Origin of the sequence: Paenibacillus chartarius (assembly GCF_042432825.1) — a bacterium.
Lineage (GTDB): Bacteria > Bacillota > Bacilli > Paenibacillales > NBRC-103111 > Gordoniibacillus > Gordoniibacillus chartarius.
Genome location: NZ_JBHLWN010000090.1, coordinates 57672 through 100495, shown reverse-complemented (window position 1 = coordinate 100495; position 42824 = coordinate 57672). Strand labels below are relative to the sequence as shown.

Sequence of the window (42824 nt, the reverse complement as noted above, 5' to 3'; positions counted from 1 at the left end):
GGAGTTTATCCGGTTTTATAACGAAGAACGGATTCAATTGGAATTAAACAAGCTGACGCCGATAGAGTACCGACGCCAGCTCGCAGCCTAGGGCTTTTTTCAATGTCTACAAAATCGGGGCTTGACCAGGACGGCTGCAAGTTCTCTTCACTTTCATGCTATGATATTCATCAATAAGTTTTCACAACGGTGTAATCCGCTTCGTTCTTCTTCAACGGCGTCGCTGCTCCGCTCTGAACGAAGGCGGCGCATCGGATCTATACCCCATGACCAGCCGGGTCGGAATGCCTGCGCTTCTGGCCATGGCCGCGAACGTTGCCGCATAATCGTAACAGATGCCCTTCGAGTCATCGAATACTTGATCCAGGTTCGGGACGAATCCGGTTTCCACTGATAATTTTATATGTATTGCCCTCGACCAATTCCGCGATCAGACACTGTTGCTGCGGTTTCCAAGCTGCAGCGGATAATGAGCGCCGTCGGCCAGCGCGTAATCATACTTAACGTTATCCTTCGAAATTCTGACAATGGCTCTCTTGCCGGTACCGTTACGGGAGTTGAGCGTAATGATGCCCTTGGTATATATATGCCCTTGACTATCCATACTTAGGAATTGCTTTCTACAAGCTTTCCTTTCACGACAATCCGGTGCGTCGGATTGTCAATCGGATGGCAAGTAATGAGCGTGATTTCGCGGTCTTTGCCGTTTCCCTTCAGCACCCATACTTCCTCCGGAAGCACATACAGCTTGTCCTCCACCCGGTACGTATAAGTTTGGGCGCCGGTATCCACTTGAATGAGATCCCCGGCGGCGACTTCATCCAGCCGGTTAAAATTTTTCCCGTAGGTCCGGTTCCGGTGTCCCGCGATGGCATAGTTGCCGACCGCTCCGGCTTTAGCGGTGTTTGCGATGCTGGCGATCGAAATCTTCATATGCTCCATGGTGGCATCCGTCAGGATCGGAAGCTTCAGATCGATCTTGTCGATGGTCAAGATGCCTTCAACGTTATCGGGCATAGGCGCGAGGGCTGGGGCTGGGGCTGGCGCCGCTTGCGCGGGAACCGCCGCAGCCGGTAAAATCTCCGGCATCGCTGTGTTGTCGCTCGGCAGGGCCGCAGTGGGCTCCGAAGGCACTTCCGAATCCGCTACCCCCTGATCGATCGATCTCAGATTGTGTTCCCACTGCTTCAATATTTGCTGCTGCCGGTAGCTCTCGTACCGGTCGGCAATCGTCGGGTAGAGAAATATGCATAGCCCAGCCAATATACATACGGTCGATATCCATTTGCGGCTGTTCATAGAAAGCACCTGTCCTTCCCTTCCACACTCCGCCGTGCTCAAGCATCCATCGCAGCAAATTACTGTTCTTCATCGGTTTGCCGCAGAGAAATCCTTGCATCCCATGGCACTCGGAAATCTATATGCTCTTTATTCTGCACACCCTCGGCAATAACGTCCAGCTGCAGCTTTGCCGCCATAAGAACAATGGCATGAATGATAGCCCGTTTGCTCGGCGTCTCCATATCCTGAGTCATGGGCGATCCAATTTAAGCGCATCGATCAGAAATTCGGTCAAGCATCCCTGCTCCGGAAACGAATAAACAGAAACAGACGGCGTATGACACGGCTAATGCAACCAGCGCCGACAATCCCCACCAAACCGCCGATCCCGATATGATACCGGCTAATATATTTCCCATCGTAATATCAAGAAGGAGATCACACTGGCCGCCATGGAGAGCAGCGTGAGCCCAATGTCGTACTTTACATCCCCATGAAGATGAAACGCAAGCATGTCGATAAAATGCATAGCCATATCCCGCTTCCCATCACCAAAAAGCCGGCAAAAGCCGGCAGAAACGCGCTTGCCGCTGGTATCCGAAATTTTGGCTGCGATGCTTAACGCCGAATACGATGCTAGTACGGCGTTAACCGCCGAACGCGCAACAATATACTAGGTTTAACTCTCGTATATATACTTGCCGTATCTACCAATTCGTCATCCCTTCAGCAATAATAACACCACAACGAGTAGCAATGCCCCCCTCATCTTCGCACGAACAACTCTACAACTTCTCGACTTGATTTCTGTAAGATCGATAATGAAAGACGTCCTCCTGTCGCCGTGATATGATGGGAAGAACGAACTATCATCCTTTCAATTAAGTTTGAAATTTCCCCACTTTGACGGAAATGAAAATGTCCGTGCATTGTTTTATTGTCCCGAATTGATTATGATGTTGGGAGAAGGTGATACGATTGAATTGGAATCAAGCCTTGTCCCAAGGTATCGTTGCCCCGCACTCGGTTTGTCAGCTCATCATTGTCGGTGAAACGAAGGAAGGGCAGCCATTCTGTATGGAAAACGTGTTTACCGTGCAGAAGGTTACTTCCACTCATTTTACCGTATCTTTCGACTTTCAAGGAGTTAGTCCGTTTGAGAAACTGGACCACGTTTCCTTCATTGATTTGTCGTGCCGGGTTCGGGGTATCCTGTATTCAGCTTTTGTCGGGCTGGAACAGCTGGAAGTGAAGAAGAACGTCTGTACACTGCTGCTTACGGCGCCCAGCGAGCTTAGGTCGGAGCAAAGCAGGCGGCATTTGCGCGCCTCACTACCGGTACGTACGCCGGTTACCTGCCGCATCATGGGCGTACGCCGATTCGCAAGCCACCAAAGCGTAGCGTTTCATGGACAAATGCTCGATATTTCTTCCAGCGGCTTGTCGTTCGTGACGCAGGTACGGCTCTTTTACCCGCTCTATCTGGAGCTGCGCTTCCTGCTGCCGGGCGACCCGGAGCCTTATACGGTCTACGGGGAAGTTGTACGCGTCTCCCATTTCAGCAGCGATCTATACCGCGTCGCTGTCGAGCTCCGAAGCTTAAGCGATTCGCTTACGAGGCGGATCGATGAATATTGCATGAACGAGTAGGAGGTACTCTTGTTGAAATACACGGTCGTACAACGCGGCGACGAAGTGTCCAAGCAGCTTACCGAACGGTTCCACCAGCTTGTGCAAGGCTACGGACTTATCCTCGACGAACAATCGCCGGATCTTGTGCTGTCGATCGGAGGCGACGGCACGATGCTGCAGGCGTTCCACAAATACGTCGGGCAGCTCAACCGGATCGCCTTTGTCGGCATTCACACCGGACACCTCGGTTTTTTTGCCGACTGGAAGCCCGATGAGATCGAGAAGCTGGCGGAGATGATGCGGCTGCAGGTAGGGAATGCGGATATTCCGGTCGTCTCCTACCCGCTGCTGGAAATTCAGACGATTACGGAATCCGGCATGGAGACGAGTCTTGCCCTCAATGAGTTTACGCTTAAGGGCGTAGAGGAGACGCTTGTCGCCCAGCTGAATATTAACGACGAAATGTTCGAGATGTTTCGCGGCGACGGCATATGCATTTCGACCCCGATGGGCAGTACAGCCTACAACAAAAGTCTGGGCGGCGCCATGGTCCATCCTTCGATCGAAGCGATTCAGATGGCGGAAATCGCCTCCATCAACAACCGCGTATATCGTACGCTGGGCTCTTCGGTCATCCTGCCGAAGCATCATCACTGCGACATTTACCCGAGGACGAAGCAGCATATGCTGCTGTCGCTCGACCACCTGTACGTGCAGCGCGGAGACGTCGTTTCGATCCGCTGTCGCGTATCGCCCGATGCGAAGGTCCGTTTCGCCCGCTTCCGGCCGTTCCCGTTCTGGAGCCGAGTTCGCGAAGCGTTCATCGCTACCAATTGAGACTTGCCCGATCAGTTCCACTCCAATAAAGAAGGCAGCCCGCCTGTTGCTTACCGCAACGTAGGCGCGACTGCCTTTTCGCCGTTTCCATAGTCCAGCTTACATTCGCTGGCCGAGCACATTCTGGATGGACTCCATAACGCGATGTTTAATGAGCGGCTTCACGATGAAATCTTTCGCGCCCGCCTGAATCGCATCCAGCACCATCCGATGCTGCCCCATCGCCGAACACATGATGATGCGGGCAGCCGGGTCAAACTCGATGATATGGGTTACCGCCGTAATTCCGTTCATATCGGGCATGGTGATGTCCATGGTCACGACATCGGGCCGGCATTCCGTATACAGCTTGACCGCTTCGGCTCCGTTTGGAGCCTCGGCAACGACCTCATGGCCCATCTCCGTGACGATATGACGAATCATGGTGCGCATGAACACGGCGTCGTCAACGATCATTACTTTTGCCATGGAGCGTCACCTGCCTTCATATAATGAAAACGTAATTATGCCATTTAAGAAGGGCGGCCCGACGGATTTGGCGCAGCCGGCTGCTTGCCCTGCTGCCCGTGGTGCTGCTTCGGATGGTGCTGCCGCTGTCCTTGCGGGCGCTGCCCTTGCTGCGGGCGCTGTCCCTGCTGACCGCCCGGCGTATGTTCGCGCCCTTGTCCTTGCGACGATACGTTAGCCTTCTGTCCTTGAGACAATCCGGCGCCCTGCGCCCGGAGACCGCCCTGCTGCCCTTGACCGTCCCGCGGTCCATGCCGTCCGCCTTGGTGCTGTCCCTGACCTCTGCCTCCCTGGTGAACTTGCCCGGAGCCGTGCTGGCGCTGCCCCTGACCTCCACGCTGCTGCTGGCGCCCTCCGCCATGACGCTCGGCCCGCTCGCCCTGTCCGTGCTGCTGTCCGCCTCCCTGCTGCTCTCCCTGCGCTGCATTGTCCTTCTGCGGGCGGGGGGCGCGTTCAGCAGGAGGCTGGGAACGGATCGTATACTTCGGCATATCCTCTTTCGCCGCCGTCGTCTCTTCACGCAAAGACGCTTCGCTTACATACGGGTCCTGTTCGCCGCCGTCCGTTTGATTTTTGTTCGGGATCCGTTCGATAATGAAATAAGCACAGCCGAAATTGCAGTATTCGTTCAAATAATCTTGCAGAACGGCGATGGAGCTTTCTTTGGTCGCGCGCGGGCTGTTTTCCTTGAAGAAGCCGCGCAGTCTCAATTGACTGTAGCCCCAGTCGCCGACGATATAGTCGTACCGGTCGAGTACCTCACTATAGCGCTCGCGAAACACCTCTTGATTCCAGCCGTTCTTATGATCGGTGATAAGCTCGTATGCCTTGCCGCCAATGAGAATCATAGGTTTGCAGGTGCCTCCTTCTGCGTTAGCCGTTCGGCGCCAGTGCGGCCGATTGAACCTGCTCGTGAGCGTGGTAGGAGCTGCGCACGAGAGGTCCGGATTCCACGTGGCGGAAGCCGCGCTTCAAGCCTTCTTCCTTCAGCTGTGCGAACTGCTCGGGCGTGTAATAAGCAAGCACCGGAAGATGCTGCTTTGTCGGCTGCAAATACTGGCCAATCGTTAAAATGTTGCAATCCACCTTACGCAAATCATCCATCGTCTGCAAAATTTCGTCCCACTCCTCGCCGACGCCGACCATCAGGCTCGACTTCGTGGAAATTGCGGGGTTGATTTCCTTCGACCGCTGCAGCAGCTCCAAAGACCGGCTGTATTTGGCCTTGGAACGCACCCGGTCGGACAGCCGCTCCACCGTCTCTACGTTGTGGTTCAAAATATCCGGCTTCGCCGCAAGCACCGTCTCGAGAGATTCGCGGCGGCCGAGGAAATCCGGAATCAGCACCTCTACGCCGCAGAACGGCAGCCGAGCGCGGAGCGCTTGAATGGTCGCGGCAAAAATCGACGCCCCGCCGTCCTCCAAATCATCGCGAGCTACCGACGTTACGACGCAGTGGCGCAGCCCCATCTGCTCCGCCGCTTCGGCGACGCGTTCCGGCTCCTGGAGGTCGAGCTCCGTCGGCAGTCCCGTCGTCACCGCGCAGAAGCGGCAGGCCCGGGTGCAAATGTTGCCGAGAATCATAAAGGTCGCCGTGCGGTTCGCCCAGCATTCATGCAGGTTCGGGCATTTCGCCTCCTCGCAGACGGTATGCAGCGTCTTGCCGCGCATCATCTGCTTCAGCTCTTTGTAATTGTCATTCGGGTTCAATTGTATTTTAAGCCATTCCGGCTTGCGCAAATAAGTCTTGGAGGCCATATGCAAGGTCCGCCTTTATATGAAGTAGTCGATTTTCATCATTATATCACGATTCTCTTCCGAATGCTCACCCTGTCCAGGCTTTGCCGCGATGACGTTCGGCGGAGTCATGCACACGTTCAACATTTATGTTACACTGGGAAAGAAATCGCATTCCTGAGCTGGAGGGGATAGACTTGGTAATGGAAACGATCAGTAACGACGTCCGGGAGAAAGACCGGCGTCTTGGCGATATTTTGCGGGGAATGGGCCGTGTTCTTGTGGCGTTCTCCGGAGGTGTGGACAGCACGTTTGTGCTGAAGCGGGCGCAGCAGGAGCTGGGCGACGCTGTTTTGGCGGTGACAGCCGCTTCCGAAACTTTCCCTACCCGGGAATTCGACGCGGCGGTCAAGCTGGCGGAAGATTTCGGCGTGCGGCTGCACAAGACCGAAGTAAAAGAGCTTGAGAACGCGAACTTCGTAGCCAACAATCCGGACCGCTGCTACCACTGCAAAACCGGACTATACACGCATTTGCGCGACATCGCTGCGGAGCTCGGCTACCCGTTCATCCTCGACGGCTCGAACGTCGACGATCTGGGCGACTACCGTCCGGGCCTGCAGGCGAAGAACGAGCAGGGCGTGCGCAGCGTGCTCCAGGAAGCGGGCCTGACGAAGGACGAAATCCGCGCCTTGTCCAAGGAGCTCGGACTGCCGACCTGGAACAAGCCGTCGTTCGCGTGCTTGTCGTCGCGCATTCCATACGGTACCAAGATCGAGCGCTGGAAAATCGATCAGCTCGACGAAGGCGAAGCCTTCCTCGCCGAGCTCGGATTCTACCAGGTGCGGGTACGCCATCATGATAAAATCGCCCGGATCGAAGTAATGCCCGATGAAATGCTGAAAGTCATCGAGCTTAGCGACCGGATTCACGAGAAGTTCAAGTCGCTCGGCTTTCAATATGTAACGCTTGATTTGCAAGGCTACCGGACAGGGAGCATGAATGAAGTGCTGTCCGCCGCCACGAAAGCGGCCGGCACGGCGGCGGGGAGTGCAGCCGGAGTATGAGCGTAAACGGTGGAGCTTCGTCATGTTCGTCTGCTGAGCTGGAGCGGCTGCTTCGTGATGTTCGGGGCGGTGCTGTAGATGTGGAAGAAGCGCTGCGGCGTATCGCCTCTATGCAAGAGGGCGACCGCGAAGCGCGCGGTTTGATGTCGCAGGAGGTCGCCGACCTCGGCTACGCTCAGCTCGATCTGGGGCGGCAGCGGCGCACGGGCTTCCCCGAGGTGATTTACGGGGAAGGCAAGAGCGCCGAGCAGCTGGTCGGCATCTTCCGGCGCCTGACGGAAAACGCCGATCGCGTACTGGCAACCCGGGTATCCGCCGATAAAGCCGCGGCCGTGCTGGCGGAAGTCCCGGGCGCAACCTACGAGTCGATCGCACGCTGCGTCACCTGGTTCCGTGAGCCGAACGTTCCTCTTCATGACGGCTACATTGCGGTCGTCTGCGCGGGGACGTCGGATTTGCCCGTTGCCGAGGAAGCGGCCGTGACGATTGCATGCATGGGCTCGCGCGTCGAGAAGGTGTACGACGTCGGCGTAGCCGGCATTCACCGGCTGCTCCGGCGGCTGCCCGTCATCCGCGAAGCGAATGCGATCGTAGTCGTCGCCGGCATGGAAGGCGCACTCGCCAGCGTCGTCGGCGGGCTCGTCTCCAAGCCGGTCATCGCCGTTCCGACGAGCATCGGCTACGGCGCTTCGTTCGGAGGCTTGTCGGCTCTGCTGACCATGCTCAATTCATGCGCTACCGGCGTAACCGTCGTCAATATCGACAACGGCTTCGGAGCCGGTTACAGCGCCGCTGTCATTAATCAGAATCGTACCAAAGGAGCCGAGAGTTAATATATGCGTATCTTGTATTTCGATTGTTTCTCCGGCATTAGCGGCGATATGTCGCTCGCCGCACTGGTCGATGCCGGAGCCGATGCGTCCTATATCGAACAAGAGCTGGGCAAGCTGCAATCGATCGAACCGTTCACGCTGGAATGGAAGCGTGTCAATAAACGCGGCATCTCGGCGATGAAGCTCGATGTACATATCGATCCGGAGCATCCGCCTACGCATCACCGCCATTACAGCGAAATCGTCCGCATGATCGAGAAGGCCGGCTTTAGCCAGCGCGCTACCGCCTTGGCGCTGGCGATCTTCGAGAAGATCGGCACGGCGGAAGGGAAGATTCATGGCTTGCCGCTGGATCGGGTGCATTTTCACGAGGTCGGTGCGATCGATTCGATTGCCGATGTCATCGGCGTAGCACTGGCGATCGACTCGCTGGACGTAGAGCGGATCGTCTCGTCTCCGGTGCCGCTCGGCTCCGGTACGGTGCACTGCGATCACGGGATTTATCCGGTTCCCGCACCGGCAACGCTGGAGATGATGAAAGGCTTGCCGATCGCTCCGACACCGTATCAGAAAGAAATGACGACGCCGACGGGTGCCGGCATCATTGCCGCCGTTGTCGACGAATTTTCAAAAGGATTCCCGCCGATGATCGTCGAATCGATCGGCTACGGCGCCGGCACACGGGACCTGCCGAACCAGCCGAACGTGCTGCGTGTCGTCGTCGGACGTTCCGATCCGCTGCTGGCCAAATGGCAGCTGCACCATGAGCATGTGCATGAAGGGCACGAGCACCACCATCATCACGGGGATGACGGGCACCATCATCATGGCGAGCATGGGCACCATCACGGTGAGCATGAGCACCATCACGGTGAGCATAGTCATCATCATGGCGAGCACGGGCACCACCACGGTGAGCATGAGCACCATCATCACGGTGATGACGGGCATGAGCATCACCATCATGGAGAGCATGAGCACGGTCATCACCGTCACATCGAGCCGCGCAAGGTGCGCATCTCCGGATTCGGCGCCGTACGTTCACAAAGAGCTATCGTCCGGGAGAGCGCCGTTCACGAACATTCGCATAGCAACGGCCATCGACACAGTAACGGGCACGACCATGAGCATGCCCACGATCATGGGCACGACCACGACCATGAGCATAAACACGGGGATAACCATGGACACGACCATGTGCACAAGCACTGACACGACAATCTTTAAGATAGATCAGCGACTGGCGCATCGATTGCATCGCATTCGGTCGCTCATCATGTGATTAGCCTATTATTCCACAATGAAAAACCTAGCGTCCTTCACAAACGGCGCTAGTTTTTTTATGCTTTGAGTTACTTTGTGCAAGTTAGCGGGGGCTGGCACCGAGGCGCCACAACCGCACATGACCGCCCATTCCGGGCCGTCCTACCGGCACTAAGGCGCCACAACCGCTCAAGACGGCCCGATTCGGGCCGTCTCCTCGGCATAATCCGCCACAGCGATGACTGGCTGCCCAGTTTCGCACGATCTTAGCATGTTGTCGTGGCCGCAGCACTACGAAAAAACCTTCCAAACCATGATGCTCATGAGTTGGAAGGTTCATCGTGTTCTCAAAGCCCGCTCGTCCGGTCAAACCGGCGCCGCACCTCATCGTACACATCCTTGAGCGGCACCCCGTGCTCGCGCGCGGCCCGTTCGCATTCGGCGAATTCCGGAGCGAATTGGGTCAAGCGGCCGTCCTGGTAGCCTGCCTTCACCGTAATCGTCCCCCACTTTGTCTCGACCGGGAAAAACCGCCGCGCCAACCGATGGCACGTAACCTGCATATAGCGCAGTCCAATCGTCGTCGTTTCGGCAAAAACAACCTTCTCGATCGCCTGCAGCTTGTCCTCCGCCGTCAGCACATTGAGCATGACGCCGGGGCGGCCTTTTTTCATAATGATCGGAATCCAAAAAACATCGTTCGCACCCGCTTCAAACAATCGCTCCCCTACATAAGAGCACCACTCGGGATTCATATCGTCGATATTCGCCTGCAGCATAACCATCCCGGCATCGAGATGCTCGTCGGGATGATGAAACCCGCTTCTCGGCGCCGTTTCATGCTCATTCATGCACCGTCCCCTCCTATCCCCCAAAGTGTATCACGCCCCCGCATAAATGAAAACAATCCGCCTCTGTTGGCATAAAATCGTCCTTTGGAACTCAACCTAAATATACATTTGTGAGGAAGGACGAGGGAACATGAGATCGTTTCGCCAAGTTGTCCGCACTATGCTTACGAACGGTCCAAAGCTGCTGCTGACCGGCGCCGCCGTGTTCGTTGCCGGAGCGTTAGAGCCGGTGTCTACCGCATCAGCGGCAGCCGAGCCTGCGGCATCGGCGGTACCCGCGGCTTCCGCCGCCCCCAAAGACATCTATAAGGAACGCATGCAAATGTTCGAAATGGCCGGCACCATCACCGGCATCCCTTGGTATGAGCTTGCGGCCGTCGATCAGTATGAACGGGCGATGGGCAGGGTCCGCAAGCTGCCAACGGCGTCGAGCTCCATTGCGATTCATTTTAGCGAGGTGGACTGGGCCGGGGCGCTCAATCCGAACCTCCAGGATACAAGCCCGGCTTCCATCGCATTGTTTCGCGGCGTCGGCAGGGACGGCGACGGCGACGGTCAGGCTAATCGGCTGAATGACGTGGACCGCCTGTCCGCCATGGCCGCCCTTATGGTGAAGCAGGGGCTTTCGGCGGATGACCGGCGGCGGTCGCTGTGGAATTACTACCAGAACGACCGTTCGGTCGAGCGGATCGGCCAATTTGCGCGCATTTACCAGCAGTTCGGCCGTCTTGACCTACATGAGCAAGCTTTCGTGATGCCGCTGAACGCAGAGTATTCGTATCGCAGCACGTGGGGAGCCAAGCGGGGCTGGGGCGGCAGGCGCATTCACGAAGGTACGGATGTGTTCGCGTCTCACGGTGTTCCGGTTCGCAGCGCCTGCTACGGCATTGTCGAAGTGAAGGGCTGGAACCCGTATGGGGGCTGGCGAGTCGGTATTCGCGACTTGAACAACGTCTATTACTATTTCGCCCATCTATCCGGATTTCCAAAGGAACTGAAGCTCGGCAAAGTCGTCAAGCCAGGCGAGGTGCTGGGCTGGGTAGGGAGCACGGGCTACGGCAGGCCCGGCACGTCCGGCAAATTCCCGCCGCACTTGCACTTCGGGATGTACCGCGACAACGGCTACAGCGACTGGTCGTTCGACCCTTATTCGTATTTGCGCAAATGGGAACGCGAGGAGCGCCGGCGGGCAAACGCCGAACGTTCGAAATGAAGATGCCATGACGCTACAGGACAACGTCTTCCCTCGCTCGCAGCCGGACCTCAGTTCTTCGGCGGCAGCTCATCTGCACCGTCCCCCTGCGCTGTGGGCAGTGCAGGCAGCGAAAGCGAGGGCGGCGGAACTTCGCTGCCGACCGGCTTCCCGGTGTTGTCGAAGTAGTACATCGGTACGTCGCCGACAACGAGAGAATAGGAAACGGGCAGCTCGGTCTCGACGATCTCCGGCTCGGAATCAAACGGGATGATGACGTTCACTTCGACGACGATACGCAAAAATACCTCAACCAGGATCATGTTAATTCCCGCGTTCTTATACCTTGTCTGCAGATCGACCTTGGCGACCCCCGCAGGGGTAAGCTTCACGGGAATGTCCGGTCCGAACGATGCCAGAATGGCGCTGCCCATCGCCTGACCGAGCGGTACATGCTCCGGCTTCTCCTGCAGTCCGGACATAATGGCCTGCACCGTCTTCGTCGTGTCGGACGTGATACGCATATGTTCGGCATAGTTCAGCGTCAGCCCCGTCGTTTTCCCGTTCTTATCCGTCTTCCACTCCATCAGCTTGGTAAAGTCGGTTTGCTGCGAAATACGGCCGGCGACCGCCGTATTAATCGTCTCTGTGGCAATTTGGCGCATGCGGATTTTGGCAACGTGCATCAGCGGCTCCTTCATATTGCGTTCGACGAAAATAAACCCTTGCACGGTAAACAGCAGCGTGAGCAGTCCAACGATCAGCCAGCTGCGCATCCGGTTCTTTTTCCCGGACGGCCGGCTCTTCCAGCCTCGTCTGTTCAGCATTCCGATCCCTCCGTGAAGCGGTATGTCGACTCGTCCTGATCTTCTTACAAGCTATGCTCGCTCCAGGCAAAAAAGAAGGAGAAGGTCCCGCACGCAGCATCGGCAGCCGGTAAAGCCAAGGTGCATATGCCCGGAAAATGTCGCCGCGCTGAGACCGTGCCTGCCGCTCCCCTGAACAACAAAAAACCTCAAGCTCTAAAGGCCTGAGGTCGTGGTGTTTAGACTACGCTTGGCATTCCGTCTGTGTCCGATGACCGCAGACGCCCGCTGCGGCCGCCGGCGAAATGGTCAAGGCTGAACTTCAGCGGCATTCGGCCTACTTGGCTTCCTTCCCTTAACCCCCGCCCCTTGCCGTCAATAAATTCCTATACTTGGCATACGATTTCCGCCGTCTCCGTCGATTATGTGCCGCCGGGGGCCGCCGGGAGCAAAATATAGGCGGTAGTTCCTTCACCGCGAACGCTGGCGTATTCCAGCTTGCCGCCCATCGCTTCGATGACGCGGAATGCAACCATCGTACCGAGACCGGTGCCCCGTTCTTTTGTCGTATAGTACGTGGTCCCCAGCCGCCGCAGCTGCTCGGGCGTCATGCCCTCGCCGTTATCCGCCACTTCAATAACGATATACTCTTTGCGCAAATAGCTGCGGATCCGGACTTCACCGTTCTCTTGAACGGCTTCGATCGCATTTTTCACCAAATTCATAACGACCTGACCCAGCTTAACGCTGTCGTTGTACGTCTTAAGGCCAATCTGCAGATCGAGCAGCAGCGACACTCCCCGCATAGCGGCGAATGAATGCATTAACGACGCGATACCGCTCAGCTTTTCCTTCAGATCGATCGTTTCGAGCCGTTCCACTTGAGGCTTCGCGAGGCTCAAATAATCGCTGATGATGAACTCCGCCCGGTCAAGCTCGGAGATGGCCGTATCCATGTAGCCGGTTACTTTCGGATCGACGGACGACTTCGCAAGCTGCAGAAACCCGCGTACTACAGTAAGCGGATTGCGCACCTCGTGCGTAACCGAAGCGGCAAGCTCGCTGACGGCCACCAGCTGTTCCGTTCGTTGCAGGCTTGAGCGCAGCTTCGCAATTTCCACGAGATGCTCGATCATAAATACGGCAAGCAGCGTCAACGCAAGCTGAAGTCCCCCCGCCAAGGCGAATAGTCCGGCGTATTGCGGGAACACGGACAGTTTACCGATATAGGTTAGATAAAATACCATATTCAGCATCACATACACAAAGGCCAGCATCGCTGCCCCTGCGCTGATCCCGTAACGCTGGAGCCTCGACAGGCTGCGAAAGCGCGCGGCGAGCATAAGAGGAACGATCATCGTCAATACTGCGCCGACCAGCGAAAACATGGCCGCAGGTCCGCCCAAGTACGTGCGGAATACGATGGACATGACCACGCTGATGATCCCGGCCGGATAGCCGCCGTAGAGCGTGGCGATCATGATCGGAATCCAGCGAAAATCCCACTGGAAGCCTTCTGCAAACTGCAGCGGAAAGCTCATACACAATACGGACGCTAGCCCGCTGAGCAGTCCGATATAGACGGAATAGCGCCGATGCAGCGCAAAATGGTTCGACCGCAGAAACACGATTTGGATCGTCAAGATCGGCAGCAGGATCGTTAATACTTGGAGCATTAAATCCTTAAACATGGCGGATTCTCCTTATATTCTCCGGCAATTACGCAAGAGAAAAGCCCAAACGAAGGCCGCTGTCCGCAGCTTCGCTTGGGCTTATGATTTAGCGCAACCTCTAAATGCATTAAACCGAATTCACTATGGAGTCCATGGCTTGAGAATAAACACCATGACGCTTTTATCCAGCTGGAAGTCCCAATCCACGAAAATATCGAAGATGCGGGTACGCAGCATCCCTTCCAAAGCCGCGTTATTATGCAAATACTTTTTTTCGAGAATGCGCTTCGTGCTCTTCAAAATTCTTTCATAGCCTTGCCGGATAAGCTCCTTCTCAATGGCGATGAGAACACCGTCGCGGAATACAAGAAGCGTCCTTTCGTTCAGAAGAACCGCCCTCAAATTCTCCGGGGGTTTCTGCACCTGAGTGCTGATTCGAGCGATTTCGGCGAGCAGCTCCGTCTTGCCGGGGAAAGGCTCGTCCGGGATGCCGTCTCCCGTATCCAGCGCATGAGATTCTACCCCGACCATGACGCCGGAGCCGTTATGCAAGCCCCAGTCGTAGTAAAACTCGTGGATCTCCATGCCGGCGATGACTTGGATGAACGCTTTGATCTCCGGAATCAGCTTGTCCATAATGACGGCTCGGGTCTGAAATACGGTGTCTTCTTTCTGCTGATCGATAAGAACATGCTCCATCGGATTCAGGAACTGCCTCATCTGGATCACAATAATCGGCCGCTTGATACTGATATGCAGGGACTGCGGTCCTTTCCCGAACGTATCTCGCAGCAGCTTGCCGATGTGTCCGGACAAAGCCGAATTGATTTGTGCATTCTCCACGTTGAACCCTCATTAAAGACGAAAGCGTGCTTTCTCTCGTCCATGTATAATCTTATTACAGGAACCCGGAAACAACAACACCTATTGTAAAATAGGCACTGTAATTATTTGCGGGATGTGAGATTTTTATGCAAAAAGAGGCAAGAAACCCCGGCCGGGCTTCTTGCCTTTGCTTGCTTGCTTGCTTATAGCGAAACCGTTCTCCCGGTTTCCTGCGACTCGAACGCCGCCAAAATAACGCGCAGCGACTTGAGCCCTTCTTCGCCGGGGATGCTCGGCGGCGTGCGGGTTACGATCGAATCGACGAATGCGTCGATGACGCCGCTGGACAATTGCTTCTCGTTCGTTGCGATCGCACCGACCTTATAGCGCTCAACGGTGCCGTTGCGCAGCTCTACGATCACTTGATCGTCCGGATGCGTACCGATCTTCATAACCCCGTTCTCGCACCAGAGCACCGTGCTGTTGTCTTCGCCCTTGTAGTACGTCCAGCTCGCCACCAGCGTACCGATCGCGCCGCTCTTCATGCGCAGCACACAGGTCGCGTTGTCGTCGACGTCCGTCCCTTCCTTGTGCAGCGTGCCGATGAAGGCCGCAACGTCCGCCACTTCGTCTTCGAGCAAATAGCGGATAAGATCGGACTTGTGAACGCCGAGATCGCCCATGGCGCCCATGATCGCTTCTTCCTTGCGGAAGAACCAGCTTTCTCTGCCGTCCACGCTCCAGCCTTCCGGTCCCGGATGGCCGAACGAGGTGCGGAACGTCATTACTTTGCCGAGCGCGCCCGATTGCAAAATTTCTTTCGCCTTCACATGCGGAGGCATAAGACGCTGGTTGTGGCCGACCATCAAATAGACGTTGTTGCGCTTTGCCGCTTCGATCATCGCTTCGCATTCTTCCACAGATGCAGCCATCGGCTTCTCCACCAGCACATGCGCGCCGGCATTTGCAGCGGCGATCGATGCCGGGGCGTGCAGCGCATTCGGCAGGCAGACGCTTACGGCGTCCGGCTTCACTTCCGCCAGCATCGTCTCGTAATCTCTGTATGCTTTGCCGCCGTGCGTGTTCGCGTAATGCTCCGCTCTTTCCAGCACCGAATCCACGAAGGCGACCAGCTCAACCTGATTGTTAGCGGCGTATTCCGGGATATGGCGGTGCTTCGAAATGGATCCGCAGCCGATTACCGCTACGCGAATTTTACTCATCGTTCGTCATCGCTCCTTTGCGGGATAAGCCCGCCTCTTCTCGATACTATCATAAACAATTCAGTTAGGAATAAACATATCCGATTTGATGAAAACCTGCACGATCTGGCTATGTTCGTACAAGCGTCCGCCGCGAAGGGTCGTAACGCCACGGCACGTCCCCGCCGGCTTCGGCACGAAGGTGAATTCCGCCGAGCCAGCGGTCATACCCGAGCAAGCGAACCGCATCGCATTCGCCGCGAAGCACCTGTCGCCCTGCTGCGGTCAGGCTGACGGGCCGCTTCATCATGTGCGGGTCCGTCTCGTACCCGGGAAGCCGGCCCATGTCCGAACCTTCCCAGGCGATCAGCGCCTCCGCCTTCCCGCTCCCGCACAGTCTCCGCAGGTACCCCCAGTACTGGACATCCCCCATGCCGTACAGCGGGTGCCGCTTGCCGACCCGAACGAACAGGTCCTGCATCGGCAGGGGGCCATACGTCTCCAAGGTCTCGAGCGTAGTCGCTTCGACCGCCCCAAGGCCGCGGCCGGTGTCGGGAAAGCGGCTCAAGTGAAAGGCGAGCGCATCCTGCGCGAACGGAAGCTCGGTCCATAGAAGCTCTTCCTTGAGCAGCGCCACAATCGCATCCGGCTCCCCGCCGGCATAAGCGGCCCACACGCGACGGCCAAGGTCGAGCGCAGCGCCGCCGATCTCCTTCCAGCAGCCGAACAGCGACGCGAGCTGCTCCGCGCTCAGCATGCCGAATCCTTCAAAGCCGGGAACTCCCGGGAACTCGCCGATGGACATGACGCTCAGCTTTGTCCCGCCCTTATCGCATTCTGCGAAATAGTGAAGCAGAAACCAAAGGATCGTCTGGTCGAACAAGTCGTGCTCAAACCAAAGCACGAGCTCCTCGTAGGCGGTGAACCGGTCAAGCCTGTCCTTCTGCTCCCTGCCATGACGGGCGAAGAGCTCCGCCGGAATGCCGAGCTCGCGCTCGAGCCGGTTCGCCCGCAATTGAACGAGCCGCTCATATTCCGGTGCGGCTACAGCCGGGCCTTCGGTCAGAAGCTCGCGCCAGACGAGAATGTCGCCTTCAAGTCCCCCCTGCCTCAACTTCCTCTCCACCAAATCTCCGTTAACGATATGGAGCATGCCTGCACTGCCTTTCCACGATAAAGTTGGTGCCGGTTCTAGGGATGTGTATAATGAGAGTAACATGCACGAGAGGAGAAAGAAACATGGAGCGCATCGATCCGCAAGCCGTGCAGCGCATCCTTCAATCGCTCAAGGAGCAGGATGTGTACATCAGCTTGGAAATGACGACAGGCGCCTATGCGGCGCATTCGGACAGCACGAAGTTTACCGCTTCGACCTTTATGAAGAACGGACGGTTCCGCTTCTCGCAGGGCTCGATCTCCGGCAGCGGCCCGTACCGGATCGGCTTGCAGACGGATACCGGCTGGGTGTATGCCGAGGGCTTGACGCACTGGGAGCAAAGCGAGCAGGACCGCCTGATCGCAGCCGGCCACGACGGCGAGGGCAAGCTGATCGTCGGGCTGCTCGTAGGCCGGGAGCCATTTTAACGAAAAGAGGTGCAGCAATGAAGCAGCAGAATCAACATCAGCGCGTTCTCGTCGTACTGCCGCATCCCGATGACGAATGCTCGGTCTCGGGATCGCTGGCCCGTTATATCGATGAGGGCGCGGAAATCACATACGCCTGCCTGACTCTTGGAGAGATGGGGCGCAATATGGGCAATCCTCCGTTTGCCAATCGGGTAACGCTTCCGCTGATCCGCCGTGAGGAGCTGATCGCCTCATGCCGCAGCATCGGCATTCAAGACTTGCGCATGCTCGGCTATCATGACAAAACGGTCGAATTCGCCGATCAGGACAAGCTTGACGCGGACCTGCTGGCGATCATCGAAGACGTGAAGCCGACGCTGATCCATACGTTCTACCCGGGCTACAGCGTTCACCCCGACCATGACGCTACAGGAGCGGCCGTCATCCGGGTGCTGGAGCGGCTGCCGGTCGGGCAGCGGCCGGAAGTGCGCTGCGTCGCCTTCTCCAAGGGCTGCGAGGAAGCGCTCGGCCCGCCGGACATCGTTGCCGACGTCACCCCGTACCTGAAGCAGAAGGGCGGGTCGTTCCAGGCGCACCGATCGCAATTTTATTTGTTCTTCGGAACCAAACCGCTCGATCATCCGGAAGTCGTAGCCCGGCTCAGCACGGAACGGTTCTGGACTTATTCCTTCACGGCAAGCATTTGATAGACGGGCCGGCTGTCTCCCTTGACGAGCACCGGCCCGTATTTCATCTGGGAAGAGCCGTCCCCGTCCAGGAAAATCCCATCGACGAGCCGTCCTCGCCCGACCTTCTCTTTAATCGCGGCACGGAACTCCGGGACCGTGCAAGGCGTGTCCGAGACGATCAGCCATAGGTTCTGGTCGCGGTCATAGGCGACGGCGGAGCGAAGCCGCTTCTGATCGAAGGCGGGCATCAGCTCCTCCAGTGCAATCCGCTCCCACTGCCCGTCGTCCTGCAGCGTCATGCTTACGCCGCCTTGCGCCCAGTAGCGGCTGCGGCTCGCCACGACAATCTCGTCCGCGCTAAGCACGCTCTGCACCGACAGCTTGCGGGCCGCTTCGTCCCAGACCAGCGTTCCTTTCTTCGTGTCGACATTATACCAGCCCGATCCGTAGTCGCCGGGTGCTCCCTTAAGCGGCTGATCGCCGCGGACGGCAATGCTGATCAAATCCCCGTTGTAGAAAAATCCCCCGTTAATGCCGTTCATTCCGGTTTCCGTCACATTCGTGGCGATCTTCTTCAGCTCGATCCGGTCCGGCGTCGAACGAATAACATTCATGGCGATTCCGCCCGAGGACACGACCTTGACGTACGTCTCGTCCCGCTCGGGTGCAGCGGCATGCACGTCCCAGTAAGGACGCAGGCCGACGACAGGAATGGCACAGCCGAAGGCGAATGCCGCCGCCACCCAGACCGCCTGCCACCCCTGCGCTCTCCTTTTTCCGGCTCGCTTCACTCTCATCGATTCTATTCATCCTTTGCTCATAGACTCATAGAAGGAAGATATGCGGCTATTGCTAGATTTATGAGCAAAGCTTCGTGAGCATGAGAAAAAGCCTGAACTTTAGATAAGATCGTGCATGGTGAACTCGATATGTTGCAGCTACTTTTATCGTAAATGGATAACGCCCTCTTCAACATACTGCCGAATCAAGCGAACCAGCTCCTGCCTCGTTTGTTCGGATATCGCTTCAACGGGCAATCTTGCCGGCCCGGCCGGCAATCCTATGAGATTCATGGCTTCCTTCAGCACAGATGGCAGGGTTCCCCAGCTCATGGCCGCCCGAAGCGGTTTCAGCAGGTCTTGTGCTTGTTGAGCCTCGTGGAAGCGGCCCGACTTCCAGTTCTCATAAATCGCAACCACCGTCTCGGGAAGCACATTCGCGGTTGCCGCGATCGCTCCTTTCCCGCCGGCCATTAAGGTCGGTAAAATTAAGGAATCCGTACCTGCCAGCACCGAGAAATCCGAATCGGTCTGATCCGCATACTGTAAAATATTATCGAAGCTGCCGCTGCTATCCTTAATCCCAACGATATTCGGTATTTTGGATAATTTTGCCACGGTGCCGGGCTGCAGGCTGTTGCCGGTGCGGGCCGGAATGTTGTATAGCACAATGGGCAGGACCGTCGACTCCGCTATTTTTTCATAATGCAGCATAAGCTCTTTTTGCGTAAAATTGAGAAAGTAGGGGGTTATGACCGATAATGCAGCTACGCCGATTCCTTCGAATTTTTTCGCGAGCTGTATGGTTTCCGCCGTACTCACGCACCCGGCCCCCGCATAGACAGGAATTCTTCCCTTCACCTCATCGACCGCAATTTCCATAATTCGGACCTTCTCATCAAAGGATAACGAGAAAAATTCTCCGTTGGTCCCCAAATAAAATAACCCATGAACCCCTGACGCGATCGCCCTATTCACGAATTGTCGAAGCGCGTGTTCATGAATCGCCCCATCTTCTGTAAAAGGGGTGACCATGGCCGGGATGATACCTTCAGGTTTAAGCATTCCGTCTTGCCTCCTCCGGAATCGGTTGCTTGGGAGCTAATTCTACCGCCATGCGAATCGCCGCCAGCATACTGCGGTCATCCGCCATATTTTTCCCGGCAATATCAAACGCAGTGCCGTGGTCCACCGACGTCCGGATCATTCCTCCCTTTAAACCGACGGTGATATTGACACCTGCTTCCAAGCCAAGCACCTTGATCGGTCCATGCCCCTGATCGTGATAGCAGGCAACTACGATATCGAAATCCCCCCGAACCGCACGGTAAAATAGGGTGTCCGCCGGATACGGACCAGTGACCTGTATGCCTTCCGCTTGCGCTTTCTGAATTCCCGGCTCCAATTTTTCTTCTTCCTCCCCGCTGCCAAACAACCCGTTTTCCCCGGCGTGCGGATTGATCCCGCATACGGCAATCCTGGGACTGGAATATCCGGCACGGGTCAAGGTTTCATGGGCCAGCTTGATGACCGTATAGGTTCGTTCCGGATTGATCATCTCAACGGCCTGAATGAGCCCGACATGAGTGGTTAGATGGATCACTTTCAGCTTTGGCGAAGACAGCATCATCGAATAGTCTTCCGTACCTGTCAGCGCCGCCAATATTTCCGTATGGCCCGGATACATATGCCCTCCTTTGTGCAGGGCTTCCTTGTTTAAAGGCGCTGTGCAAATGGCATGAATCTTGTTTTCCTGCGCAAGCTCTACGGATTTAGCGATAAAATGAAAGGCGGCATTTCCCGCAGCCGCAGAAATTTGGCCGACAGGCAAATCGGCAGGCAGCAAATCCAAATCCAAGCAATCGATCGTACCGAAGCTATACCTGGCTTCTTCTATGTTTTGCAGCGAATGAATAACAACAGCAGCCCCTGTAATTTGTATCGCTCGCTCCAGAATTTTTTTATCGCCAATTACCAAAGGACGGCACTGTTCATAGAGCTCCGGATTGGCCAGCGCCTTAACAATAATTTCCGGTCCGATGCCTGCGGCATCCCCCATCGTAATTCCTATGATCGGTTTCAGCATATCTGATTGTCCTTCCTTTGATTTTATTCCGCGCTGCCGTGACTCAATTTCTTCAAAGATTTGACCAGCGCGGTTTCTGACCCGAAGCTGCCGGCTTTCGTAATGACATAAGCTCCTTGCTGCGATTCGATTCTGCCGAGGGGAATCCCCGGCTCCACTTCATCCAGAAGCTCAATATCCACGGCATCGAGCCGGTTCAATAACCGCTTCGCGGTGTCCCCGCCGGCAAGGACCATCCGGCCGATGCCCTCACTATGAATCAGTTGAAAGGCTGCCCTACCTAAGCAATCGGCGATGACATTGCTGACCCCGACGGCATCCATACCTTGCTTGTTTCCTGTTTGCACGGCCTGTTCAATATCCAGAGGATCTCCTGAGGAATACAGTGCGATATGGTTTCCGCCTGCTAATGCGCCTCTTGCTTCCTCATAAACGCGAATCCATTCCGCTTCCCTCGTCCTTTCGTCAGCCACCGCGAGATGGGAATGCAGCTTAATGCCGGTTACGTTCGGCTCACTCAAGACAAGCTGCAGCTGCTTACGCGCTACGCGACTGACGCTGCCAACGACCAGCAATACGGGGGAATCGCTTGGGCTGAGAGGGAAGGAACGCTCTGTTCTTTGCATGCCATAGGCCGAGGGCAGCACATTGGCGAGTCCGGCGGAACCGGCCCAAACAACCGAATATCGAGTTCCGATCAAGAGCCCGGCCATAGCTTGCAGTTCTCCGTCTTCCGCCGCATCCACAAGCAAGTAATGCGTGCCTTCGCTTTTGAATTGCGCTAGCTTGCTATGAAGATAGTCAGGGCCATAAGATAGCTCGCGAGAAGAAATATGCCCGACCCTCCTCTTGGACTGCTCTTCAATCAGCCGAGGGAGGAACGATTCCTTCACTGCCGTTTTCGGATCATGGCCTACCTCGGTTTCATGCACCAGCTTGCCGTTCACATAAAGATAGCCTTCGATAACCTGTCTTCCCATCGCCGGGTAAGCCGGAGCAATCACCGCGAAGTCGGGTCGGCAAACATCGTAAATCGCATTCACCTCGGCCCCTACATTCCCCCTCATCGTAGAGTCGATTTTCTTGAACATCACATAGGAATTTGCGCTGTGCAGGAATTCCGAAATCTCTTTGACCTTTCGGTAGGCTTCATCCTGCGGCAGCGAGCGGCTGTCGGTATCGAACACGACGGCATCCCTTTCCTCAAGGGAATGGCTCTTCGCACCGATCAAGACCGCCGTCCTGAGACCGAAGCGCGTCAGCTGGACTCCGCTGTCATTAGCCCCGGTCAAATCATCGGCAATAATCGCAAATTTCACTTGGCCTCAGCCTCCTCTACTTAGGCAGGAGCTTCTTATACACATCCTGAATATGATCCAGGCTCATGGCTTTGGGATTATTGTTCAATAGACGGGTAACCTTGGATGCCGCTTGAGCCAGAGCCTCCACATCCGCTTCGGTCACACCGTATTCGGCCAGATTTTGCGGAATCTGCAATTCTTTAATCCATTCGGATATGCGAGTAAGCACGAAATCTGCCGCTTGGCTTGCGGTCATGGAGACGTCGTGCCGGAAGCCCATTGCTTGCGCTACATTAGTCAATCGATTTGAAATCGCATCCAAATTGAACTCGGTAACATGGGGCAGGAGCATCGAATTGGCGACCCCATGGGGAATATGGAACTTTCCGCCAAGCGGATAAGCCAGTGCGTGAACGGCCGCCGTACCTGCACCGGTCAGAGCCATTCCGCCATACATCGATCCGAGCAGCATGTTTTCCCTTGCTTCTATAGAGCCCCCGTCCTGATAGGCCTCTACGATGCTTCGAGAGATCCTGCGGATCGATTCCATGGCAAACATGTCGCTAATCGGGTTAGCCTTGTTGGAGATAAACGATTCGAAAGCATGCGTAAAAGCATCCATCCCGGTGGCGGCGGTGATCTGTTTGGGCAGCTGCAAGGTTAACATCGGATCCAGGATCGCCAGCTGGGGCAGCAAATAACGGCTGATAATACCGACCTTCAGCTCTTCCTCCGGCAATGTCACAATTGCATTCGGAGTCACCTCGGAGCCCGTCCCGGAAGTAGTCGGAATTAATACGAGGGGTACGCCGCGGCGGGGGATCAGATCTGTACCGAGCATTTCGCGAAGAGGCTTCTCGTTGGTCTTCATAACGGACAAGATTTTGGCCGCATCCAGTATGCTCCCGCCCCCGAGTCCAATGAGGGCATCAAAGTGCTCGCCGGCAATTGAAGAAAATAATTGTTCAATATTTCCTATTGTGGGCTCTTGGACAACCCCCTTCAGCACTTGCAAGGAGATGCCCGCTGAGTTTAGCTGCAGCGTAAGCTCATCAACAACGCCAAGGCTTTCCATAGCCGAACCGGTAACCAATAAAGCAGAACGAATCTCGCCCATCATTTGAAGCCGATCTCGCAGCGTGGTAATAGAATGCCTTCCTGCAATAATGGAAGCTGCCGATTGAAACGCATAGGTCTGGATCGCTGCATAATTGCTCAAAGCCATTTCCTCCCATTGAAATGATGTATACATCATATAACGAGAAAGAGATGTTCTCAATACAAATATTGGAGGAATCTCAAATAAAATCTAGACTAGTGCCTTTCAGACGCAGGAAATTGACACCTCAAACGAACAGATGCTAAAATCTTATATACATCATTTTGATCCCGAGTTATTCGTCATCGTATCCTTTACCCAAAACTTCAATCTCAGAGGAGTCGTTATGTCTACGAGAACAGGCTTGCCAAAGCTTGATACTTCGAATTTGTGGGATAAATCGTACAACATCCTGAAGGAAAAGATTATCCGCCGGGAATTTCTCGCAAATGAAAAGTTATCTATACCGGAGTTAGCTGAACAGCTGGGGGTAAGCAGAACCCCTATTCGGGACGCCTTGAATCGTTTGGAAATGGATGGACTTGTGAAAACGGTTTCCAAAGTAGGAACCTTTGTCAATGCAATCGAAATCGAAGACGTGCAGAATATTATGGATACGCGCTTAATGCTGGAATTTTGGGTAGCTGATAAAATCGCAGCTCAGACGAAAGACCAAATTCAGCAAGAAGTTGTGACTATGGAACAAATTTTGCAAACATCCAAAGAGAATATTGAAATATTACCGTTGGACACATACTTGCAATATGATTATAATATGGCTTTTCATCTTGAATATATGAACATCGGGAAAAACAAGAGAAATATGGAGATTTACAAAAGTATCATGAACTACAGATTTCTCGCAGCGCAAGCCTCTTTAATTACCAAAGAGATGGTTACGACAGCCCTTGAGCAGCATACCGCCATCTTGCATGCTGTCAAAGAAGGCAGTATGTACGACATCAAGACGATGATCAAACTGCACTTAGACGATTCCAAGATGAGATTATTGGAAAAAATACATGCCAATGGTGGAGCTATTTAGTTGGATTATGACCTGACTTTCCTACACCAAAGCTCTTATTGATTTCGCTTAATACGATTTAGAATGAAATTTCATGTAAAATCGTCTTTGCCAATAAAAAAAGCATCCCTGACAGGATGCTGAGGTTTATTGGTTGTAGGATTGTTCCCAAGGATACGTCGTCAGCAAATAATCGGCGAATTTCTTGCTCTCCTCGCGGCGGTGCTTGCGCATTTGCGCCCGCTGCACGGCGGTTTCGTGGAGCTTCCGCTCCTCCTCCGTCTCCGGCACGATCCGCGGAACCGGCACGGGCTTATGATTTTCGTCCAATGAAACGAATGTCAAGAACGATGTTGCCGCGATTTTCCGCTCTCCGGTATACAAATCTTCTTTAACGACCTTCACGAATACTTCCATGGAAGTCGTTCCCGTCCATGTCACGAACGCCTCCAGACATACGCAGTCCGTCAAATGAATCGGCGACAAGAAGTCGACCGAATCCGTGGACGCCGTCACGACATTGCCTCGGGACAGCTTGGTTGCCGAGATCGAAGCGATATCGTCGATGAGCGACATCAGCTTGCCCCCGAACAAAGTATTATTGTTGTTGACGTCCAGCGGGAATACACGGGAAATTTTGAAGCAGCGGGTTTCCCGGACGTACTTCTGTTGATCGTTGCCCATCCTGCCCCTTCTTTCGGCCATGCATCATATTCTCAAGCTAACTTGAAACGCGGCTTACAATGTCCATCACATTCGCCCGGGACAGCTTCGTGCCGCCGCCGGCAATCGTCTGCACCGTCGCATGCGCCAGCGCCAGAGGAAGCGCGCAGAACTCCAGGGCCGGCCCCTGCTTCAGATCGGCCACGTATTCGTTGGCTAGCTGCAGATTGCGGTCGATGTAGCGGATCATATCCGCCTGCTCCCATCCGTCCGGGTAAAAATCGACGCCCCGCTCCAGATCTTCGGTCCGGTTGCGCAGGATGTTGACGGCCTGAAGCCCCCTGCCGAACGCGACGGCCTTCACTTTATCGGCAATCGTTCCGTCGTGCCACTGCCACAGCTCGGACAGCATCTCGCCGACCATGCCGGCCACGCTGTAGGTGTAGCCGTCGAGGTCCTCCTCCGTGCGGATGCTCCACTTCCGCTGCACCCATTCGGCCATTTGCTCCGACATCATGGCGATGTAGCGGTATACGGTTTGCGCGGCGGAGGACGGACACAGCAACAGCCATTCGTGCATTCTTACGGAAACCGCCGGTAAAATGTTCGCATACGGCTCCAGCAGCTGCTGCAGCTCCTGCATCACGTTATTGGAATGGAACGTTGCGCGTATGCTATGCAGCAGCGTAATCTTCGTCTGATCGGCAATGCTCTCGTGATCTTCAATTTCATCAATGGCTCTCATGCACAAGTAAGCGGAAGCCACGGCTTCCTTCAAGCCTTCCGTCAGGCGGCTGATCGGAATAAAGAAGGTGCGGCTTGTCTGCTCCAGCATGGTCATCGCATCGTTGTGACTGACGTTAGCGATCGGTATTCCCTCCATTACCCAGGCAACTATAGTTCCCCATGGTTCAACTTACTCCATGATACCATACGTGACCTAGAGTAAGCCATTCGCCCCGGAGTCTACAGCAGCGGAACGTCCCCATCCAGAGCGGCGAACGGAGCGTCCGGCTCCAGATCCTCGTCACCGATCAGGTCGACATACTGCCGTACGCCTTCAGGGGAAGTGGATCCGATCGCCGCTTCTCTGTCGGCATCCTCCAGCATCTCATACGATTCTCTATCCATGGTAAGCCTCCCTTTGCAGTCATGGTACATCAAATTGGAAAATGCTCTCTGCCTATATCGTAGCCAGATCAGACGCTTCTCATGCAATCGGGACTGTCTTAAACCTGCTTGCCGCAGATTGTTCCCGGTTCTTACAACCGTTCGAGATCCGCAGCCTTCTCCTTCATCAGGAAAGCGACAATCTGCTCCTGCTGCTCAACGTTCGCCGGAAATACGGCCTGAAAGCAAGCCACATTTTCCTTCCAGAAGTAGCTGACCAAGTCCCGCTCGTTCGGAGAGCTTAGCGCTCCGTCGATTTTATACGGTTCGGTCTTGAACGCCGCCACCCCGCCAATGGTCACAGGCGCCGTCTTGACCTCGAATTGCTTGCCGTCTATCCGAAAAAATCCGACAAAGCCTTTCGCCTGAATATCCTCCGTCATGCGATTGTCCTTGATTTGCATCACAGTGATACCTCCGGCCTTTTCTTCGGCGTTATCCGCTTTCCGGTATACGGTGTATAACAGCCTCGTCTTCTGGTCGGCCGCGTCCGTCGGATAACTGAAGTTGACTTTTTGCGTATTCATGGCGTACTGAACTTTATAGGAACCGGGCAGCTCCAACGGAAACTTCGGCGCAAACCCTATCGCCTTCGGAACCTGCCGTAAATCCCCGGTATCATAAATCATGACATTCAGCATATCATCACTGACATATTGGGTATAAATCCCGGGATCGGGGAATGCCATCGAAGCGATCATCCGGACGACCGTCTGTTCGCCGGCAGCCCGAAGATCTCTGATTACATAAACAATATCCTGTTCCTGCCATAAATAAACGATATGCCTCGCCTTCCGGAGCTCCGAGGTTATCTTGGTGACCTTCTGTCCCGCGATGTCCACAAGCTCCTTGCGAATCGTCGGCTCGCTTTCCGCACGTTTTTTTTCATTTTGCTCAGCCTCGGCGACCGCAGCCTCCAGTCCGCCTTCCTTAGCGCTGGCGGTGAAGAAAAAGCTCCCTTCTATTTGTCCGTTATTACGGTCATTAAACAACAAAGTCATTTGCCTCGCATTCGCTTCACCCTGCTGCAGCTGGAACGAAGCCTCGCTGAACGAATATCCGGCAGGCAGCTCCGTCGGTACCTTGAATTTGAGCCCGGCTACCTTGACGGCTTTTTCCAAGTTGTTATAGTTTCGGAAAGCAGAATTGTACAGGACACGGTCCGTTGCTGTATCGGACGGCATTATGGACGTAACGCCAGCTTCAAGCCGGGCTTCGGGCACGCTTGAGCCGGCCGGCCTCGCCGCATCGGTCAGCGTCGCCATACTTAACAGCGCCACGCAAACGATTGCCGCCGCCGACAGTTTATACGAGCCCTTCTTAAACGTTTGGATCATCTTCATTCTTTGCGAAAACTGGCGAAACGGATCGGACCCGAAAAAATAAATGAGATGCGCATCATTCCTCCTCGCAGGAATCCGCTTGAGAAACTCCAAAATCGTCAGCCCGTAAGGAACCGCTTCGGCTTCGCCAAGCACCTCCAGAACGTAAGCATCGCAGGCCAATTCCCGGTCCGCTTTCATTCTTCCGATACAGAGCCAAACGAGCGGATTCAGCCAGTGCACAGCCAATACGACACCGCCTATCGCGTTCCAGGCGATATCCCGTCGCTTGTAATGAGCCAGCTCATGCGAGAAAATGTGGAACAGCTGCTCGGCGCTCAGCTCCTTGCAAATCGCTTCCGGAACATAGATCCGAGGACGAGTGAGCCCCCAAATGTACGGACTATTCCACGGAGTACCCGTATAGAGTCTTATCGGCGCCGCAACGTTGAATTTGTCCCGGCATGCGTCCAGGATAGCCAATATCCGAGTATCCGCGACCATTCGAAGGGACGCGCGTTTTCTTCGCAAATGCAGCGTATAGCCCGCCAAATAGAGGAGCATGAATCCCGCTCCCCCCAGCCACAATGCCGCGATCGCTTGAAGGGCTGCAGGATGCTCAGGCTTATTAGGCAGTGCCGGCAAATTCAGCTTCGAGCTTTCCGTTTCCCCGTCCGTCCGGACGGCGGGCGCGTCCGCGGAATCGGACTTAGCCGTTCCGTTAACCATGAGCTCCTGCGGTATTAGGCTGTTTACCTGCGGTTCGCCAAAGGTCATCGCGTGCTTCACATCGGCAAGTAAAGCCCCGGCGTTAAAGATGCTTACCTGACTGTCGGGGAAAACGGGAAGAAGCAGACGCAGCAGAACGACCATCCACATCGCATGACGGACTCGAACGCTCAAATATCGGCGAAAAACAGCCTGAATGGCCAAGACAAGAAGCGCAACAGCACTAGCCGCAGCCGTCGAATCGAGATACCAAAGGAATAGCTTGACGACGCCATCCATACGATCACCCTTTACCGAATATTCACACGCTCTTACAACGTTCAAGCATCGGAGTCTTTGCCGTTCTTGGCCTGTTTATCAGTCAAAATCTTCCGGAGCTGCTCGATCTCCACGTCCGACAAATGAGCATCCTCCAAAAACCGGGTAACCATCAACCCGGCAGCGCCTCCAAACACCCGCTTCACGAAAGATTGGCTCTCCGCCCGGACGCATTCCTCTTCCGAAACCAACGGATAATATTTATACCCGCGTCCGGATTTCTCATAGCCGATCGCTCTCTTCTTGAGCAGCCGGTTCAGAAACGTGCGGACGGTCTGGTCGCTCCATTCGATTTGATCGGGCAGCATCAGCACAATTTGCTCCGCGGTAATAGGATGATTTTTCCATATAAGCTTCATGACTTCCCACTCGGACTCCGAAATTTTCGGGATATGCTGCATGACAATACCTGCTTTCCATTTTGAATTACACTTGTAAATGATTGGGTGCGATTTTAATATTACAAGTGTAAATGAAAGTTGTCAATCTCTTACATGTCGGCTCTGCTTCAATTTATTTTACATAACAAAGAGACGCTTCCCTCCCACTTGTCACATGGAATAAGAGGCGTCTTTCTGTGTTTTGGGACTTTCTCGTTAGACGTGCCCTATTGAGACAATCCCTTCGCTTGAACCGAGCGGATTAGTACACCCAAGGATACTGCGGGTTATACACAACGGGATAGCCGGTATAGACCGGGTATGAATAGTAACCGCCGACGTAGCCGTATGGATAGTGATAGTGGTGATGGTATGGATAATGATGACCGTGGAACCCGTGATGGAACCCGTGATGGTAGCCGTGGCCGTGGCCGTGACCGTAGCCTCCGTGAACGGGGCGGTCCTGTTCGTAGTTCGGCTGCCAGCCTTCTGCAGCGGCGATGCTTGCCGCCGGAACTGCTTCTTGAATCGATTGAATCATGGGGATGTTCCCTTCCTTCATACCGGATGTGGCTAATGCCTATATCACAGTATTCGCCCACAGCGAAAGCGGGAACGTTCTCGCCGCTATTTTTACCATTTCTTAATCTCCTGCCGGATGATCGTCCGCCGCTCCTGAATATACCGCTGTATGAATTCAGGCTCGGTTTCGAACAGAGCGAACGGCCACTTGCGCGAACGATCCGCGTACATATGCGGGTAGATGCTGTCATGAAGTCTGCGAATTTCGGGAAGAAGCCGGTTGAGCGTGAACGCCTCCTTCAGGCCTTGCTGCAAAATTTTCTTGTAGCGCAGCCGGACGGCCCGGTCCGACAACAGCTTGGCGGTCAGGTCGTTATACCCCGAGATGCGGACCAGATCGCTTCCGCAGCTTTTGCCGTAGCAATTGCGCCCCCAGGTGCCTTCATAGTCCCAAGGGATAATGCCGTAGCGCTCGCTGCCGGGCTTGCGGAACAACGCGTAATTTTGATCGAAGCCGTCGTAATTTCCCGTAAACACCGCACCGGCCAGCCAGCGCAAATAATTGTCGATATCGAGCCTGCTCTGCAAATAAGCGCTCAGCCGGGCAGCGCGGCGTGTATGCAAATTTGTAATGAACGCCGTAAGCCGCTTTCGTTCCGATACCGGACCGGCCATCAGCCGATAGCCGCTGAAGAGCGACGACTTGCGGCGCATGGAATCCGGATCCTTCAAGCTGAAATTCGCCCGGTCGTTCACCGCGTACAGCAGCGATTTCATCGGAATGCCTCTCTTGCGGAAGAAGCGGCGGTCGACGGCCTCAATCTCCAAATATACCCCTTGATGCTCATTGTTCCACCGGATCAGCACATGCTTCGTTTCCGGACTCGGGACGCCGATCCACCGGAAGAACCGGAAGGACAGGGCGTTCCGGATCATGGAAGGATCGTCGTATTCGGCATTCAAATGATAGGTGATCCCTTTATGCACAATTTCGTAGGATTTCTTCGGGTAATCCCGCGTGTGCCCGCCCCGATAGCGAAGCTGAATCGGTTCCAGCCCCCGTTCCGTTCTCAGGAAGGCTTCTACAAACGTATCGCTCCAAACATCTTTGCGCAGCAACAGCTGCTGACGATCATCGATAACAATATGCCGAACAGGGAGGCTCACCGAACATCGCCCTTCCTTCACAAACTAAGAAGCCTATCCGCTAGTGACAGGCTTCTACGGTGATATAACCTATTCGGCTGTTCGATTACTCGTCGCGGCAGTTGTCCCCTGTACCCTGTCTTCCGCTCTTGTGATGAGGCTTCCCATTCCAGTGGCCATGCTTCATGTAGTCTTTTGTGCGATCGCCGTGGGTACGGCTGCCATGCGTGCGGCTGCCTGCCGTCAGGCTGCCTTTCGTACGGTTGCCATGCGTGCGGTTTCCCGCCGTCAGGCTGCCTTTCGTGCGGTTGCCATGCGTGCGGCTCCCCGCTGTCAGGCTGCCTTTCGTGCGGTTGCCTTTCGTGCGGCTCCCCGCTGTCAGGCTGCCTCTCGTGCGGTTGCCTTGCGTACAATCCCCCTTCGTACGATCGCCCTTCGTACGGTGACCTCTCGAGCCTTCGCCCGCCCCGACAGCCCAGTAATCTGCCATTCCCCTGCTCTTCGGACCTTTTCCTTTAAGCGGCATATTGTTGACCTCCTTTAACGTTGATACTCTACTCTATGATTTCTATCAATCCGTTGATATAGATATCCGTTGATCTTCTAGCTGGCATAGATGACAGTGGAATTTTCATAGTGATAGATTGCTGTCTTGTACATCGTCCCCCGACACCACATATCCATATAGTACAACCTCACAACAAGGATATTGGGGACGGAAGGCACGATACAGAATCGTAGAATTCGCCCGAGGTTGTCCTGATCCCAATCTATCTTATATCGAAAGGGGAAATTCCCAATGGCCATGCATCAGCCACATCCACTGGAGCAGTTCGTAGGCAGCGAAGTGAAGATTAACCGCGGCGGACCCGACTCGATCACCGGCAAACTGCTTTTCGTCAAGCACGACCTGCTGGTCGTAAGAACGAGAGAAGGCATCGTCTATGTCAATGCTGCTCACATTAAGAGCTTTAACGTAGCGGACGGCAGCGGCGGCTCCCGCAGCGGCGGCAGCGGCGGTTCCCAGAGCGGCGGAAGCCGCGGCTCGAGAAGCGGCTCCGGCGGCGTGTCGGGGAACTTCGTTCGGGCGCACAGCTTCCCTGCGGCCGTCATGGCACTCCGTCACCAGTTCGTACAAATCAATCGCGGCGGTCCGGAGAAGGTTGAAGGCTTTATCGCCGACGCTAATCCGACTTATGTAATACTGCTTGTTAAGAAATCGGTTGTACAAATTCCGCTGTTCCATGTGAAAAGCGTCAGCCCGCAAAACAAAAGCAGAGGCAACAAAAGCGGAAAGAGCAATCAAAGCGGCGCTTCCAACAAAAGCGGAAAGAGCAATCAAAGCGGCGCTTCCAACAAAAGCAGATCAGGCGGCGCAAATCGCAGCTGCTCGAATAAAAGCTCGCACAAAAGCCGCTACCACGCCACTCGCACCTAATCGTTGATCTGGTGATCCTTTTCGAGAGGGACTGACCTGCAGCCGTGTCCCCGTTGCGGCTTCGCCGGCCGCCCTCTCTTTTCTTTATGCAGCGCAATTTACTCTTGCAGAGAGGAGGACGGGTATGAACATTGTGCGCTCTTTCCTGAACTCAACCGTCGAGCTGGAGCTTTCGGGCCGCCCGCTGCAAATTCGCGGCAAGCTGGTCGATGTCGCCGGCGATATTATCGTCCTATATGCCGCCAATCAGTTCATTTACGTGCCCTCGCTTCACATTCAGCACCTGAAGCCGTCCGACCCGGTCGATGCCGACGAAGCTAGCGGCGCGATGCCGCCGCCCCCGCTCGACAGCACAACCGAGTCCATCTCCTACCGGAAAATGCTCATGAATGCCAAAGGGATGTTCGTCGAGCTGTACATTACCGGCAATCAATCGATCCACGGCTATTTGACGAGCATCATGAACGATTACTTTGTTTTCTACTCACCGACGTTCCATCACGTGTTCATCTCCATGCGGCACGTCAAATATGTCATACCGTATACGAGTCAAGCGACGCCTTACCTGCTGCCGAAGGATCATTTTCCGGTGAAGCCCTCCAGCCTTACGCTCGCCCGCACGTTTGAGCAGCAGCTGAAGAAGCTGGAGAACCAATTCGTCATTCTCGACCTCGGCGATAATCCGTACAAAATCGGACTCCTTCGGAAAGTCGAAGACGGCGCATTGGAGCTGATCACGGCGAATGGCGCTTCCGTTATTTTGCATTCCGAGCATGTCAAGACCTTACATCTGCCTTAATCCGAGCTTCATAACCATTGCGCAGACCGCCTTCGTGCCGTCTGCTTTTTCATGCCGCCGATTCCCCCTCTTCTGCTCCGGCAGCACAAAAAAGCCTGCCGCCAACCTAGCAGCAGGCCAATCCGGTCAATATAGCCATTGTACCCAATAGGCAAGAAGCAGCAGCGTGAACAGGACGGTAACCGGTATTGTCGCCAGTGTCACTTTGAGGTAATCGGTCCATTCGATGCGGATGCGGTGCTGTCTAAGAATGTGCATCCAGATCAGCGAAGCGAGCGTGCCGATCGGCAGCAGCAGCGCACCGATGTCGCTACCGATCACACTGGCCAAATACGCGATCTTGAGCGTCAGCGGATCGAGCTGCATATTCGTGAGCGTCAGCGTGCCGATCATTAAAGCCGGATGGTTGTTGAACAGGATCGACATCCCCGACAGGAGCGTTCCCATCATCAGGCTGGCACCCGTCAGGTCGCTGGTCACGGCAGGTTCGACTATAGCAATAAGCGCTTCCGTAAGGCCAATATTATGCAAACCATAAATAATGACGTACATAGAGAAGGCGAACAGCAAAATGTGCCACGGCGTTTTCTTGATCATATCGGCCGGCGATACGCCTAAAGAAAGCCAGCGCCAGGCAAGCAGGATCACCGAGCCGAGCACGGCTACAATTTCGATCGGTATGCCGAAATAGGAAGCGGCGAACAAGCTGATTCGAACCGCAAAAACAAACAGCAGCATATTTCGCATCAGACGGTCTCGCCTGCGCGCAGCGGGAGCCTCGAGCTGCGGGTGAAGCAGAGGATGCTGCCCGGGACGGGGGTGGTGATGACGCTTGTCCGGGAGCCGGTGCGGCATCTGCCGGTAAAAGCACAAAAAGAGCAGCAGCACCAGCAGAAGAAGACCGAGCATCGCCGGAACGAACATCATGACCGTATGCATGTACAAATCCATCCCGATTATATCCAGGGCGATCAGATTGACGATGTTGCTGACACCGATCGGTGCGCTGGACGCCGTGGCGACCAGGGCTCCGGACAGCAAGTAAGGAATTTTCTCATGATTTTTCAAGCCTAACCGATCAAGGAGGATGATGAGGATCGGCGTCGTTATCAGAATGCTGCCATCGTTGTTGAAAAACAGCGTCATGAGGAAACAGAGCAGGTTGACGTACCAGAACAGCCGCAGCCCGGAGTTCTTCGCTTTGGCGGCTAGGCCGTCGGCGGCCCACTGGAAGAAGCCGAAGCTCTCGAGAATGATCGCCATGACCACCGTGGCCAAGATTGTAATGGCGGCACTGCTGACCGTTGCGCCAATCCGACCGAGATCGGCCAGGGATACACTTCCGCTGATCAAGACCATGATCGCCCCGAGCGTGGCGGGGACCGCTTCGTTTAAACCTTTGGGCCGCCACATCATGATGACCATCGCCAAGATAAACGAAAGTACCGTTACTGTTGCCGAGACGGTTGGTAGCCCAAGCATGGTGACGATCACTCCTTCTGAGCCGGACTTGTAGCCAGAGTACGTTCGCTGCGAACAACAAAGTCGGGTGCCGGCGTATAGCTGACCGTCACTTCCGCATAATGTTCTTCGGAGTCACGGTTCGTTTGCGGAGGACGGTTCGGCGCTTTCAGAAGCATGTATAACCCGATCCCCGCACAAGCCGAGACGAATGTCATCAAGAACATTGGTATTCCTCCTTCCGTACAGAAGCTCCCCATCGCTAGCACATATCTTTACCTATCATCTATCATTGATAGATATTGATACTTCATAGATATGTACCTTCCCGTACGAATGCTTGAGGGATTCGCCTTTATTTATATGGAAGTGTATAATTATGGATAGCTGTACCGAATCCAGCCAATCAAGGAGGATCGTCATGAAGCTGACGTATCACGGACATTCATGCGTGCACCTGACAGACGGAAATCATTCCCTGATCATCGACCCGTTCCTCAGCGGGAATCCCGTCGCCAAGACGAAAGCGGAGGACATTCGGACGGAGTTCGTCCTGCTTACGCACGGTCATAGCGATCATACCGCCGACGCCGAAGCGATTGCGAATGCGAACGACGCGACGATCGTAAGCATGTTGGAGCTCGCGGATATTTACTCGGTGAAAGGTATCAAAACGATCGGCTTCAATATGGGGGGAACGGCCGACCTCGGATTCGCCAAGGTCAAGCTCGTTCAAGCGTTCCATAGCTCCTCGATGCCGGCCGGCGGCGGACAGCCTGCCGTCTATACGGGAATGCCGTGCGGCTTTATGATCGATTGGAACGGACTTACGATTTATCATGCGGGAGATACGGCTTTGTTCGGGGATATGAAAATGTTCGGCGAGCTGTATGACATCGACTACGCGATTTTGCCGATCGGGGATTTCTATACAATGGGGCCGAAGGACGCGGTGATCGCCGCCCGCTGGCTGCAGGCCAAGCACGTTATCCCGGTGCATCACAGCACGTTCCCGGGGATCGCCCAGGATGCCGCTCTGTACGCCGCACAGCTGGAGGAATTCGGCATTACGGGTCACCCGCTCAAGCCGGGCGATCAGCTGGAATTGAGCGAATAAAATTGCTAATAATGAACCGGCCCCCTCCAGGCGGAGGGGGACCGGTTTATTTCGAGTAAGGGTAATCCACAACGACGACTTGCTCCAGAAGCCCGGATAGCGACGACACGAATTGCTGGTGGACCGGATGCGGACCGTATTCGCGCAGCGACTGCAGACTGTCGAACGTAACGCGCAGGCCGAGCGAAAAGCCGTGGCGGTTACCGGTCTCCTCCGTAACGTTGAGGCCTGCACTGAGATCGACGATGCCGGGGATACGCCCTTTGAACGAGAGGAGCTGCTGCAGCAGTTCCTCTTCTTGCTGTGGAGTGACTGTGCTGGTAAATTTAAATACAACGATATGCTCGTACATGCGCATTGCTCCCTTCAAGCAGTGTGAGAAAATCTAGACATAGTATAACGTTTGATGAGGTTTGGGGGAAATCCATGATTTTCGGATTAAACATGATAAAATAACAGGAGCACAGGAAAGGCGGGAAAAGATGGAGTACGCATTCGTGATCAAGCCAAGCACGTATATCGCCTTCGACGACGAAGAGCAGCTGATGGACAAATGCAAGGATTGGGGGCTGCTCTCCGAGAAGGCCGGCAAATCCAAATCGTATGCCTACAAGGGAAACGGGCTCAATGTACCTTGCCGGGTTATCGGTTATGCAGACGATATGACCGCCGTGATCGAATTTGACAATAACCAGCTTCACTGCATTCATCCTTCTTACCTGAAAGAGATGCAGGCGGCGTCCTTCAGCCAGAGATTGACGGCGTCCGCCGACGAAGGGGACGAGCCTGAATCCGCCGAGGCGCCGAAGCAGGCGGAGAGCGTCACGTCCGGCAATGAGGGCGAGCCGAAGAAGGTCTCCGCTCCGAAAGCGCCGAAAGAGCCGAAGGAGCCTAAGGCCAAGACGGAAAAGACGGAGAAGACGGCGCGCAAGAAGCTGGAGCTGCCGGAAGACAAGGTAAAGATGACAGCGACGGTAAAGGAATTCACGACCGTACCGAACCACTTCGCCGAGCAGGACGACGAAGTCGTCATCTATGAGGACGTTACTCTTGTCGATACGGATACCGCTGTCGGCGCCGCTTGGTCTTCATACAGCGCAACGCTGAAGAAGCTCGAGCTGGCCGAAGGCGACAAGCTGTCGTTCGAAGCGAAGATCGTAGCCAAGAAGCTGACGCGGCATCCGGTCCCTTACAAAATCAACAACCCGTCCAAAATGACCAAGCAGGAATCATGACGCTGAAGCCGACGGTAGCTTGCATTTTGCCGAACAAACCGTTTATGCTCGCGGTATGATTTTACTCCATAGAATCGAGGGACCACTTTGAACTTTCTGACTACAACGATCATCGCGTCTTTTGTCGTTATTGCCCTTGTTATATGGGCGACGATTTGGGTAACCAACAAAGCTTACTCCAGAAAATGGGAGGACCCCGACGACGAGCACGACCCTTTTAAATCTTAGCGCCATATACGCCCCCAATCTCCCCTCTCTCCGGAAGCCGCGGAAACCAGAGAGGGGAACAACTATCACCGAAAAGACGGAAAATTAACCATAATCCCCTGATTTTTGGATACATGTGGAATGCCTGTCCATTTATACTAATTAGGAAGTGTCCGCCTCTACGGATGTGTTTTCCGCTGCCTGTGCGAGACTTTTTTGTAAGCGCATCCACGGACAAATCCAAGTTGAATGGGAGGATTCGTAGTGTCTACACGCCGTTCTCTGATCACGAAGAAAGTACTGCCCCTCACGCTTGCCCTTCCCCTCCTCTGCACCGCACTGCCTGCCGCTCCCGCCGGTGCCGCATCATCCGCAAGCTCGAGCCCGGGCTCCGGCGTACAGCTGGAATATTTGGACCGCGGCCTCGCTGCCGTACCGACCTCGCAGGGCATTTTCCTGAGCTGGCGCTTGCTCGGCTATGAAGCGACCGGATTTTCGGCAAAGGGCTTGACCGGCATCGACTTTCATGTGTATCGTGACGGTAAGAAGATCGCAGCCGTAACCGACAGCACCAACTATTTGGATCAGGCGGGCAGCGGCAGCTCGCAATATGCCGTAGCCGCCGTGATCGACGGCAAAGAGGTTCAGCTCAGCGCGTCCGTCAAGCCTTGGAGCACATCGTTCTACGAGCTGCCGCTCAAGAAGCCGGCCGACGGGGTCACGCCCGCGGGCGAAGCTTATTCGTACTCTGCCAACGATATGAGCGTAGGCGACGTGGACGGCGATGGGCGGTATGAATATTTCGTCAAATGGGAGCCGTCCAACGCAAAGGACGTATCTCAGGTCGGATATACCGGCAGCACGTATATCGACGCTTATTCCTTCGAGGGCAAGCAGCTGTACCGGCTCGACCTCGGCGTCAACATTCGCTCCGGCGCTCATTATACACAGTTTCTCGTCTATGATTTTGACGGGGACGGCCGTTCGGAATTGATGCTGAAGACGGCACCGGGCACGAAGACCATCCGTTACGACGAGCAGGGCCAGCCGGTTTCTGAGCGCTATATTACGATGACGCCGGAGGATGCGGCTGCCGGTTACAGCCATCAGGACGATTATCGAATGAGCCGGACCGATTACTACGAGCATGTCGTTGATATGTTCATGCAGTGGCACCGGCACGAGGAAGTGGTGAGCGGCCGCTGGCCGCAGACGCTGGAGGAATGCTTCGGGCTGCCGAAGACATACAGCTACCCGCTGTCCCGGGTCGATGCGGAAAGCTTGGCGAACTATTTCATGGACGTGTATGCGCCGTCCCGCAGCACCCGCAACAACCTGCAGGCGTTCGAAGGCTTTATCTTGAACGGGCCGGAGTACTTGACCGTGTTCGACGGCGCTTCCGGCAGCGAGCTGCAGACGATTCCGTACAAGCCGGGCCGGCACGACGACGGCCTGATGTGGGGCGATTATGCGATGGCCCGCATCGAGCCCGGCAACCGGGTAGACCGCTTCCTCGCAGCCGTAGCTTATTTGGACGGCCAGAAGCCTTATGCGGTGTTCGCCCGCGGCTACTATACGAGATCGACGTTAGTGTCCTACGCTTGGGACGGTCATAGCTTAAAGGAGCACTGGTACACGGACAGCGGCTGGACGCCGATGACGAACCCGTTCAACGACGGTCCTCACGGCCGCGATGGAACCGACCCGAAGTTCGGCACGCTGACGACGCAAGGCGCCCATTCGCTCTCCTCATCGGATGTCGACGGCGAAGGCAAGCAGGAAATCGTATACGGCTCGGCGACAATCGATCATGACGGCAGCCTGCTGTACAGCTCGATGGATGTAATGCCGCCGGAAAGCGCGGCGCCGGGCACGATCGCCCGTCTGGGCCACGGCGATGCGATGCACGTCTCCAACCTCGATCCGGCTAGACCCGGATTGGAAATTTTCATGGTACACGAAGGCGGAGCTTGGGCGCCTTACGGTTATTCGTTCCGGGACGCTGCGACGGGCAAAGTGATCTACGGCGGGTATACGGGCCGCGACACCGGCCGCGGGATGGCCGGCGACGTCGAGCCGTCCGTGCCCGGGCTTGAAACGTGGGCGGTCGGCTTATGGTCGGCCGGCGGCCAGCAGCTTGGCACGACGGCTCCCGGTACGAACATGAGCATTAAATGGGCGGCCGACATGACGACCCAGATCGTGAACGGCTCCGGAAATGCGACTCCGACGATCGACGACTGGAAGCGGGGCCGCCTGCTGACGGCGGACAATACGCGTACGAACAACTCCACGAAGGGCAATCCGGGGCTTGTTGCGGATGTGCTCGGCGACTGGAGAGAGGAGCTGCTTGTGCGCACGGCCGACAGCTCCGCCATTCGTATTTATATGAGCACTGAGCGGACGGACCGCAAGCTGTATACGCTCATGCACGACGCGCAGTACCGGGCCGAAATCGCCAGACAGAACACGGCTTACAATCAGCCTTCCTACACAAGCTTCTACCTCGCATCGGATATCGATTGGAGCAAGGTTCCGCTTCCGAAGCTGCAGACGCCCGGTGTGACCGGCTTGCTGGAGCGGCTTATGCAGCAGGTTGAAGCTTCCGGCGAGCTCGGCGGCGCTGTGGTTCCGCAGCTGCGAAACGCATTGCAGCAGGCGGAGCACCAGGCCGGGAAAGGCTCGTTCAAGCAGGCGGCGGCTTTCATGGAAAAGTTCGTTTCCCTTCTGGAGAAGCGATCCGGCAAGGACAACGTCTCTCCGGCTGCGGAGATGAACTTGACGTATCTTGCGAAGCTGCTGCAGAAGCAGTGGAGTGGCCAGTAAATCACGCAAGAAGGGCTTGCGAATACACCGATTGCAAGCCGACACTCCGTTGAGGAGTACAAACAAGACAGCGCGTAAAATAAAACGTTTGGGGGAACGGCAGCCGCCGTTCCCCCAAACCGAATCAAGGTAACACGTACACCTTCATGCCGTGCTTGCGAAATACGTCCGCCATCGCCCGCTTGGCCTCCGCTTCGTCCGGACCGTGAATATCCAGCTCATAATCCATGTCGAGCGTCAGCGTCAAGGTGAGCCCCAGAATGCTCTTGACATCGATGTAGCGGTTATGGATTTTGAGCACGATGCTGGCTGCATACGCATTCGCCGTTTTATTTATGTCGACAATCGCATTCGGGTTCAAGCCGCTCATCCGTTCCCGCCCTCCTCTACCTGCTCCCCGGAAGCTCGCTCACAACAGGCTGCTCCGGCTGCCGAAACTCTCTCGGGATGCGCCGCGCCACCCCGGTCCGAATAGCCGCTTGGATGACAGCCTCCCGGATCCGCCGCACAACCTCCTGGTTAAATACGCTCGGGATAATGTACAGCTTGTTCAGCTCCTGCGGCGTAACGACGGAAGCGATTGCAGCGGAAGCCGCCAGCTTCATCTCCTCGTTGATCGTGCGGGCTTGGCAATCGAGAGCGGCGCGGAATATGCCCGGAAAGCAAAGCACATTATTGATTTGGTTCGGAAAATCGGACCGGCCCGTAGCAATAACGCCGGCAATGTCTTCGATTTCGTCCGGATGAATTTCCGGCGTCGGATTCGCCATTACAAACACGACCGGCCGCTGCTTCATCCGTTCCACGTCAGCTCGCTTCAGCACGCCTCCCGCAGACAAGCCGATAAATACGTCCGCCTCTTCAAGCACGTCGTGAAGAGTACCTGTAAGCTCGTTCGGATTCGTCCGCTGCGCGTAGTCGTTCCACATCGGATTCGCATAACGGCGGGTTCGGACCAGCGCCCCTTCACGATCCACACCGATCAGTTCCTTCACACCGGCCGCGAGCAAAATGTTGGAGCAGGCGATTCCCGCCGCCCCGATGCCGCAAACGACAACCTTAACCTCGTCGATCCGTTTGCCGACCACCTTGAGCGCATTGATCAGCCCGGCGTAGAGCACGACGGCAGTGCCGTGCTGATCGTCGTGAAACACCGGAATATCCAGCTCCTCCCTGAGCCGCTGTTCGATCTCGAAGCAGCGCGGCGAGGAGATGTCCTCCAGGTTAATGCCGCCGAACGCCGGTGCCAAATGCCGGACGGCCGCAACGATGTCCTCCGTGCTTTGGGTGCTTAGACAGATCGGAAACGCGTCGACGTCGGCGAACTGCTTGAACAGCATCGCCTTCCCTTCCATGACCGGCATCGCCGCATACGGACCGATGTTGCCGAGACCGAGAACAGCGCTTCCGTCAGACACGACCGCAACGGTATTCCGCTTAATGGTCAGCTTGTAGGCATTGTCCGGCTGCTCGTAAATCGCCATGCACACTCTGGCCACATCCGGCGTATACACGCGGGACAAGTCGTCCCGGTTTTGAATCGGAGCTTTCGGCTTCATCTCGATCTTGCCGCCTAGATGCAGCAGGAACGTCCGGTCCGAAACGTGTACGAGCCGCACACCCGGCAGCTCCTTGATTGTAGAAGTGATGCTCTCCAGCTGAGCTTGCTCCGAGGCCGTCACCGTAATATCCCGAACCGACCAATTCGCTCCGGTTTGAATGACGTCGATGGCGACGACATCCCCGCCATTTTCCGTAATCACGGTAATGAGCTGGCCGAAATGGAGATGCTCCGTCTGCAATTCCAATCGCAAAATGATACTTTTTCCGCCCATCGAAAGTTTCATCGCTGAACTCCCCTTCATGAATAAATGACTTTAGCTGTAAACACGACGAACGTTACCGTCACGCTGCTAAGCAGGGTAGACAGCAGCACCGCCTGCGCGGCGAATTCCGGTTGATTGTTGTATTCCAGGGCGAACGCGGCGCTGTTGCGGGACGTCGGAAAGGAGCTCGCTATGAGCAGCGCTTGCGCAACGGTGCCGTCCAGCCGAAGCAGCGCGATAATCCCCAGAGCCGCGAGCGGCGAAACGAGGAGTCTCCCCAGCAAGCTGAAAACCAAGGACGCGCTAATATGCTTGAATTGCAGGTAGGCCGACTGCGCCCCGAGCGTGACTAGCGCTATCGCCAAAAAGGCGGCGGCGACGTTCTGCAAAGGGGTCCAAAGGAACGCCGGAATGGGAACCGCGAACGCATGCATCAGCATGCCGAACACGAAGGCGTAAATCATCGGATTTTTGACCAGCTCTTGCAGCATCTTCCGTCCCTGGCTCCGCGCCGACACGGCGTTCATCAAGCCGTACGTATTCGTCAGCAGGTTTTGATAGATGGAAACGACAACCTGTACGGACAAGCCGAGCGGATTGCCTTGGAAGACGAGCTGGCTGACCGGAAGGCCGAAGTTGCCGGAATTGCTGAGCACGACGCTGTTGGAGAACGCCGAAGCCAGCCCCTTATCATATCGGCCCCAGCGGGCAACGAGCTTGCCGTACACGATCAGCGCGCAGCTCTGCAGGAGCAAATACCCAATGATTTGCAGCAGCAGGCCGGCATCGAAGCGACTCTCATAAATGTTCGTAAAGCTGACGGCGGGCAGAAGGAAGAACGCATTGAGCTTGGACAACGTGTTCATATCCATATGAAAGCAACGATGCAGCAGCACGCCGGAGCCGATCAGCAGAAAGACGGGAACGATGACATGAAGCAGGATCAGCAGCAAAACGTCCATAGTGAAGCTCCTTCATCTTCGAAACCCCTGTTTCGGGTGCCCGGCCGTAAATGATGTCCGGGCCCTGCTCCAGGAGGTTGCCGTTACGTCTAGCCTTCCTCGTTCACGAGAACCTTCTTGCCTCTCAGCTTCAAGATGAGCGGGATCATGACCCACAGAAGACCGATAATCAGGAACGCAAGCGAGACCGGCTTCTGCAGGAAAATCATGAAGTCGCCGTTCGAAATCGTGAGCGCGCGGCGCATATTGTTTTCCATCATCGGACCGAGAATGAGCCCGAGCACCAGAGGCGCCAGCGGGTAATCGTTCTTCGCCAGGAAGTAGCCGGCCACGCCGCAGCCCATGATCAGCATGAGATCGAACGTTGAATATTGAACCGCATATACGCCGAATACGGAAAAGACGATAATGAGCGGAATCAAATATTTCGTCGGCGTTTCGATCACTTTGGCA

The 42824-nt window shown here is 55.4% G+C and carries 49 protein-coding genes (1 of these 49 only partly in view); 16 read left to right on the top strand and 33 right to left on the bottom strand.

Annotation, left to right across the window (positions count from 1 at the left end; all coding sequences use genetic code 11):
* The first annotated feature begins 7 nt into the window (after positions 1–7).
* A complete protein-coding gene (locus tag ACFFK0_RS23440) occupies positions 8–91 on the top strand; it encodes an IS3 family transposase (protein WP_377472799.1) in 84 nt (27 codons plus the stop codon).
* Between the two features lie 120 nt (positions 92–211).
* Here ACFFK0_RS23440 and ACFFK0_RS23435 read toward each other — a convergent pair whose 3' ends face one another.
* The 4 genes from ACFFK0_RS23435 to ACFFK0_RS23420 form a co-directional block, all read right to left on the bottom strand.
* A complete protein-coding gene (locus ACFFK0_RS23435; RefSeq protein WP_377472794.1) occupies positions 212–391 on the bottom strand; it encodes a transglutaminase-like domain-containing protein in 180 nt (59 codons plus the stop codon).
* Positions 392–430: 39 nt separating this feature from the next.
* Positions 431–604: a hypothetical protein gene (locus ACFFK0_RS23430; RefSeq protein WP_377472793.1), complete on the bottom strand. Its 174-nt coding sequence runs from the start codon at positions 602–604 to the stop codon at positions 431–433.
* A gap of 2 nt (positions 605–606) precedes the next feature.
* Positions 607–1299, bottom strand: coding sequence for a class D sortase (locus ACFFK0_RS23425; protein ID WP_377472792.1), 693 nt, complete (start codon positions 1297–1299; stop codon positions 607–609).
* A gap of 385 nt (positions 1300–1684) precedes the next feature.
* On the bottom strand, positions 1685–1795 hold the full coding sequence (locus ACFFK0_RS23420) for an MHYT domain-containing protein (RefSeq protein ID WP_377472798.1): 111 nt from the start codon (positions 1793–1795) through the stop codon (positions 1685–1687).
* 464 nt (positions 1796–2259) lie between these two features.
* On the opposite strand from ACFFK0_RS23420, the gene ACFFK0_RS23415 reads away from it, so the two are divergent.
* Together ACFFK0_RS23415 and ACFFK0_RS23410 are read left to right on the top strand one after the other, a co-directional pair.
* Positions 2260–2931: a PilZ domain-containing protein gene (locus ACFFK0_RS23415; protein ID WP_377472791.1), complete on the top strand. Its 672-nt coding sequence runs from the start codon at positions 2260–2262 to the stop codon at positions 2929–2931.
* 12 nt (positions 2932–2943) lie between these two features.
* Positions 2944–3750, top strand: a complete 807-nt coding sequence (locus ACFFK0_RS23410; protein WP_377472790.1) for an NAD kinase — start codon at positions 2944–2946, stop codon at positions 3748–3750.
* Positions 3751–3849: 99 nt separating this feature from the next.
* Here ACFFK0_RS23410 and ACFFK0_RS23405 read toward each other — a convergent pair whose 3' ends face one another.
* From ACFFK0_RS23405 to lipA, 3 genes are read right to left on the bottom strand one after another with little or no spacing between them, the layout of a single operon-like run.
* Positions 3850–4218, bottom strand: a complete 369-nt coding sequence (locus ACFFK0_RS23405; protein ID WP_377472789.1) for a response regulator — start codon at positions 4216–4218, stop codon at positions 3850–3852.
* A 44-nt stretch (positions 4219–4262) separates the two neighbouring features.
* Entirely contained in the window at positions 4263–5105 is an 843-nt protein-coding gene (locus tag ACFFK0_RS23400; protein WP_377472788.1) for a YutD family protein, read from the bottom strand.
* Between the two features lie 25 nt (positions 5106–5130).
* A complete protein-coding gene (lipA, locus tag ACFFK0_RS23395; RefSeq protein WP_377472787.1) occupies positions 5131–6015 on the bottom strand; it encodes a lipoyl synthase in 885 nt (294 codons plus the stop codon).
* 182 nt (positions 6016–6197) lie between these two features.
* On the opposite strand from lipA, the gene larE reads away from it, so the two are divergent.
* From larE to larC, 3 genes are read left to right on the top strand one after another with little or no spacing between them, the layout of a single operon-like run.
* On the top strand, positions 6198–7061 hold the full coding sequence (larE, locus tag ACFFK0_RS23390; RefSeq protein ID WP_377472786.1) for an ATP-dependent sacrificial sulfur transferase LarE: 864 nt from the start codon (positions 6198–6200) through the stop codon (positions 7059–7061).
* Positions 7058–7894, top strand: a complete 837-nt coding sequence (gene larB / locus ACFFK0_RS23385; protein WP_377472785.1) for a nickel pincer cofactor biosynthesis protein LarB — start codon at positions 7058–7060, stop codon at positions 7892–7894. Before larE ends, larB begins: the two co-directional genes overlap by 4 nt.
* A 3-nt stretch (positions 7895–7897) precedes the next feature.
* Positions 7898–9106, top strand: coding sequence for a nickel pincer cofactor biosynthesis protein LarC (larC, locus tag ACFFK0_RS23380; protein ID WP_377472784.1), 1209 nt, complete (start codon positions 7898–7900; stop codon positions 9104–9106).
* 398 nt (positions 9107–9504) lie between these two features.
* Here the strand turns inward: larC and larC2 are convergent, their stop codons facing one another.
* A complete protein-coding gene (larC2, locus tag ACFFK0_RS23375) occupies positions 9505–10008 on the bottom strand; it encodes a nickel pincer cofactor biosynthesis protein LarC2 (protein WP_377472782.1) in 504 nt (167 codons plus the stop codon).
* A gap of 130 nt (positions 10009–10138) precedes the next feature.
* Here larC2 and ACFFK0_RS23370 point away from each other — a divergent pair, with 130 nt between their 5' ends.
* A complete protein-coding gene (locus ACFFK0_RS23370; protein WP_377472781.1) occupies positions 10139–11221 on the top strand; it encodes a M23 family metallopeptidase in 1083 nt (360 codons plus the stop codon).
* Positions 11222–11271: 50 nt separating this feature from the next.
* Here ACFFK0_RS23370 and yunB read toward each other — a convergent pair whose 3' ends face one another.
* The 5 genes from yunB to ACFFK0_RS23345 form a co-directional block, all read right to left on the bottom strand.
* On the bottom strand, positions 11272–12027 hold the full coding sequence (yunB, locus tag ACFFK0_RS23365) for a sporulation protein YunB (protein ID WP_377472780.1): 756 nt from the start codon (positions 12025–12027) through the stop codon (positions 11272–11274).
* A gap of 401 nt (positions 12028–12428) precedes the next feature.
* The gene (locus ACFFK0_RS23360) at positions 12429–13697 is read right to left on the bottom strand and encodes an ATP-binding protein (protein WP_377472779.1); all 1269 of its coding nucleotides are present in this window, start codon (positions 13695–13697) and stop codon (positions 12429–12431) included.
* A gap of 123 nt (positions 13698–13820) precedes the next feature.
* Positions 13821–14522, bottom strand: coding sequence for a Na-translocating system protein MpsC family protein (locus tag ACFFK0_RS23355; RefSeq protein ID WP_377472778.1), 702 nt, complete (start codon positions 14520–14522; stop codon positions 13821–13823).
* 185 nt (positions 14523–14707) lie between these two features.
* On the bottom strand, positions 14708–15727 hold the full coding sequence (locus tag ACFFK0_RS23350; protein WP_377472777.1) for a Gfo/Idh/MocA family protein: 1020 nt from the start codon (positions 15725–15727) through the stop codon (positions 14708–14710).
* 109 nt (positions 15728–15836) lie between these two features.
* A complete protein-coding gene (locus tag ACFFK0_RS23345) occupies positions 15837–16859 on the bottom strand; it encodes an RNA polymerase subunit sigma-24 (RefSeq protein ID WP_377472776.1) in 1023 nt (340 codons plus the stop codon).
* Positions 16860–16945: 86 nt separating this feature from the next.
* Between ACFFK0_RS23345 and ACFFK0_RS23340 the strand changes: the two genes are divergently transcribed.
* Together ACFFK0_RS23340 and bshB2 are read left to right on the top strand one after the other, a co-directional pair.
* On the top strand, positions 16946–17290 hold the full coding sequence (locus ACFFK0_RS23340) for a YojF family protein (RefSeq protein WP_377472775.1): 345 nt from the start codon (positions 16946–16948) through the stop codon (positions 17288–17290).
* A 17-nt stretch (positions 17291–17307) separates the two neighbouring features.
* Complete coding sequence (gene bshB2 / locus ACFFK0_RS23335; protein WP_377472774.1) at positions 17308–17979, top strand: bacillithiol biosynthesis deacetylase BshB2; 672 nt, start codon at positions 17308–17310, stop codon at positions 17977–17979.
* On the opposite strand, the gene ACFFK0_RS23330 is transcribed toward bshB2, so the two are convergent.
* The 5 genes from ACFFK0_RS23330 to ACFFK0_RS23310 form a co-directional block, all read right to left on the bottom strand.
* Positions 17955–18758 (bottom strand): phosphodiester glycosidase family protein, encoded by an 804-nt coding sequence (locus ACFFK0_RS23330; protein ID WP_377472773.1) that lies wholly within the window; start codon positions 18756–18758, stop codon positions 17955–17957. The two genes, bshB2 and ACFFK0_RS23330, sit on opposite strands and share 25 nt — an antisense overlap.
* 147 nt (positions 18759–18905) lie before the next feature.
* The gene (gene dapA, locus ACFFK0_RS23325) at positions 18906–19805 is read right to left on the bottom strand and encodes a 4-hydroxy-tetrahydrodipicolinate synthase (protein WP_377472772.1); all 900 of its coding nucleotides are present in this window, start codon (positions 19803–19805) and stop codon (positions 18906–18908) included.
* Positions 19798–20826: a 4-hydroxythreonine-4-phosphate dehydrogenase PdxA gene (gene pdxA, locus ACFFK0_RS23320; RefSeq protein WP_377472771.1), complete on the bottom strand. Its 1029-nt coding sequence runs from the start codon at positions 20824–20826 to the stop codon at positions 19798–19800. The genes dapA and pdxA overlap by 8 nt, the downstream gene beginning before the upstream one ends.
* 23 nt (positions 20827–20849) lie before the next feature.
* Positions 20850–22145: a four-carbon acid sugar kinase family protein gene (locus ACFFK0_RS23315; RefSeq protein ID WP_377472770.1), complete on the bottom strand. Its 1296-nt coding sequence runs from the start codon at positions 22143–22145 to the stop codon at positions 20850–20852.
* A gap of 16 nt (positions 22146–22161) precedes the next feature.
* Positions 22162–23346, bottom strand: a complete 1185-nt coding sequence (locus tag ACFFK0_RS23310) for an iron-containing alcohol dehydrogenase (protein ID WP_377472769.1) — start codon at positions 23344–23346, stop codon at positions 22162–22164.
* A 226-nt stretch (positions 23347–23572) separates the two neighbouring features.
* On the opposite strand from ACFFK0_RS23310, the gene ACFFK0_RS23305 reads away from it, so the two are divergent.
* A complete protein-coding gene (locus ACFFK0_RS23305) occupies positions 23573–24271 on the top strand; it encodes a GntR family transcriptional regulator (RefSeq protein WP_377472768.1) in 699 nt (232 codons plus the stop codon).
* A 126-nt stretch (positions 24272–24397) separates the two neighbouring features.
* Here ACFFK0_RS23305 and ACFFK0_RS23300 read toward each other — a convergent pair whose 3' ends face one another.
* From ACFFK0_RS23300 to ACFFK0_RS23265, 8 genes are all read right to left on the bottom strand, one after another.
* Positions 24398–24934, bottom strand: a complete 537-nt coding sequence (locus tag ACFFK0_RS23300; protein WP_377472767.1) for an acyl-CoA thioesterase — start codon at positions 24932–24934, stop codon at positions 24398–24400.
* Between the two features lie 37 nt (positions 24935–24971).
* Positions 24972–25796, bottom strand: coding sequence for a squalene/phytoene synthase family protein (locus tag ACFFK0_RS23295; protein WP_377472766.1), 825 nt, complete (start codon positions 25794–25796; stop codon positions 24972–24974).
* Positions 25797–25879: 83 nt separating this feature from the next.
* The gene (locus tag ACFFK0_RS23290) at positions 25880–26044 is read right to left on the bottom strand and encodes a hypothetical protein (RefSeq protein ID WP_377472765.1); all 165 of its coding nucleotides are present in this window, start codon (positions 26042–26044) and stop codon (positions 25880–25882) included.
* A 131-nt stretch (positions 26045–26175) separates the two neighbouring features.
* Positions 26176–28413, bottom strand: coding sequence for a M56 family metallopeptidase (locus ACFFK0_RS23285; protein ID WP_377472764.1), 2238 nt, complete (start codon positions 28411–28413; stop codon positions 26176–26178).
* Positions 28414–28454: 41 nt separating this feature from the next.
* Positions 28455–28853 (bottom strand): BlaI/MecI/CopY family transcriptional regulator, encoded by a 399-nt coding sequence (locus ACFFK0_RS23280; protein ID WP_377472763.1) that lies wholly within the window; start codon positions 28851–28853, stop codon positions 28455–28457.
* Between the two features lie 241 nt (positions 28854–29094).
* A complete protein-coding gene (locus tag ACFFK0_RS23275) occupies positions 29095–29373 on the bottom strand; it encodes a hypothetical protein (protein WP_377472762.1) in 279 nt (92 codons plus the stop codon).
* 92 nt (positions 29374–29465) lie between these two features.
* Positions 29466–30521, bottom strand: a complete 1056-nt coding sequence (locus ACFFK0_RS23270) for a CotH kinase family protein (RefSeq protein WP_377472761.1) — start codon at positions 30519–30521, stop codon at positions 29466–29468.
* A gap of 85 nt (positions 30522–30606) precedes the next feature.
* Positions 30607–31026 (bottom strand): hypothetical protein, encoded by a 420-nt coding sequence (locus tag ACFFK0_RS23265; RefSeq protein WP_377472760.1) that lies wholly within the window; start codon positions 31024–31026, stop codon positions 30607–30609.
* A gap of 273 nt (positions 31027–31299) precedes the next feature.
* On the opposite strand from ACFFK0_RS23265, the gene ACFFK0_RS23260 reads away from it, so the two are divergent.
* Positions 31300–31938: a hypothetical protein gene (locus ACFFK0_RS23260; RefSeq protein ID WP_377472759.1), complete on the top strand. Its 639-nt coding sequence runs from the start codon at positions 31300–31302 to the stop codon at positions 31936–31938.
* A 124-nt stretch (positions 31939–32062) separates the two neighbouring features.
* The gene (locus tag ACFFK0_RS23255; protein ID WP_377472757.1) at positions 32063–32737 is read left to right on the top strand and encodes a YwrJ family protein; all 675 of its coding nucleotides are present in this window, start codon (positions 32063–32065) and stop codon (positions 32735–32737) included.
* Positions 32738–32863: 126 nt separating this feature from the next.
* On the opposite strand, the gene ACFFK0_RS23250 is transcribed toward ACFFK0_RS23255, so the two are convergent.
* Positions 32864–34219, bottom strand: a complete 1356-nt coding sequence (locus ACFFK0_RS23250; protein WP_377472756.1) for an ArsB/NhaD family transporter — start codon at positions 34217–34219, stop codon at positions 32864–32866.
* An 8-nt stretch (positions 34220–34227) separates the two neighbouring features.
* A complete protein-coding gene (locus ACFFK0_RS23245; protein WP_377472755.1) occupies positions 34228–34425 on the bottom strand; it encodes a hypothetical protein in 198 nt (65 codons plus the stop codon).
* 194 nt (positions 34426–34619) lie between these two features.
* Between ACFFK0_RS23245 and ACFFK0_RS23240 the strand changes: the two genes are divergently transcribed.
* Positions 34620–35315, top strand: coding sequence for a metal-dependent hydrolase (locus tag ACFFK0_RS23240; RefSeq protein ID WP_377472754.1), 696 nt, complete (start codon positions 34620–34622; stop codon positions 35313–35315).
* A gap of 46 nt (positions 35316–35361) precedes the next feature.
* On the opposite strand, the gene ACFFK0_RS23235 is transcribed toward ACFFK0_RS23240, so the two are convergent.
* On the bottom strand, positions 35362–35667 hold the full coding sequence (locus tag ACFFK0_RS23235; protein ID WP_377472753.1) for a Dabb family protein: 306 nt from the start codon (positions 35665–35667) through the stop codon (positions 35362–35364).
* Between the two features lie 130 nt (positions 35668–35797).
* Between ACFFK0_RS23235 and ACFFK0_RS23230 the strand changes: the two genes are divergently transcribed.
* The 3 genes from ACFFK0_RS23230 to ACFFK0_RS23225 all read left to right on the top strand — a co-directional run bounded on the left by ACFFK0_RS23230 (position 35798) and on the right by ACFFK0_RS23225 (position 39583).
* Positions 35798–36550 carry a hypothetical protein gene (locus ACFFK0_RS23230; protein ID WP_377472752.1) on the top strand — a complete coding sequence of 251 codons (753 nt, stop codon included), beginning with the start codon at positions 35798–35800 and terminating at the stop codon, positions 36548–36550.
* An 87-nt stretch (positions 36551–36637) separates the two neighbouring features.
* Positions 36638–36778, top strand: a complete 141-nt coding sequence (locus ACFFK0_RS30700) for a hypothetical protein (protein ID WP_512700680.1) — start codon at positions 36638–36640, stop codon at positions 36776–36778.
* 228 nt (positions 36779–37006) lie between these two features.
* Positions 37007–39583, top strand: coding sequence for a rhamnogalacturonan lyase (locus tag ACFFK0_RS23225; RefSeq protein ID WP_446686281.1), 2577 nt, complete (start codon positions 37007–37009; stop codon positions 39581–39583).
* A 124-nt stretch (positions 39584–39707) separates the two neighbouring features.
* On the opposite strand, the gene ACFFK0_RS23220 is transcribed toward ACFFK0_RS23225, so the two are convergent.
* The 4 genes from ACFFK0_RS23220 to ACFFK0_RS23205 all read right to left on the bottom strand — a co-directional run.
* Positions 39708–39953 (bottom strand): HPr family phosphocarrier protein, encoded by a 246-nt coding sequence (locus ACFFK0_RS23220; RefSeq protein ID WP_377472751.1) that lies wholly within the window; start codon positions 39951–39953, stop codon positions 39708–39710.
* Between the two features lie 16 nt (positions 39954–39969).
* The gene (locus tag ACFFK0_RS23215) at positions 39970–41430 is read right to left on the bottom strand and encodes an NAD-dependent malic enzyme (protein WP_377472749.1); all 1461 of its coding nucleotides are present in this window, start codon (positions 41428–41430) and stop codon (positions 39970–39972) included.
* A 14-nt stretch (positions 41431–41444) separates the two neighbouring features.
* Positions 41445–42371 (bottom strand): AEC family transporter, encoded by a 927-nt coding sequence (locus ACFFK0_RS23210; protein ID WP_377472748.1) that lies wholly within the window; start codon positions 42369–42371, stop codon positions 41445–41447.
* Between the two features lie 89 nt (positions 42372–42460).
* Positions 42461–42824, bottom strand: the 3' end of a protein-coding gene (locus ACFFK0_RS23205; RefSeq protein WP_377472747.1) for a tripartite tricarboxylate transporter permease. 1163 nt of this gene lie beyond the right edge of the window; only the last 364 of its 1527 coding nucleotides appear in the window; its start codon lies beyond the right edge, outside the window; it ends in the stop codon at positions 42461–42463.

Bases quoted from the DNA above. Each gene is read 5' to 3' on its own strand.
- ACFFK0_RS23430 (WP_377472793.1), bottom strand. From the start codon at position 604: ATGGATAGTCAAGGGCATATATATACCAAGGGCATCATTACGCTCAAC.
- ACFFK0_RS23425 (WP_377472792.1), bottom strand. From the start codon at position 1,299: ATGAACAGCCGCAAATGGATATCGACCGTATGTATATTGGCTGGGCTA.
- ACFFK0_RS23420 (WP_377472798.1), bottom strand. From the start codon at position 1,795: ATGCTTGCGTTTCATCTTCATGGGGATGTAAAGTACGACATTGGGCTC.
- ACFFK0_RS23405 (WP_377472789.1), bottom strand. From the start codon at position 4,218: ATGGCAAAAGTAATGATCGTTGACGACGCCGTGTTCATGCGCACCATG.
- ACFFK0_RS23400 (WP_377472788.1), bottom strand. From the start codon at position 5,105: ATGATTCTCATTGGCGGCAAGGCATACGAGCTTATCACCGATCATAAG.
- lipA (WP_377472787.1), bottom strand. From the start codon at position 6,015: ATGGCCTCCAAGACTTATTTGCGCAAGCCGGAATGGCTTAAAATACAA.
- larE (WP_377472786.1), top strand. From the start codon at position 6,198: ATGGAAACGATCAGTAACGACGTCCGGGAGAAAGACCGGCGTCTTGGC.
- larB (WP_377472785.1), top strand. From the start codon at position 7,058: ATGAGCGTAAACGGTGGAGCTTCGTCATGTTCGTCTGCTGAGCTGGAG.
- larC (WP_377472784.1), top strand. From the start codon at position 7,898: ATGCGTATCTTGTATTTCGATTGTTTCTCCGGCATTAGCGGCGATATG.
- larC2 (WP_377472782.1), bottom strand. From the start codon at position 10,008: ATGAATGAGCATGAAACGGCGCCGAGAAGCGGGTTTCATCATCCCGAC.
- ACFFK0_RS23370 (WP_377472781.1), top strand. From the start codon at position 10,139: ATGAGATCGTTTCGCCAAGTTGTCCGCACTATGCTTACGAACGGTCCA.
- yunB (WP_377472780.1), bottom strand. From the start codon at position 12,027: ATGCTGAACAGACGAGGCTGGAAGAGCCGGCCGTCCGGGAAAAAGAAC.
- ACFFK0_RS23360 (WP_377472779.1), bottom strand. From the start codon at position 13,697: ATGTTTAAGGATTTAATGCTCCAAGTATTAACGATCCTGCTGCCGATC.
- ACFFK0_RS23350 (WP_377472777.1), bottom strand. From the start codon at position 15,727: ATGAGTAAAATTCGCGTAGCGGTAATCGGCTGCGGATCCATTTCGAAG.
- ACFFK0_RS23345 (WP_377472776.1), bottom strand. From the start codon at position 16,859: ATGCTCCATATCGTTAACGGAGATTTGGTGGAGAGGAAGTTGAGGCAG.
- ACFFK0_RS23340 (WP_377472775.1), top strand. From the start codon at position 16,946: ATGGAGCGCATCGATCCGCAAGCCGTGCAGCGCATCCTTCAATCGCTC.
- bshB2 (WP_377472774.1), top strand. From the start codon at position 17,308: ATGAAGCAGCAGAATCAACATCAGCGCGTTCTCGTCGTACTGCCGCAT.
- ACFFK0_RS23330 (WP_377472773.1), bottom strand. From the start codon at position 18,758: ATGAGAGTGAAGCGAGCCGGAAAAAGGAGAGCGCAGGGGTGGCAGGCG.
- dapA (WP_377472772.1), bottom strand. From the start codon at position 19,805: ATGCTTAAACCTGAAGGTATCATCCCGGCCATGGTCACCCCTTTTACA.
- pdxA (WP_377472771.1), bottom strand. From the start codon at position 20,826: ATGCTGAAACCGATCATAGGAATTACGATGGGGGATGCCGCAGGCATC.
- ACFFK0_RS23305 (WP_377472768.1), top strand. From the start codon at position 23,573: ATGTCTACGAGAACAGGCTTGCCAAAGCTTGATACTTCGAATTTGTGG.
- ACFFK0_RS23300 (WP_377472767.1), bottom strand. From the start codon at position 24,934: ATGGGCAACGATCAACAGAAGTACGTCCGGGAAACCCGCTGCTTCAAA.
- ACFFK0_RS23295 (WP_377472766.1), bottom strand. From the start codon at position 25,796: ATGGAGGGAATACCGATCGCTAACGTCAGTCACAACGATGCGATGACC.
- ACFFK0_RS23290 (WP_377472765.1), bottom strand. From the start codon at position 26,044: ATGGATAGAGAATCGTATGAGATGCTGGAGGATGCCGACAGAGAAGCG.
- ACFFK0_RS23285 (WP_377472764.1), bottom strand. From the start codon at position 28,413: ATGGATGGCGTCGTCAAGCTATTCCTTTGGTATCTCGATTCGACGGCT.
- ACFFK0_RS23280 (WP_377472763.1), bottom strand. From the start codon at position 28,853: ATGCAGCATATCCCGAAAATTTCGGAGTCCGAGTGGGAAGTCATGAAG.
- ACFFK0_RS23275 (WP_377472762.1), bottom strand. From the start codon at position 29,373: ATGATTCAATCGATTCAAGAAGCAGTTCCGGCGGCAAGCATCGCCGCT.
- ACFFK0_RS23265 (WP_377472760.1), bottom strand. From the start codon at position 31,026: ATGCCGCTTAAAGGAAAAGGTCCGAAGAGCAGGGGAATGGCAGATTAC.
- ACFFK0_RS23260 (WP_377472759.1), top strand. From the start codon at position 31,300: ATGGCCATGCATCAGCCACATCCACTGGAGCAGTTCGTAGGCAGCGAA.
- ACFFK0_RS23255 (WP_377472757.1), top strand. From the start codon at position 32,063: ATGAACATTGTGCGCTCTTTCCTGAACTCAACCGTCGAGCTGGAGCTT.
- ACFFK0_RS23250 (WP_377472756.1), bottom strand. From the start codon at position 34,219: ATGCTTGGGCTACCAACCGTCTCGGCAACAGTAACGGTACTTTCGTTT.
- ACFFK0_RS23245 (WP_377472755.1), bottom strand. From the start codon at position 34,425: ATGTTCTTGATGACATTCGTCTCGGCTTGTGCGGGGATCGGGTTATAC.
- ACFFK0_RS23240 (WP_377472754.1), top strand. From the start codon at position 34,620: ATGAAGCTGACGTATCACGGACATTCATGCGTGCACCTGACAGACGGA.
- ACFFK0_RS23235 (WP_377472753.1), bottom strand. From the start codon at position 35,667: ATGTACGAGCATATCGTTGTATTTAAATTTACCAGCACAGTCACTCCA.
- ACFFK0_RS23230 (WP_377472752.1), top strand. From the start codon at position 35,798: ATGGAGTACGCATTCGTGATCAAGCCAAGCACGTATATCGCCTTCGAC.
- ACFFK0_RS23225 (WP_446686281.1), top strand. From the start codon at position 37,007: ATGGGAGGATTCGTAGTGTCTACACGCCGTTCTCTGATCACGAAGAAA.
- ACFFK0_RS23220 (WP_377472751.1), bottom strand. From the start codon at position 39,953: ATGAGCGGCTTGAACCCGAATGCGATTGTCGACATAAATAAAACGGCG.
- ACFFK0_RS23215 (WP_377472749.1), bottom strand. From the start codon at position 41,430: ATGAAACTTTCGATGGGCGGAAAAAGTATCATTTTGCGATTGGAATTG.
- ACFFK0_RS23210 (WP_377472748.1), bottom strand. From the start codon at position 42,371: ATGGACGTTTTGCTGCTGATCCTGCTTCATGTCATCGTTCCCGTCTTT.